This window comes from Flavobacterium sp. PL11, from assembly GCF_035985025.1.
Taxonomy (GTDB): Bacteria; Bacteroidota; Bacteroidia; order Flavobacteriales; family Flavobacteriaceae; genus Flavobacterium.
In genome coordinates, this window is the sequence record NZ_JAXCIA010000014.1 from 1 (window position 1) to 57,671 (window position 57,671).

The following is a 57,671-nucleotide window of genomic DNA, read 5'->3' on the forward strand; positions in this document are numbered from 1 at the left end:
CTATCAAAACGGGAATAACAAATGCTGTTTCAGAAGGATTAAATAGCGTAATGCAGTTAGCAAGATCTAGAGCAAGAGGTTATAGAAATTCGCAGCATTTCATAAAGATGGTGTATTATTTAGGAAATGCCTAAAATATATAATTCCACTAATTTAGGCGAAGAGCCAAATTATATACACAATTGTTAAATACTAATATATTTTGTGTTAATTATTGCATAATTAATATTTTATTAAGACTTTTGACATCAAACCAATTCAAATAAATTAAATATGAGATTAAAATTCAAATGGATCTTCACGCTTTTATTAGCGTTGTCAATCCAGTTTTCTTTTGCACAAGAGAAGACTGTTTCAGGAGTTGTTTCAGATGCGTCAGGCCCAATACCTGGTGCTAATGTTGTTGTTAAAGGAACTAATAGATCAGTACAGTCTGATTTTAATGGTGCATATTCAATTAAAGTTAAAGCAGGTGAAGTTTTAATGTTCTCCTTTGTTGGGATGAACAACTCTTCAGTAACGGTTGGTGCTTCTAGCACTGTAAATGTTAAAATGACTTCAGATTCGCAAAATCTGGAGGAGGTAGTTGTTGTTGGTTATGGAACACAAAAGAAAAGGGATGTAAATGGTGCCATTTCAAAAATTGGAGGTGATAAAATTAAAGATATTGCTGTTCAAAGTTTCGATCAAGCTTTATCAGGTGCAGCTGCAGGAGTGAATGTTACTACTCCAAATGGAGTTTTAGGGAATCAAGCAGTAATTCGTATTAGAGGTATTAATTCAATTAGTTTAAGTTCGTATCCTTTAATCGTAATTGATGGTGTGCCGTCATGGAATGGAGATAATTTAAATCAAAGTAGTGCCGCAAATAACCCGCTTGCTGACATTAATCAAGCGGATATAGAGAGTATAGAAGTATTAAAAGATGCATCTTCTTCAGCTATTTATGGATCGAGAGCTGCAGCAGGTGTAATATTAATAACTACTAAAAAAGGGAAATTAGGTAAAACTTCGATCAATTTTGATTCTTCCGTTAGTTTCACAAGTGCCTATAACTTAATACCCTTATTGGATGCGCAAGGTTTTACAGATATCAAAAATGAAGGATTAGCTAACTTTGGAACTCCTGCAAACGGAACTACAAGAGGCTTTTACACTATGAAAGATGCTAGTGGAAATTTAGTAGATACTAATTGGTATGACTATGCATATAGAACAGGTGTTGCTTATAATCATAGCATTAGTATCTCTGGAGCAACGGAGAACACTAAATATTTCTTATCTGCTGGTCAGTTAGAGCAAGAAGGTATGTTTATAAATAATGATTTTAGAAGGCAAACGGGCCGTTTTTCTTTAGATCAAAAAGTTAATAGTTGGGTAACGCTAGGAGGAACATTTAATTATACCAATTCTAGAACTAATGGACTTGCTACTGGATCAGCTAATGCAGCTGCCTTCTCCTCTTCTGGTGCAGCTAGATTAGCATTTGTTCAGGCTCCTAATGTCGGGCCTTTTAACAATGATGGTACTTATAATCTAAGAGGAAATCAAATAGGGTTTGGAAATAACTTGACAGGACTTCAATTTCAAAATGCAAAGTACTTATTAGATAAGAATACCTATTCAGCTCAAAACGATCATATTATATCTAATTTTTATATTGGTTTGAAGCTGCTAAAAGGTTTGAATTTTAAATCATTATATGGGATAGATAATCTTATTGTTGAAAACAAAAGTTTCGAAAATGCTACACATGGTGAGGGATTTACTGATAAGGGATTAGCTTCTAACACAATGAATAGGTACAGTAGAAAGTCAATCCAAAATATTTTAGATTATAACACTAGTTTTGGTGAAAACCATAATCTTAGCGCATTATTAGGATCAGAGAGACAATATTCAAAAATTGATGCTTGGGGAGCGACTAGAAAAACAGTTTCTGATCCATTCTTTAATGAATATCAAGGAGGGTATACTACTATTGTTCCTGCAGGAAATTCATTGATTGAAAATTATCTTGAATCGTACTTTGGTCGTGTAAACTATGATTATAACAGGAAATATTATTTCTCTGTAAATGCAAGACGTGATGGATATTCTGCTTTTGCTCCTGGAAATAAATGGGGTGATTTTTATGGTGGATCATTAGGATGGACAGTATCTGAAGAAGATTTTTATAAAAATTCAGCTATCGGAGAAGTAGTGAATCAGTTTAAGTTACGAGCAAGTTATGGTTTGGTAGGTAATAATCAAGGAATTGCAAGTTATGCTTCAAGTAGTTTCTTTAATGCGGGATTAAATGGAACAAATTCAACTCTTTTTTATTCGCAAGCGGGAAATAAAAACTTAACATGGGAAACCAGTAAAAAAACTGATTTTGGATTGAACTTCGGCTTGTTTAACGATCGAATTACAGGTGAACTTGGATACTATAAAAATGATATTGATGGGTTAATTTTAGATGTTCCACAAGCGTCTTCTACTGGAATACCTGATAGTAGAATTTTAACAAATGTTGGGAGTATGAACAATAGAGGATATGAGTTAACATTAAATGCTAAAGTATTATCAGAGGGCAAATTTAAATGGAATACAAGTTTTAATTTCACTGCTCAAAAGAATAAAGTGACTGCTTTAGATTCCAATGGTTCTGATGTAATTACGGCAACAAGTGGTCTCGAAAATACGAGTATAACAAGAGTTGGAGAGTCGATAGGTAATTTTTATATTGTTAAAACGGGTGGGGTAAATCCAGCTAATGGTAGAAGAATATTTTATTATAGAGACGGTACAGCTGTACAGTACGATCATTCGGCAGCCACAACAGCCGCAAGATGGACTAAAGTAAGTGATGGTTCTATTACTCGTGCTGCTGGTCAAGCTAATGATGCTGTTGTATTAGGACCAGCTTTGCCTAAATATTTTGGCGGTTTTAATAACACTTTTTTGTATAAAGGATTTGATTTAAATGTTTCAATCTATTTCTCAGGCGGGAATTATGTATATAATGGCACGAATGCAGGATTACATGATATGAGGGTATGGAATAATTCTGCTGACGTATTAACGCGTTGGAAAAATCCAGGTGACGTAACTGCAATACCAAGAATAGTATTTGGAGATAATGTGTCAAATGGTTCCTCAATGCCAATATCTGATAATTTAGAAAAAGGTGATTTTGTAAAAGTTAGAAATATTGCTTTTGGATATAGCCTTCCAAAAGATCTAATTGAAAAAATGAAATTTACCAACTTAAGATTTTATTTGAGTGTTCAAAATGCATTCACATTTACTAATTATTCAGGATTTGACCCAGAAATCTCTACTAACGGAAATTCAAGTAGTTCACCTAGTGTTGACAGAAATTCAGCACCTATGGCTAGAACATTTTCATTTGGTTTAAACTTAAGTCTATAATTTATAAAGAAAAGAAATAATGAAAAAAATATTTTTAATGTTTGTTACTGCAATGGTAATAACAGCTTGTACTGATGCCGATTCTTTGTCTCCACTCAATCAAACTAGAATTAGTGATGTAACAGCATTTGAAACCCCTGAAAGAGCACTACAAGCAGTTTTAGGAATGTATAGCGGTGTAAAAGGAGGACAATTTTATGGTGGTCGCTATTTCAATTACCAAGATGTTCGCGGTGAAGAATTTAATAATGAAAAGACCAACGGCGTTACCAACTTATTCACTTGGAATTTTGGACTACAATCTAGCACTAATGAAGTTCAAAATTTATGGTATGAAGGTTATTTAGCTATTAATAGATGTAATGTTGTTATAGCTGGTTTAGATTCTGCCCCTATTGCCGCAAATTTAAAGACCCAATATAAAGCTGAGGCTTTATTTTTGAGAGCCTTGTCATATTACTCATTGGTAACTTTATATGCAAGACCTTATTGGGATGGTAATGGTTCGAAACCAGGATTACCATTAAGACTGAAAGCGGAGACAAGTAGTGGAAGCAGTAATTTAGTTAGATCTTCTGTTGCTGATGTGTATAAGCAAATCATTGAAGATTTAGATTTTGCTGAGGCAAATTTAACCTTGACTAATGCTAATGCTTATGACAATACTACACGAGCACATAAAAATACTGCAATCGCTCTAAAAACCAGGGTGTATTTAAGTATGAATAAATATGATAAAGTAATTTCTGAAGCGGACAAAATTGTGTCTAACGCAGCTCCTTTCTCTTCAATAAGTGGCGTTTCAAATAAATTGGTCCCTGCTATTTCCGCTGTTTTTGCAACCCCGGCATTAACCACTGAAAATGTATTCTCATTTGCATATAGTCCAACGGATCTCCCAGGAACTCAAAATTCTCTTGTTAGTTACTATTCACCAACAGCAGGCACAGGTGAATATTCTTTATTAGCGACGGGCATAATTTCTGATGCAGGTTGGAAAACAACAGACTCTAGGAGAGCGTTAAACGTTGTTAATGGTGGTAAAACTTATCTTAATAAATGGACAAAAAGCACAGCTGATGTTGATTTCGTTCCAGTAATTCGTTATTCTGAAATACTTTTAAATCTTTCAGAAGCGATTGTTCGGGATAAAAAGCTGATTGATTCGAGAGCGATACAACTTTTAAATGCAGTGCGAGGCAGGTCAGATGCTACAACAGTATTTACATCGGCTTCATTTGCGAGTTTTCAGGATTTATTAAATCAAATAGCAATCGAAAGAAGAATTGAATTATTAGGCGAAGGATTCAGATCACCAGACGTTATGAGACTTGCACAAAACTTTGTGGCAAAAGGCGGCGCGCCAGCGGTAAGTATTACGGATTCACAATATATCTGGCCGATACCAAATAATGAGTTATTGTACAATAAATTATGTGTGCCTAATAGTTAATAATTATTATGAAAATATTTCCTTAATACAGTTTATTTTGCTGAATTAAGTATTCATGTACTTTATAGAAAAAGGGTTGTCTTAACGGACAACCTTTTTTATTTTAAAATTTGTATTATATGAATATATCACACAACATAATAAGCGTTAATTTAAAAAGCATTATTATTCTTAGAAGAATAGCTGATTAAAATAATATTTTTTAAAATATGTATGCGCATGGATAATCTATACAAATTTATTTACAACAAAAACTTATCTAATATAAAATGTGATTGTTTGATATTAATTATAAAGTTTACCCAAAAAAAAATAATCACAACGCAACCAGAAAAAATTAAAGATGATATTATTTATATCAGAACTATAAAATCATATAGCAATTTAAGTTAACTAGAGATCATAAGATATGAATTTAAGCGTTTTTTTTAATGCTTTTACTATAAAATGACTTTTTAAATATTAGAACTTATTTTATAAATTTTTCAAATAAAGACTATAAATATATAAGCAAAAACAATTATTAAATTTGGCTTGAAATATAATTAACAATTAGTTGTTCATGATATTTTATTGCTTAAAATTTATAGGAATTACGATTCTTAAAACTCTTAAATATTATTTTTTATAAAATTTTTTGCATGCCACTTGAGAACAATCGTAAAATCTTTAGTAATTGACTTTTATTGATCAAAACACTGTAATTAGTAATAATTGATATAATAATATTAATAAAATCTAGACCTTAAAATAAAAATAAGTTAATTATTACATTCTTACGTTTTAAAAATCTTATCGAAAACGTTATAGTGCATTTTATAAGATCATTATCTTAGGTGATTTTTAAATTAATTATTTAAAATTTAATTTTTCATTTAATTACGTGAAGGTCTATTTTTAATATAATTAAAAATGTAGAGTTGTTAATAAGTTATAAATAATTTATATAATCAGCATATCTTAACATTTTACATTTAATTTTATATTGTTACAAATGCGTGTTTGTATTTTAGTATCTTATTAATTAATTAATTAATAAGAAGTTAAAAATTTTAATTTTATTACTGTTAAATGTTATTTACCTATTGTTTAATTAATATTTTATTATCATTTTTGCCGCCAAACCAATTCAAATAAATTAAATATGAGATTAAAATTCAAATGGATCTTCACGCTATTATTAGCGTTGTCAATCCAGTTTTCTTTTGCACAAGAGAAAATTGTTTCAGGTGTTGTTTCAGATGAGACTGGTCCGATCCCTGGAGTTAATGTTGTTGTTAGAGGTTCTAATAGTGGAATTCAAACTGATTTTGATGGAAAATATTCTATCAAAGCAAAAGCAGGTGATGTTTTAGTGTTTTCTTTTATTGGAATGAATAACTCATCTGTAACAGTTAGTGCATCTAATACTGTAAATGTCAAAATGACTTCGTCTTCTCAAGCTCTTGAAGAAGTGGTAGTGGTAGGTTACGGAACTCAAAAGAAAAGAGAAGTTACAGGTTCTATTTCTCAAATTAAAGGTGATGCTATTGCAAATTTAGCAACACCTAGTTTTGAGTCTCAACTTGCAGGTAGAGCTGCTGGAGTTCAAGTAACTACTAATTCTGGCGTGTTAGGACAAGCTCCTAGAATTAGAATTAGAGGAGTAGGTTCTATTACCTCTGGTAGCTATCCTTTGATTGTTGTTGATGGTGTTCCAATTTTCACTGGTGATGTAGGAGGATATGCTGATACCAATGCCTTAGGTGATATTAATCCAGCTGATATTGAATCGACAGAAATTTTAAAAGATGGTTCAGCTACTGCAATTTATGGATCAAGAGCTGCAAATGGTGTAATTTTAATTACAACTAAAAAAGGTAAAGGCGGTAAATTCAGAGTTAATTACAACACGTATACAGGAATTGCTCAGCCAATCGAGTACTTAGACTTATTGAAAACAAATGATTTTATTACTATTCAAAATGAGAAGAGAACTAATAGAGGCGCTTCAATTTTGGCTGTAGGAACTCAGTTTGATACTGACTGGCAAAAAGCAGTTTTACGTAAAGGAGCTATTCAAACAGATCATAATTTGTCTCTTTCTGGATCAACAGATAAAACAAACTATTATTTTTCAATGGGATACAACGAACAAGAAGGTCTTGCTAAATCTAACAGTCAAACACGATATAATGTTAGAGCTAACGTAGATCAGAAAGTTAAAAGTTGGTTGAATGTTGGAGTTAATATTGCTTTATCAAGAACTGAAAATACAGGTTTAAACAATAATGCAGGTGGATTATCAGGAATCATTTTTAATTCTATGCGTCAATTGCCAAATACTCCAGTTTATAATGCTAATCACCCAACAGGATATAACATTACAGGTTCAACAGTAGGACAAGGAGAAAATTTATCAGTTATTGCTAATAACTTACCTAACATTGTTTATGTATTAGACAATAACATTTATAAGTCTAAAATAGATAGATCGTTAGTAAGTCTTTTTGCAGATTTTAAAATTACACCAAGTTTAAGTTATAAAACACAAGGAAGTGTTGATGCTATTGGTACTGAAGGATTCAATTATTTAAATCCTATTAATGGTGATGGGGCTAGTATTGCAGGAGCTGTAAGAAATAATTTTCAAAACTTAACTCGTTGGAATACTCAAAATATATTGTCTTACAATAAAACATTTGGAGAATCACATAACGTAAGTGCTGTAGCTATTTACGAGGTTCAAAAGCAAAAAATTAATTCTTTCTTCGGAGGAGGTAATGGTTTATCTGATACTTTTTTTAATAAAAATCTTATTTCAGGTTCTTATGCTACTCAGTTATCTGGTGGTGGTGTTTCAGAAAATGGAATTATGTCTTATGCTGGTAGATTAAACTACAATTACGCTGGAAAATATTTTATTCAAGGTTCTATTCGTAAAGATGGTCTTTCTGCATTACCTACTGCAAACAAATGGGGAACTTTCCCAGGAGTTTCTGCAGGATGGACTGTAAGTGAAGAATCATTTATGAGTTCTTTAAGAAGTGTAGTCTCTGATTTTAAATTGAGAGCCTCTTTTGCAGAAGTTGGTAACACTAGTATTGGTAATTATCCATATTTAGGATTATACAATAATGCAAAATATGCAGAGTATAATGGTATTGCTTATAGCCAAGCAGGTAATGATGAATTAAAATGGGAAACTTCTGTTAAATATGATTATGGAGCAGATTTATCATTATGGAATAATCGTGTGAAACTAACTTACGATTATTTTATCAACAACCAAAATGGTTTAATTTTACAAGTACCACAGCCTTTATCATTGGGTATTCCTGAAAATTATATTTCTAAAAACGTTGGTTCTTTGAAAAATTCAGGTCATGAATTTTCTGTTGAAGCTTCAGCTATTCGAAATAAAAACTTTGAATGGACAGTTAGTGCAAACTTATCGTTAGTTAAAAGTGAAGTTGAGACATTAGTGAATGGACAAGACATTAATTTTGTTGATGCAAATAGTTACAATACTGGAAACAACTTATTAAGAGAAGGCGAATCTCCTTATGTTTTATATGGTTTTGATTATTATGGTGTCAATCCAGCTAATGGAAATCCTGTTTTTACTAAAGGTAACGGTACACTTGTTCAAGGAGATATAAATACTCAAGCATATAGAGTATTTGATCCAGCTAACCCTACTGATGTTTCTAAAACATCTTCTTTAGGAGCTGCTGATAAAGTAGTTTTAGGAAAAATTTTACCTACATATTTTGGAGCATTCAATTCTAATATGAATTATAAGAATTTTGATTTAGGATTCATGTTCCGTTTCAGTGGCGGTAATAAAATTAATAACTTAACTAGACGTGAGCTATTATCTCAAGGATTTAATAATAATGGTACAGAAATTTTAGGTAGATGGCAAAGTGTAACTAATACTGGAGATGGTTGGACACCTAGATTACGTGATGACAGAGAAACTACAATTAATATTAATCAAGCTTCTAGTCGTTTTGTAGAAAAAGGGGATTATATCAAGTTAGATAATGTAACATTAGGATATAATTTACCAAAATCAATAGTAGAAAAAGTTGGAGTAGATAAATTCAGACTTTTTGTTCAAGGACAAAACTTATTGATTATTACTGACTATAAAGGATTAGATCCTGAAATGGAAGTTCTAGGTAATGATTATAATGGAACTCCAAGGTCTAGAGTATTTAGTGTTGGTCTTAATGTAGGTTTCTAATTTTAAAAAAATTAAAAAATGAAAAATAAAAATAAATTTAGATCATTTGCCATTACTAAAATTTTAGTTCCGTGTGCAATGATGTCACTTTTGTTTACGTCATGTAGTGAAGAAAGTGTAATAGAATTAGTTCCTTTTAATAGTATCTCTGAAAATGTAGCTTTTCAAACTCCTGCTTTAATTGATTTATCTGTTACAGGAATGTATAATGCTGCTGAATTAGGTAATTACAATGGTGCAGGTTCTAGGGGATACATATTTGGATCTGCTTTTATACAACAAGGTGATAATAGAGGTGAAGATGTAGTAAACCTAGCAGGATTTTATCAGCTGACTTACACCGGTACTTACGATGCCACTTCAGCTAATAATGTGTACTATTGGGCAGATGGGTACCGATTGATTAATAGAGCTAACATTGTAATTGAAGGAGTTACTAAAGCTGCTGAAGCAGGAGTGATATCGCAAGAATTGGCTAATGACTATATAGGTCAAGCTAAATTTTTTAGAGCTATAACTCATAATGAACTTTTAATACACTTTGCAAGACCATTTCAAGATAATAATGGGTCCAATCCTGGAGTGCCTTACAGAGAAATATCATATTCTACGCCAGCTAACATAGAATTAGGTTTAGCTCAAGGTAGAAATACAGTTGCAGAATGTTATACTAAGATATTAAATGATTTAGATGACGCCGAAACTTTATTGTATTCAAAAACTAAAAGATCAGCTGCTGCACAGATCGAAAGAATCTCTAAAGAAGCTGCTATTGCATATAAAACGAGAGTGTATTTGCACATGCGTAAATACGACAAAGTTATATCAGAAGGTATTAAATTAGATGGCAAGTTCACGATGACTGCTAATCCAGATACGCCTTTTGCGAGCAATAATTCTAATAGTGAATCTATATTTTCAATTGCTCATGGTGCTACTAATAATCCTGGAGTAAATGGATCTTTACCAAGTATGTATCACCCACCAATACCAGAAGCAGCTAACGGCCGTGGATTAATTGCCATTAGCCCAATTATCTGGAGAGATCCTTCATGGTTAATTGATGACAAGAGAAGAACGGAAGGTGTAATGGTAATTACTGGTAATGCTGGTTATTATCCAAATACTAAATTCACTAGAAAGTATAAAGATGCTGTTAATAAAACTGATGCTGCGCCAATTATTAGATATGCTGAGGTAGCGCTAAACATGGCAGAGGCTTATGCAAGAAGTACAGATGTAACTAATGGTTTAGCCCGTTTAAATTCTGTTAGAAATCGCTCTTTAGCAAATCCTGCAACACAAGCTTATACAGCTGCAAGCTTTACAAGTAATGTTGCTATGGTCGAAGCTATATTAAAAGAAAGAAGAATTGAGTTTATTTGTGAAGGACGTCGTTGGGCTGACATTACAAGATTACAAAATGATCCTTTATTCCCAATTGCGGGTATTCCTGCAAAAGTAGCCAATGCTGGATTTCAAACTGCTGCTCCTGCCTTAGCTGCTTATGCTTTAGGAACTCCATATACTGGTGCATTAGGTGTAAATGCATTTGCTTATGATAACTTTAAGTTTATTTGGCCTTTGCCGCAGTTAGAGTTAGATGCTAATCCTACTTTAAGACCGCAACAAAATCCAGGTTACTAAATGCAACAATAGCTTTTATGTTTACCGTATGCAATTTTATTGAAAAGGTAAATAATTAAAACTATAATTTTTAAACAGCTGTAAGAATATATTCTTGCAGCTGTTTTTTTGTAATTACTAATATTCAAAAAAAAATAGTACAGATACAAAAATCAATCTTATTGAAAACAAATTATATTCGAAGACTTGCTTTTAAACTTAAATAGGTTAAATTATTTATATTTGTCTTTTAATATTATCCTTGCTCAAATATTGATAATTACATCTATGTACTACTAATACTTTTAAATTTTCATATTTGTAACATCTTTATTCATAAAATAAAAGATTATAGCATAAAACCACCTTTTCTTTCACTAATTAAATTTAACAGCTACGGCGTTTTTTAATTATATTGGATAACTAATATAGATTACGTAATGAACATAGTATTTAATGATTATTATGAAAAATTTTGAACAAGATAACACCAGATGGCTTATTGAAATAACGCCTAATACCAATTTCTTTTCTTTTAATCTGAAAGAGCTTTGGCAATACAAAGATTTATTACAATTATTTGTTAAGCGCGATTTTACAACATTATATAAGCAAACTATTTTAGGACCTCTTTGGTATATAATACAACCCCTATTTACTTCAATAGCATTTACCATTATTTTTAATAATTTAGCGGGAATTAAGACAGGTAGTGTCCCACCTTTTTTATTTAATTTAGCTGGAATTACAGTATGGAATTATTTTACTGCTTGCCTTTTAGGAACTTCGAACATCTTTGCTACCAATGCAGCTATTTTTGGAAAGGTATATTTTCCAAGGTTAATTATACCTATTTCCATTGTAATATCTAATTTGATTAAATTTGGAATTCAATTCTCTATATTTATAGTATTTTACCTCATCTATTATTTGAAAGGAGCCACTATAACTTTAAATCCCTTGTTGTTATTTTTTCCTTTACTAATAGTATTAATGGGTATTTTAGGATTTGGTTTAGGATTATTAATTTCATCATTTGTAACTAAATATAGAGATTTTAATTACCTACTTACCTTTGGAGTTCAATTACTTATGTACATTTCTGCGGTGATGTATCCTCTGGCATTAATTCAAGAAAAAATTCCAAATTATGCTTGGATTGTTAAGTACAATCCTTTAGCGTATATAATTGAATCGTCACGTTTAATGTTACTTAATGCAGGTCAAATTTCCTATTTAGGTTTAACCTATACTGTAATGATAACCACGTTTTTACTTCTTTTAGGTGTACTGGTTTTTAGTAAAACAGAGAAGAATTTTATAGATACCGTTTAAATCAGTCGTATTACACGTTTTAATAAATGCTATTGTAGAAATTGATTTATATGACTAAAGATATCATATTAATATTCGAAAATATTTCAAAACAGTATCGTTTGGGACAAGTAGGTACAGGCACACTTGGTCACGATCTAAATCGGTGGTGGTATAACATAAGGGGAAAGGAAAATCCATATTTAAAAATTGGTGAAATTAGTAATCGAAAAAGTACAAGGTCAAACGAGTACGTTTGGAGTTTACAAAATATAACTTTTGAAGTAGCGCGAGGTGAAGTATTAGGAATTATAGGTAAGAATGGCGCGGGCAAATCTACTTTGTTAAAAATATTATCAAAGATAACGGCACCCACTACAGGAATTATTAAATCTAAAGGTAGAATCGCTTCTTTATTAGAAGTGGGAACTGGTTTTCATGGTGAATTAACAGGGCGTGAAAATATATATCTTAATGGAGCTATTTTAGGTATGACCAAAAATGAAATTACCTTAAAATTAGATGAAATCATTGAATTTTCTGGCTGCGAACGCTATATTGATACGCCTGTAAAGCGGTATAGTTCTGGAATGGTGGTGCGTTTAGCATTTGCTGTGGCTGCATTTCTTGAACCAGAAATCTTAGTGATTGATGAAGTTCTCGCAGTGGGTGATGCCGAATTTCAGAAAAAAGCAATAGGAAAAATACAGGACATTTCTAAAAGCGGTGGGCGAACCGTTCTTTTTGTAAGTCATAATATGGCAGCTATAAGAAACTTATGTACAAGCGCAATTGTTTTAGATCAAGGTAAATTAGTATTTAAAGGATCTGTGCAAGACAGTATTGATTTTTATAGTGCTCTTAATTTACAACTTTCTAAAGAGGAGAGTCAACATATAGATATTTCCAAAACCATTTTAATTAACGATTGTTACTCTAAATTAGATAATAAAATATTTGACTCTGGGCAATATTTAAAAATTGGTGATCAATTATCATTTGTTTTTGATATTTCGTTTCTGGATCATATCTTCGATTTTTCTATAATCTTAGAAATTAATAATCTTAATGGTGAATTAATTTCTCATATAACAAATGAAGATGACGGTTTGTTTTTTAAAGTAATAAAAAAAGAAAAAAGACTAGTGTTAACAGTCGAAACTGGAGCATTATTATATGTTCCAGGATTTTATTCTATAAATGTATATTTCAATTACGGATCCGTACAAACTTTATATAAAATTATAAATTTCTTAAATTTTCACCTAGAGCAAGGCAGTTATAGCAAGCGAACTCAATTAATACCAATTAATAGTAAAGTTTATTTACCTACAAAGTGGATTAATAATTTAAAGTGATTTTTGCTATTATTTACTTATATTCGTATCAATATCAGCTCTTTATAGAGGGACTTATTGCTTTATTTGATATACTCATTTTTTGAAACATTAAGTTCTAATGTCAAGTCTGCTAATAATCTATTTTGAGCAAGTTAGAATTTCATCATTTTTACTTCTAAGATCGTTTAAGCAGATACTAAATATTACAAGTAAATTGATAAGTGACTAATATAACAAGGTTTTACTAAGCATAAAGTAAATCAATATTATTTTGAAAACTATAGCTATTATTCCAGCACGTGCTGGATCAAAAAGATTATATCCTAAAAATAGACTTCCATTGGGAGGAATCCCGCTTGTAGTGCATAGTATTTTATTTGCTCAAGCAAATAGTCATATCATTGATGCCATCTTCGTATCAACTAATTGCATTATAACAAAGCAAATAGCTTTAGAGTATGGTGTAAATGTAATTGATCGCCCAGAATATTTATCTGGAGATTTAGAGCCTACAGTAACAGCGATGATGCATGTGTTAGAAAATATTGTAACCGTAGAAAATGTAGTGCTTTTACAACCCACTAATCCATTGCGTCCAGCAAACTTACTGCTAGAAGCTATGGCTATCTATGAACATGGAATGTATGATAGTTTGTTTACTGTTACCAGAAACCGACAAAAATTTGGAAAAATAATCAATGATAAATACGTCCCTTATAATTACTCAATAGGTCAAAGAAGTCAAGATCTGGAGCCTTTATTTTTTGAAAACGGATTATTATATATTACAAAAGCTTCATTAATTGCTGAAAGATGTATTATTTCAGAAAATGCATTTCCAATGGAGGTAGATCATATTTATGCTACTATTGACATTGATACTCAAGAAGATTTTGATTACGCAGCGTATTTGTATAAGCAATCATTAATTGGAAAGTTATAAAAGCATCATTATTGATCAAATAATAGAGTTAAAATAAATTTGTATTTAGTTATAAGAATTAAAATTTCATAATAATAGAAGTACTTCTAATTATAAATACTGACGTGACTCTACGATTCATTACTTTATTTTTTTAGATAAAATATTGACTAGTAATCTCAATTATAAATGATTAAACAGTGAAGTTGTAAAATTTTAAATCCTACATTCATTAGGATTTTCATTGATAATAAATAAGATGTTATTAAATTAGTAAAATATGAACCAACAAAAAATAATTTTACTATTTCCTGATGGTGTTGGAGTGAGGAATTATCTCTATTCTAATGTTTTTAAAGCAACAACAGCTGAATTGATTTTGTTTCACAATTTTGATGCACAAACGATAGAAGCTATTAGTGAAAACACTTCTATTAAAAGCAATGTAACAATTCCTCGTTATAAGGAATCATTAAAAGAAAAATTTCTTAGAGAATTAATTTGCCTATCGAGACTGCATTATAATAATAAAATGGTGAATAATCCGTCATTGCTCACCAATTGGAACTGGAATCAAAAATTATTTTTAAAGAAAATATTTTATAAATCGATAGAGAAAATCGCAAGATATTATAAGAGTTATGATGCTATTTTGGCATTAGAAAAAAGATACCAAAAAGCAATTCGAAAAAACAGGTTTTATTGCAATGTGAAATCGATTATTGAAAATTTGGAACCCAATTTGATTTTTTGCTCTCATCAACGAAGTTTGAAAGCGGCAACTATTTTTGCTGTAGCGCATGATTTAGGAATTAAATCCGCTACGGTTATCTATTCATGGGATAATTTACCTAAAGCGAGAATGGCATTACGTGCTGACAGGTACTTAGTATGGTCATCCTACATGAAAAATGAAATGAGTATTTATTATCCAGAAATTTTAAGCGATAGCATATATATAACAGGAACTCCACAATTTGAGTTTTATCAGGATAATCGATATATAATGGATAAATCAACATTTTACGAGTCATACAATCTTGATTGCAGTAAAAAAATTATTTGCTTCTCAGGAGATGACGAAAAAACCTCGCCTGATGACCCACTTTATTTAAAAGATATCGCAGAAGAACTAGTAAAATCAAATCTGCAAGACACATTCCAAATTGTTTTACGACGCTGCCCAGTCGATTTATCGGGTCGTTTTGACTCTATTGTAAAAATATATCCTGATTTAATAAAGGAAATACCGCCATCATGGCATTTTAAAAATGCTAGGAACTGGGAATCTATTTATCCCACTATCAATGATTTGGAGTTATTAGTGAGTACCGTTTTTTATTCTGATTTGGTTGTAAATGTTGGTTCGACTATGGCTTTTGATTTTGCAATATTTAATAAACCGTGTATTTTTATAAACTATGATCAAGAAAATAAAACAGTTAAAGAATGGTTCGTTAACAAGATTTATCAATTCCAACATTTTCACAGCATGCCTTCTAAAGATGCAGTAATTTGGTTAAACAATAAAAATGAAATTGCCAATAAAATAACTAAGTTGTCTTATGATCCAGCAGCCATGGAACAGTGGAAGTCAATTGTAATAGGCGATTATGAAATTGCTTCATCTACGATAATAGAGAAACTTAAATTATAATAGTTCCTACAGATGCACATTTGTTTTATTACCAATGAATATCCAAAAATTAGTTTTCCTCATGGAGGGATAGGGTCTTTTGTTTATACGTTGAGTAAAGGTTTAATAGATCAGGGATATCATGTTTCAGTAGTTGGTTTAAATTATAATGAATCTTATGAAGAAGAAAACGATTGTGGTGTCCTAATCTATAGAATCAAGCCGGCAAGAATAAAAGGAATAAAATGGCTCTTTAATTCGTTGCGATTGAATCAAAAAATAAAGGAAATCCATCAAAAAAATCCGATTGATATTATAGAAACATCAGAATTAGGATTAGCTTTCCTTCATAAAATACATCCAATCAAATATATAATTCGCCTTCATGGAGGACATCATTTTTTTGCTGAAGCGGAGGAAAGAGGAATTAATTTTTGGAAAGGCTTTCAAGAAAAACAATCTTTTAAAAAAGCGGATGCATTCATTGCCGTTTCTAAATATGTGCAAAGTCATACAGAAACACTTTTAAGTTTTCATAACAAACCAATTTCACTGATATGCAATCCAGTAAATACAAATTTATTCACTCCGGTGATTTGTAAAGAAAAAAAAGATACCATTGTCTTCGTAGGAACAGTTTGCGAAAAAAAGGGAATCCGACAATTAATTAACGCATTTGCGATTGTAAAGAAAAGTTTTCCAAATGTTGTTTTAGAGATTTATGGTAGAGATTGGCTTTTTCCTGATGGAAGTTCTTACATTCAAAAATTGCGGGAAAATGAATTAGTACAATTAGGCTCAGCTGCACAAGCGGTTTATTTTTATGGAACGGTACCATATATTAATATTCCCTTTAAGTACGCTCAAGCTACGGTGTGTGTTTTTCCTTCCCAGATGGAGACAGTGGGTTTAGTTGTCTTAGAAGCTATGGCTATGGAAAAACCAGTAGTATTTACGAACAAAGGTTCAGGACCCGAAATTATAAAACATGGTAAGACGGGGCTTCTTTGTGATCCTTATAGCCCAAATGATATTGCTGCAAAAATAATGTGGGTATTAAATAATAATGAAGATGCTAAAAGTATGGCTATTGCTGCACGGAAGGAAGTGCTCCATACATTTTCATTGCCACATATATTAGAGGAAAATATTCAATTTTATACAGATATTATTAAAAACCAGTGAAAGCTGGTATTCATATTAAAATTCCTGTTTTCAACATAATCCCTGTTTTTGTAGTATCAATTTTTAGTATCTTCATCGAGGTATATTTAAAATATATATTTATTAGAGACTTTATTACCAGTTTATTTCAGTTACAATTGTGTCAATTTTAGAATATCTTTTAATTTAATTTATAATGAGATTCGCTATAATAACTCATGTTCCTCATTTATTAATTGATAATCAATTCTTCGCTTATGCACCTTACAGCGCTGAAATGAATATTTGGGGAAAATTTGCGTCAGAACTAATTATCGTTGCACCAGTAAAAACATCAAAAGATACAGCGCTTGACGATTCCTACCATCATGCGAACATTAAATTTGTAGCAGTGGATTCTTTTGATGTAATGAGTCTATCAGGCGTGATAAAAGCGTTATTAAAAGCGCCAAAAATTATTTGGTATATTTACAAAGCGATGTGGGCTGCAGATCATATTCATTTACGCTGTCCAGGAAATATGGGTCTTTTAGGATGTCTAGTTCAAATAGCTTTTCCGTTTAAGTCTAAAACTGCAAAATATGCCGGTAATTGGGATCCAAAATCAAAGCAGCCATGGTCTTATAATATTCAAAAATACATATTGTCCAATACTTTCTTAACACATAATATGCAGGTCTTGGTCTATGGAAATTGGAAAGGAAATAGTACTAATATAAAATCCTTTTTTAATGCCTCTTACAAAGAAAATGAAAAAAACCTAGTTGATAGAAAAGATAGTACTAAAGAAATTAAATTTGTTTTTGTTGGTGGTTTAGTCGCTGGAAAAAATCCGTTATATGCAATTCAATTAGTGGAATGTTTAAGTTTAAAGGGATATACAATCAGTTTGACAATTCTTGGAGATGGAAAAGAGAGCGAGAATATAAATCAATACTGCATAGCAAATAACTTAGAAAAAACCATTATTATAAATGGAAATCAGAATAAGGAAACGGTAAAAACAGCATATCAAGATAGTCATTTTGTAATATTACCGTCAAAAAGTGAAGGTTGGCCAAAAGCAATTGCTGAAGGAATGTTCTGGGGTTGCGTACCCATTGCTACAAAACAATCTTGTATTCCAGATATGTTAGATCATGGAAATCGTGGAATTTTACTAGAAATGGACTTAAAAAAAGATGTTTCACAAATTGAAACTATTATAAAAGATCAAATTCTTTATCATAGTGTACAAGCAAGAGCTCTAAAATGGTCAAGAGAATATACTACTGATTTTTTTGAAGCCGAAATTAAAAAACTTTTACAATAATGCGTGTTGTTCAAATCATAGATGCTCTGGAAGCGGGAGGTGCCGAACGCATGGCGGTCAATTATGCTAATGAATTAGCAAAACGAATTGAATTTTCAGGCTTAATAGTCACTAGAAGTGAAGGCTCACTTATAAGTGAAATTGATAAACAGGTTTGTTACTTTTTTTTAAATAAAAAAAGAGCACTGGATTTAAACGCTCTGTTCCGATTGCGGAAATATGTAAGGAATAACAAAGTTAGTATTGTTCATGCACATGGTACTTCATTTTTTACGGCGGTTTCCCTAAAACTTATATGTCCCAGGATTAGTATAATTTGGCATGACCATTATGGCGCTAGAAATTACAAATCAACACATGATAATTTAAGTTTGTTTGTGTGCTCTTATTTTTTTTCGTTGATTTTTTCAGTAAACCACGAGTTAGAAGTATGGGCTAAAAAAACATTACAGACCAAGAAAGTCTTTTTCATTCCTAATTTTACTGTTATTAAAAGTGACATTAATAAAGAAACTTTGCTAAAGGGTGATTCAGATAAACGTATTGTATGTTTAGCTAATTTAAAAAAGCCTAAAAATCATATTGCATTATGTACCGCTTTTTATGAGTTGCAATTACATAAACTGGGATGGAGTTTGCATTTTATAGGGAAAAATTATCACGATGATTATTCTGGGTCAATTGAAGCGTTTATTGGTAATCATAATTTAGAATCTTTTATACATCTATATGATTCTCGTAATGATATTCAACATATTTTATCTCAAGCCACAATAGGGATATTAGCATCAACAGCTGAAGGTTTCCCCGTTACATTATTAGAGTACGGATTAGCAAAAGTGGCAGTCATATCAACTAATGTAGGACATTGTTCATCGGTAATTCAAGATAATTATAACGGATTATTATTTGATCCTTTTAATCAAGAAAATTTACAGTATCAACTTAATAAAATGATAGTAGATCCAACGTTAAGAGTGCGTTTAGGAAAGTGTTTATATGAATCAATCGTGCTTAACTATTCTATGGAGCAAATAATCCAAACAGTGGTAGAGAAATATAATTTAATAAACAGAAGAAAATGAAAAATGGGGATCAATCGTATTCATATTTAATTATTTTTCATGTATTAATAGGAGTAGTGGGATTTTTATTTCCTTTTACCACTACATTCTTTGGAATTTTTATATTGATTTTGGGGTTATATTTTATAATTAAAAACAAAAATATAGACAATCAAGTACTTATTGCAGCAGCTTATATTGTGGGGAGTGAGGTTTTTTTAAGAATGACTGGTGGTACTATTTTATATGAAATTTCAAAATATAGTGTAATATTTTTTGTCTTTTTAGGACTTTGTTTTAGCGGTTTTTCTAAAGGTGCGGTTCCTTACATCATTTTTCTATTTCTACTAATTCCCGCTGTCATTATCTCAACTTCTACCTTAAATTTTGACTCGGAAATTAGAAAAGCTATTGCATTCAACATCTCAGGTCCTGTATGTTTAGGACTTGCTTCTATTTATACTTTTAACCGTAAAATAACATTTAAAGCTATTAATAATATCCTGTTAAGTATGGGTTTGCCAATAGTATCTTGTACCATTTATTTAATCCTTTATACATCAAATATTCAGGATGTAATAACAAGTACTGAGTCTAATTTTCAAGCTTCGGGTGGATATGGTCCTAATCAAGTTGCAACAATATTAGGCCTAGGTATGTTTATTTTTTTTTCAAGATTGATGCTTGATTCTAAAACAAAATTTCAGATGATTGTAAATCTTATTCTTGCAATACTTATAACTTATCGTGGAATATTGACTTTCTCACGAGGCGGAATGATAACAGGATTTATAATGATTGCTTTATTAATTGTCATTTTATTTTTTAAATCCAATTTTGCGGGTAGGTTAAAATTAACTTTCATAGTTGTATTATTAGCGACTTCAATGATTGCTGTCTGGACATATACATCTTTACAAACTAATGGACTTATAATTAAAAGATATGCTAACGAAGACGCAGCCGGAAGAGTTAAAAAAAGTCAGCTTACTGGTCGAGAAATTATTGTCCAAAACGAAATCGAAACTTTTTTAAAATATCCTTTGTTGGGAATAGGCGCTGGTAAAAGCAAAGAAGACCGGCAAAATAAAAGTGGCGTAATCTCAGCCTCACATAACGAAATAACGCGCATGTTAGCTGAACATGGTTCTCTGGGAATAGTTGGTTTGCTAATTTTATTATTTATGCCGCTCATTTTATATTTTGAAAAAAATGCTAATTTATTTTTATTGTGTTTTCTTGCTTTTTGGTTTTTGACCATCAATCATGCGGCTATGAGATTAGCCGCTCCAGCTTTTATTTATTCATTAACATTACTAAATATTCAAATTTCTCCTTTTAAATTTGAAAAAAAACAAAAATTATAAAGTGCCGTTTCTATAAAATAGTAAAATAAGAACAGTATTATGATTTTTAAAAAATGATTTTATTTTTGAAATAATTCTGAAACTAATGTGTTAAATTGCAGTGTATTAATAAATTACATTATGTGGTTGTTTAAAAAAATACATTTTGAAATTTCAGAAAGGAAGATGATGCTACGAGTTTTAGACGTAAGTTTCATTTTTCTAGCATTGTACATTTCGGATATTTTTTTTATGCTCAATTACAATGTAATTTCTGCTTCAAATTATTATTGGAGCTTAATATTAGCAATTTACTTAAATATATTTGGCACTATCTTCGAAATGTATAATCTTGAAATAATTAAAAATCAGTTACAAGTTTTAAAAAGTACTTTACTCACGGTTTCTTTTACTGTATTAATTTATTTACTGACCCCAGTTTTATCACCTCATTTACCTGCAAATCGATATCAAATTTTATTGTTTTTTTTGATCCTCTTCTTATCATTATTTACGTGGCGGGTTTTTTATATAAATTTTTTTACTTCCACGAGATTTGTTCAAAAAGTAATACTAGTTTGTAATCAAGATCATATACAAGAGCTAATTTTAGGTTTAGAAAATAGTGATCCACATTATAGAGTAGTGGGTTTTGTAAATATGAATAATAATAATAATAATAAAGAGGCTGATAAAAAATATAATTTAATTAGACAGATCGAATTAGATCAATTAATAAATTTCACAACTGAAAATGATATCAGTGAAATAGTCGTTGCCTCGCAAAATGCTGATAGAATGACTGTTGATTTATACGAACGTTTATTGCAATTATTGCAATTAGGAAATACACTTAGAGAATATACTCAGGTTTATGAAAGTAAAAATCATCGTATTCCTGTGCAATATATGTCGAAAGATTTTAATTGTTTTTTTCCTTTTAGTAGAAATAATCAAAATAAATCTTACTTGATTATAACTCGGATCTTAGAAATTTTATTTTCTATCCTAGGCGTTTTAATTACCTTAATCTTAATTCCGATTATAATTATTGCAAATAGTATTGCAAATAAAGGTCCTTTATTCTATTCGCAACAAAGAGTGGGTAAAGATGGAAATGTATTCGAAATATTAAAATTTCGAACTATGATTAACAATGCCGAATATAATGGCGCTGTATGTACGATCATTAATGATGCTCGTGTTACTCAATTTGGAAAATTTATGCGAAAAACAAGAATCGATGAATTTCCACAATTTATCAATATATTAAAAGGAGACATGGCCGTTATTGGTCCGCGTCCTGAGAGACCTGAATTTGTAAGTAAGCTTGCTGAAACGATGCCATTTTATCAAACTCGACATATTATAAGGCCTGGAATAACTGGCTGGGCACAAGTCAACTATAGCTACGGTGGAAAAATTGAAGATAGTTTAATCAAGCTACAGTACGATTTATATTATATCAAACATCGCAATATCTATTTAGATTTAGATATAGCAATTAAAACGATTACAACTGTTATATTTTATCGAGGCCAATAACTATATATTTTAATCATTATTTTATTTTAGCTAATTATAGGAACGCTCTTTTTATTTTCAATTAATATTTTAAACAATACTATTGCGTTTGTAATTATCAAAGGTAAAACGATAAGCAAATGTGCTTTAGTAATAATAACTAATACGTAAACCACTATGCATAGTATATTTAATAATGCTAAAATGTAAAGTCCTTGTTTGTTTTTTTTCCAATATAAAAACAACAATCCTATTAAAGTAGGATTAAATAATAAAATATTATAATTATATCCCAGTTCTAAATGCTGAGAATAAAAACCAACGAAAGTAAAAAATAAACCAATTATCCCCATCATACATAAATAAAACAACGTTGTACTTTTCTTATTAATCAAAATAATAGATAGTAGCAGCAAAATATAAGTATATATATTATTCCACCATGAAAAAGGAGTTATTGTCTCAAATTCTAATAAAGCTTTACTGTCATTTGCTAGTACTACTTTATTAAAAGTGATTTTTTCTAAACTCTTTTTTAACTCTAACGGAAGAAAAATTTGAGTTCCTTTTTGATCTACTTTAGTGCCAAAAATAATACTAGTTCCTAATTTTTCATAAAAGTGTCCAGAAAAATATGGATATAAAATACTTCGATATGTCAAATCGGTATCTTCTTTTTTTATAATAACGGTACCTCCTAATGTTTTATTAATAATATCAACCACCATCGAGGTGCAATTTTTATCAATAAACTTATAAGTATAAAAACTTTCACCTGATGATAAAGACGTATTGAGATTATCAAAAAGGTTTTGTTTTAATTTTAATGGAATGTTTAATTGTTGTTCATAAACAGTTCTTTTTTCATACTGATACTGATTTATAAAATCAGTAAAGGAATTGATTACTGCAAAATACTGCAAGTCTCCTTTAGTAAATTTCATTACAAAATTTGGAGTGTTAAAATCAAATGCTCCATAGTTATAAACTACATCAATACGATTCAAAGTGTCTTGAACCCTAATTGCGGTATGTCCAAAAAGAGAGTAAACCTCATTTCCAGTTCCGCAAGTTAGAACGCTGACATTTGTGTTTTTAGAAAGAGTGATGTCTTGACTAAAACTGTTTGCTGAAACTAACAACAATGTGATTAGCACTGTATATTTTATAAAATGAAGAAAATGTTGTAACATAATAATTTAAATATAACCTTAAAAATGTGACCCAAAATTAAGATTGATAAACGTAAAAACCAAATAATGTAAATCCGTGCAGTTGTTTCAATTAGGGTTAAAAGGAATGCAAAGCATTATCTTCTAAATAAACCTATATCAACTTTTACTGAAAATATATTGGAATATAAAGCGGCACTTTGATTACCTAAATCGGTAAGTGCATAATCGATTTGTATTCCTTTATATTTAAATCCAACCCCTATATTTGGTTGAAATCCTATTTTTTCGGTGCTATCTAACTGCTGCATTTTTTGAAAATTTCCTGCTCCTGCTCGAATAAATACTAAATTGGTATATCCAAATTCTAATCCTAAAGCGGGATCGACACTGACAATATCCGTTGAAATAATATCGTTTGTTTTAGCAAAACGCATATTAATGTTAGCCGCCGCTAAAATACTGTAATCATATCTAATAATAAATTTCTTAGCAATACCCAATTGTGCTTTTGGGAGCGTAATTTCTGTGCTTTCTGGTAATTCTTGATTTTCCCCTGGAATAGCATTTGCAATTTTTTGATATTCTTTTTCATCAATATTCCATATATTATAAGTCGTAGTGATATCACGTAACATTAAACCAAATTGCCAATTATTTTTTTCAAATTGTATTCCGGCATCAAAACCAAATCCCCATGAGTTTGCAAATTTCCCTATAATGCGCCGAATAATTTTAGTATTTACTCCATATTGAAACCCAGGTACAGGTAATTTTCGAGCATAAGAAAATGTAAAACCGTAGTCAGCTGCAGAAAAAAGACTGATTCTATTATAATCAATATTACCTTGGCTGTCAATTAATTCTGTAGTATTCAAAATGTCATCTACACCAAAACGAATTATTGAAATTCCCCAAGCGCTACGATCATCTATTGTACTGGCGTAAGCTAAATAATCATATTGTGCAATATTAGCAAAATAACTAGCATGCATTAACGATATTTGTTGATCTTCAAGTTGCATTAAACCAGCAGGATTCCAATAACCAGCATTGACATCATTAGTAACTGCCACAACAGCATTGGCCATCCCTAAGGCGGCGGCATCCACACCAATATTCATAAACTCATTTGAGTATTTTCTAACAGTCTGTCCATAAATGGTACAACTGATTAAAATAGCCATAACTAAAATTCTTATTTTCAATGATAAATTATTAAAGTGAAACAACTCCTTATACTGCATCAAAAATATACTATTTCCAAAGCTAATTTAAATTTTATATGACAAAACAACCATTTCATTATATCAAAATTTGAAAATTTCATATTTTGTATCTGAATTGAGTTACTATTCACACCTATTTTTTATTGAAATTTGCGAACAAACTTAAAACTCAAAATCATTATTAAAAAACGATGATCTGATTCACTTATTATATTAAATTTGTCGCCATCGCTATATTAATAGTATTGCCGTATAGAATTTATGATTATATATTTAAAAATCAAAGATGAAAATCAAAAAGCATATTCCTAATCTTATCACATTGCTCAACCTTTTTTCAGGTTGTATTGCGCTGATGTTTGCATTTAATCAAAAGTTTGAAATGGCATTTTTATTTGTGTCGTTAGGAATATTTTTAGACTTTTTTGATGGATTTTTTGCTCGTTTGTTTAAAGTATCAAGTCCACTTGGATTGCAGTTAGACTCACTAGCTGATATGGTTACTAGTGGCGCAGTGCCAGGATTAGTAATGTTTCAGATGATGATTAGTTATTCATCACCTGTAGTTGAAGGATATTTACAATGGTTTCCTTACTTAGGTTTTATTATTACTTTAGGATCTTGTTACCGTCTCGCTAATTTTAATATCGATACACGCCAAACGGATTCTTTTATAGGTTTGCCAACGCCTGCGAATGCACTTTTTATATTGAGTTTGCCACTTGTTCTAAAATTCACTGATTCCATTTTTGTAATTGAGTTGTTAACTAATCCGTTTGTTTTACTCTCAATAACAGTATTAAGCGCATATATGTTGAATGCTGAAATCCCCTTATTTTCACTAAAAATAAAAAAATTTAGTTTCAAAGAGAACGCATTGCAAATTAGTTTTTTGATCATATCACTTTTATTACTGATTTTCTTTCAGTATTTAGGAATTACTTTATTGATTATGTTCTACGTTTTGCTTTCGATAATCAATAATAAAACACTTAAAAAGTAGATAATTGAATGAGAAAAAAAATAGTGAGAAAAAGAAACAGTAATGTTCGAAAGCCTCAAAAAAAGAATTCGTTTTTTGCTGGTAAAATTCTTACATATATAATTTTCTCTTTTTTTATAATCTTAATTATAGCTATTGGATTTCATTACCGAAGCGGATTAGGGTATTATTTTAGTTTTAAATCTGATAAAGTGTCAACAGAAGAGCGAGAAACAAAAAGAATTTCTGATGTTCGTAATTTCCAAGTCTTAAAAAAACATGAAAGTCAAAGTATCGGTATCGATGTTTCTGAATATCAAGGAAAAATTAGCTGGTCATACGTGGATACTATAGAAAATAAGTATCCATTACATTTTGTTTTTATTAGAGCTACAGTAGGTAAAGACCGTCCTGACCGTCAATTTGAACGAAATTGGCTTGGCGCCAAAGAAAATAAAATGATCCGCGGGGCATATCATTATTATCGTCCTAATGAAAATTCGATAGAACAAGCTGAGTTGTTTATTAAAACTGTCAAACTTCAAAAAGGAGATTTACCACCTGTATTAGATATTGAAAAACTACCAAATAATCAGTCTATTGGTAATTTAAGGATTGGGTTAAGACGCTGGCTGGAAACTGTAGAATCTCATTATGGAGTTAGACCAATTATTTATTCAGGGGAGCGTTATTATAATGATTTTCTTAAGGATGATTTTTCGGATTATCTTTTCTGGATTGCCAATTATAATTTTTACCGGGAGCAAATAGAACAAGATTGGCTATTCTGGCAATTTACTGAAAAAGCAACTATTCCTGGAATAAAAGGAAATGTAGATGTCAATATTTACAATGGAGATTTGCAACAACTACAGTTTATAACGGTAGAATAATCGCTTTGAAAACAATTAAATTATTTTAAAGAAATCATTTTATAAACTATAAATAAAAAAATAAACAAAACAGCAACCGAAATGGGATTGGCAAAATTTATTGTAAAGCCCATCCAAGGAATCCTTTTAGGCGGAAAAACGCGTTTATCATCTTTATTATAATAAAAAACGCCTAAAACCCAATTGTTAGGATCTTGATGCCACTGTCTTTTGGTCTCATCTGAAATTTTTTCTTTATTGGACATTTCTGTATATTTTTAATTTAATAAATGCATTATCAAATGATATTAATATGATTTGCTACCATTAAAATTCTAATTTCTTTTTTCTCAACTCAAAATTTTGACCTAAATAAACACGACGCACCATTTCATCTTCTACTAATTCCTCTGGAATTCCCGCTTTTAAGATTCCGCCTTCAAACATTAAATATGTTTTATCAGTGATGGCAAGTGTTTCCTGAACATTGTGATCAGTAATTAAAATTCCAATATTCTTGTTTTTTAACTGAGCTACAATGCGCTGAATATCCTCTACAGCAACAGGATCAACGCCGGCAAAAGGTTCGTCTAATAATATAAATTTTGGATCGGTCGCAAGACATCGCGCAATTTCAGTACGTCGTCGTTCTCCTCCTGATAGTAAATCACCACGATTTGTTCTAATATGTTGCAAGCTAAATTCATCAATTAAGCTTTCCATTTTAGCGACTTGTTCTGCTTTTGAAAGCTTAGTCAATTGCAGTACGCTAAGAATATTGTCCTCTATACTTAACTTTCTAAAAACAGATGCTTCTTGTGCTAAATAACCAATTCCTTGTTGCGCTCTTTTATACATGGGATAATCTGTAATATTTAAATCATCTAGATAAATATTACCAGAATTAGGTTTTACTAAACCCACAATCATATAGAAAGAAGTTGTTTTACCAGCTCCGTTTGGACCCAATAATCCTACGATTTCTCCCTGATTTACTTCTACCGAAATGCCTTTGACAACACTACGTCCTTTATAAGTTTTGACCAGATTTTCAGCTCTTAACTTCATATTTTTTATTTAATGGTTTGAAGGAGTTTATTGTTGAAGGGGTTAATCGATTAATTGTTAAACGTTTAGAAGCATGAGATTAAAATATTGTCATTCACTTACTGATCCTTTTTTAAAAATTGCTCTTATTTTATTTAAAATTAACAGAGTTATAAGTGATAGATTTATCATCAATAAGTTTTTATTACATTGAAAATCGGTAATCAAATTCATTTTTCAATTCTTTAATATTTCCTCCAGTCTTGAAATATGCTATTTTATCAATTTATAACAACTTATTTTAGAAGTCTGAAATCAATCCCGAAACTTCGGGACGTTAATCAAGAATCTGAAATCATTCCCCTTTTTCTTCTAGTGCTTCCCAAAACTCGTATGCTCGACGTAAATGAGGCACGACAATAGTTCCACCCACAAGAGTAGCAATTCCCATAGCTTCCATCATTTCTTCCTTTGTCACACCCTCTTTATAACTTGTTTCAAGGTGGTACTTTACGCAATCATCACAACGCAACACTGCTGAAGCTACTAAACCTAGCAACTCCTTAGTTTTCACGTCTAATGCTCCTGCTGCGTAAGCATTAGTGTCTAAATTAAATATTCTTTTGACGATTTTATTATTGTCTGCCAATAATTTTTCGTTCATTTTACCACGATATTCGTTGAATTCTTCTACTATATTACTCATTTATTTTGTTTTGATTTTTTACTACTATTTTTGAAATTAAAATACTTACTTCATATATTATCATCATAGGAATGGTTACAATAACCTGACTCACAACATCTGGTGGTGTAACAACAGCTGCAACAAGAAGAATGATAATGACTGCATATTTCCAATATTTTCTTAAAAAGGCTGGAGTTACTAATCCTAATTTGGTTAGGAAATAGATAATAATGGGTAATTCAAAAAATAATCCACATGCCAGTACACTTGTTTTTACCATTCCTATATACGAATCTACACTAAATTGATTTTTAATAACAGTACTTATGGTAAATGATGCAAAAAAGTTTACTGACATAGGCACAATTACATAATATCCAAATAACACACCTAGAAAGAAAAGTATAGAAGAAGAAAAAATAAATAACTTAGCATTTTTTTTCTCTGTTTCATATAAAGCTGGACTAATAAATTTCCAAACTTCCCATAGAATAAATGGGAATCCTAGTATAAATCCAGCGGTGATACAAGTCCAAATTAAAACATTAATTTGCCCTTCCATATTGGTGTTTTGAATAATAAAGGGCATCTCTGTCACACAAATATTATCTGCAAATCCTAACTGATGCGATAAATCACAAAAAAAACGATAGGTTATAAAATCAGGGCTCGTAGGTCCAAAAATGATCACGTTAAAAATATAATCACTGATAAAAAACGTGAGTGCAGCTAAAATTAATATAGCTGCTGTGCTTCGAACTAATAACCATCTTAATTCTTCAAGATGATCTAAAAACGACATTTCGTTTAGATTTTTTTTAGCCATTATAGTATTCCTTCTTTTAAAATATCATGTAAGTGAAGTACACCTTTGTACTCACCATTATCTACAACAACTAGTTGAGTGATAGAAAATTGTTCCATTGTATTTAATGCCTCCACGACCAAAACCTCAGATGACGTTACTTTAGGATTTTTTGTCATTATATCTTTAGCAGTTAAATGAGCAAATGTAGTGGTTTCATTCAACATTCGTCTAATGTCACCATCGGTAATGATACCAATTACTTTGTCATTATCAACTACCGCTGTTACACCAAGTCGCTTTTCAGAAATTTCAAAAATAACTTTTTTAATCGCTTCATCTGGGCCAACAGTAGGTTTAAGGGAATTTCCAAGCATGTCTTTCACTTTAAATAAAAGTTTTTTGCCTAAAGCGCCTCCTGGATGAAATACAGCAAAATCGTTCGGTTGAAAATCACGCATTTCCATTAAACAAACGATAAGTGCATCACCCATAACCAGCTGAGCTGTAGTGCTATTTGTTGGAGCTAGATTATTAGGACAAGCCTCAGCATCGACTGTCGTGTTTAACACAATATCAGATCCATTTGCTAAAAAAGAAGCCATATTACCAGTTATAGCAATAAGGCAATTACCAAACCGTTTTAATAAAGGAACCAAAACTTTTATTTCGGGACTGTTGCCACTTTTTGAAATACATATAATAACATCTTCTTTTTGAATCATCCCTAAATCGCCATGAATGGCCTCAGAAGCATGTAAAAAAAGTGATGGCGTTCCCGTAGAATTAAATGAAGCCACGATTTTTTGCGCAATAATAGCGCTTTTCCCTATCCCTGTTACCACTAAACGACCTTTAGAATGATAAATCTTATTAGCAGCTTCAATAAAATTGTGATCTAAAAATTCAGCTAATTTAGCAATAGATTGACTTTCTAGTATGATTGTTTTTTTGGCGCTAGCCAGTATGTTATTTTGTGTAATCAAAACAGAATAATTAAAATTTGTGTGTGTGAAAGAAATTTGTACCTTTAGATGTCGCAAATTTATACAAAATACCACGTAATAAAGAATGAATCCAAACGAAATTGACATACATAAAGAATTAAAAAAGTATTTTGGCTTTAGCCAATTTAAAGGTTTACAAGAACAAGTTATTAAAAGTCTACTCAACCAGCAGAATACTTTTGTAATCATGCCTACAGGTGGTGGAAAATCGCTTTGCTATCAATTACCTGCTTTAATTCAAGAAGGCACTGCAATTGTAGTTTCTCCCCTTATCGCTCTAATGAAAAATCAGGTGGACGCCATTAGAAGTTTATCTTCAGAAAATGGAGTCGCACATGTATTAAATTCTTCTTTGACCAAAACAGAGATTGCTCAGGTTAAAAAAGATATAACTTCGGGACTTACTAAATTACTTTATGTAGCACCGGAATCTTTGACAAAGGAAGAGTATATTAATTTTCTTAAAAATGTCAAAATATCTTTTGTAGCCATTGACGAAGCGCATTGTATTTCAGAGTGGGGTCATGATTTTAGACCTGAATATAGAAATCTTAAGCATATCATAAAACAACTTGGGGATGTTCCTATAATTGGTCTAACCGCTACAGCAACACCAAAAGTTCAGGAGGATATATTAAAAAACCTTGATATGACTGATGCAACCACTTTTAAGGCATCATTTAATAGACCTAATTTATATTACGAAATACGCACAAAAACTAAGAATATTGAATCGGATATTATTCGCTTTATTAAACAAAATAAAGGGAAATCAGGAATCATATATTGCCTTAGCCGCAAAAAAGTAGAAGCAATTGCCGAAGTTCTACAAGTCAACGGCATTAGTGCAGTACCTTATCATGCGGGCTTAGACGCTAAAACTAGAGCTAAACATCAAGATATGTTCCTGATGGAAGACGTGGATGTCGTGGTAGCAACAATTGCTTTTGGGATGGGAATTGATAAACCTGATGTTCGTTTTGTGATTCATCATGATATTCCAAAATCATTAGAAAGTTATTATCAAGAAACCGGGCGCGGTGGGCGAGATGGTGGCGAAGGTCATTGTTTAGCTTATTATTCCTATAAAGATGTCGAGAAATTAGAGAAATTTATGTCTGGTAAACCTGTTGCAGAACAGGAAATTGGATTTGCATTGTTGCAAGAAGTCGTGGCTTACGCCGAAACTTCAATGTCAAGACGTAAATTTTTGCTTCATTATTTCGGAGAAGAATTTGATGACGTTACAGGTGATGGAGCAGATATGGATGACAACATTCGCAATCCAAAAACTAAAATAGAGGCGCAAGAGCAAGTAGTCAAATTACTGCAAGTAGTACGAGATACTAAACATATCTATAAGTCTAAAGAAATTGTTTTTACATTGATAGGACGCGTCAATGCTATGATAAAAGCACATCGAACAGACGTGCAATCATTTTTTGGCTGTGGTGCAAATCACGATGAAAAATATTGGATGGCACTATTAAGACAAGTATTAGTTTCGGGATTTTTATCAAAAGATATTGAAACGTACGGTATTGTGAAAATCACTCAAAAAGGATTAGATTTTATTGCAAATCCGCACTCTTTTATGATGTCTGAAGATCATGAATATAATGAATCCTCAGATGAAGCTATTGTTTCAGCATCAAAATCTTCAGCAGTTGCTGATGAGGTTTTAATGAATATGTTGCGTGATTTACGTAAAAAGGTTGCTAAGAAGGTAGGCGTTCCTCCATTTGTAGTTTTCCAAGACCCTTCACTTGAAGATATGGCTTTAAAATATCCTATTTCGCAAATTGAAATGATCAATATTCACGGCGTTGGAGAAGGTAAGGCCAAGAAATATGGTAAGGAATTTACAGAATTAATTAATCGCTATGTCGATGATAATGATATTATCCGTCCAGATGATTTAGTGGTTAAATCTACTGGCGTCAATTCAGTAAATAAACTCTATATCATTCAAAATATAGATCGGAAATTATCTCTTGTAGATATTGCATCGGCAAAGGGTTTAAATATGGATGCTTTAATCAAAGAGATGGAGCAAATTGTGTATTCAGGAACCAAATTAAATATTAAATATTGGGTTGATGATATGCTTGATGACGATCAACAAGAAGAAATTCATAATTATTTTATGGAATCTGAAACGGACAGTATCGAAAAAGCACTAAAAGAATTTGAAGGTGATTATGATCTTGACGAATTAAGATTAATGAGGATCAAGTTTATAAGTGAAGTTGCGAATTAAACTTAAATTCCAAATTCCAAAAGCTAAAAACCAAAATGGAATTTGGAATTTATCCCTCGTACACTTCGCCACGATGTGGTTTTAAAACATCGCGAACAGCAATCATATTTTCATCAGTTACGACCATAAAAGCAATTGCGTGCATTTCGCTTTGAATTTCAAAACCTGTGATATTCAATGGTACCTTTTCAGTTGTAATATATTCTTTTAAATGAATTTCGTGGTGTTCTGCTGTTTTTGCCGACGCAGGCCCACGGAAATCCCATATTAATTTTATTTTTCTCATCTCACTATTTTGAATGGCGAATTTATAAAATTTATCTAACAGTTGATGTCTGATGTATATATTATATATCTTTGTGTAAAATTATACATTATGAGAAAACTAATTAATTTAGATCAAAAAACTCTCACTAAATTAAAATTTATTTCTGCTTTTGAAAATTTAAGTGTCAATGCATTAATAGAAAATGCGGTTCAAATGTATATTAAAAATCAAGAAATTGATCGTTTCAAAAATTTAACTGACGAGGAAAAATAGGACATTGGACTTTTATTGTTAATGCCAGAATCCGATCGAGACGATAAAGTTTCAGAAGAAGAGATTTTTGCAGTTTTAAAAGCATGACAGTCGAGTATTTGAAAATGTTTCTTAGAGACATTCAAAAAATAAGTGATAATACATTGAAAAAACAACTATTAGAATCGATTAACTTGTTTACAAATGCAGATTCTTTAGCAGAAGTTCCTACTATAAAAAAGTTAAAAGGACATCCAGAAGCGTATCGATTTCGGTTGGGAAAATATAGACTAGGATTTTATTATAATGGAAAAAAAATTGAAATGGAACGTTTTGTAAAAACAAAAAATATTTATAAACTTTTCCCTTAATTTTAATTTATGCCTCAAGAACTTATATTACAAGTTACCCCAGAAATAGCCGCAAACGAAGTATTACTAAAAGAATATTTATCCAAACAAATTAAAGTTTCGGTAGATAAAATTCAACATGTTTCGATCTTAAAACGATCTATTGATGCGCGTCAAAAAACGGTGCGAATCAATTTAAAAGTGCTAATATATCTTAAAGGGGAGCAATTTCAAGAAACTAAATTCCAAATTCCTGATTATAAAAACGTAGCTAATGCCCAAGAAGTGATTGTTGTAGGAGCCGGTCCCGCTGGATTATTTGCTGCTTTACAATTGATAGAATTGGGTTTGAAACCTATAGTTATTGAACGAGGAAAAGAAGTGCGTGGTCGTCGTAGAGATTTGAAGGCTATAAACGTAGACCATATTGTAAATGAGGACTCTAATTATTGTTTTGGTGAAGGTGGCGCAGGAACCTATTCTGATGGTAAACTATACACACGTTCTAAAAAACGAGGCGATGTAACGCGGATTCTGGAATTATTTGTTGCTTTTGGAGCTACTTCGGATATTTTAATCGACGCGCATCCACACATTGGTACAAATAAATTACCACAGATCATTCAGGACATTAGAGAAAAAATTATTGAGTTTGGCGGACAAGTTTTATTTGAAACGCGACTCACAGATATTTTAATAAAAAATAATGAAGTACAAGGCATTGTAACTGAAAAAGGAGATACCATTCTCGCCAATAAATTAATTCTTGCAACTGGACATTCTGCTCGTGATATTTATGAATTATTAGATCGAAAAGAGGTTTTTATAGAAGCTAAACCTTTCGCCTTAGGCGTTAGAGCGGAACATCCACAATCGTTAATTGATAGTATTCAATACAGTTGTGATTATCGTGGTGAACATTTACCTCCGGCACCTTACTCTATTGTCAAGCAAGTCAACGGTCGTGGCATGTATTCGTTTTGTATGTGTCCAGGTGGTGTAATTGCTCCATGCGCAACAAGTCCGGGCGAAGTGGTTACTAATGGCTGGTCGCCGTCTAAAAGAGATCAGGCTACAGCCAATTCTGGAATTGTAATCGAATTAAAATTAGAGGATTTCAAGCCTTTTGCTAAATTTGGCGCTTTAGCAGGAATGGAATTTCAAAAAAGTATCGAGCAAAAAGCGTGGGAATTAGCAGGACAAACTCAAAAAGTTCCAGCGCAACGTATGCTTGATTTTACTCAAAATAGGGTATCATCAGAAATTCCTAAGACATCTTATGTTCCAGGAACAACATCAATAGAAATGGGTCAGGTTTTTCCTGAATATTTAACGCAAATATTACGAGAAGGATTTACAGAATTTGGAAAATCAATGCGGGGTTATTTGACTAACGAAGCTATAATTCATGCTCCCGAATCACGAACCTCTTCTCCTGTGCGAATTCCGAGAGATTTGTATACGTACGAACATTTACAAATTAAAGGTTTGTATCCTTGTGGAGAAGGAGCTGGATACGCTGGCGGAATAATTTCTGCGGCGATTGATGGAGAAAAATGTGCTATAATGATTGCTGAGGCTCTAAAAAAGAGATAATAATCTTACTGTAGAATTTTACAGCGCTTCTAAAAAATCAAATTCTCTTACAAATTAAAATTTAGAAGGTTGAAAATCATATAATTATTCGAATAACGTAATAGAAAGAGCTATCAAATAAAAACCGTCTTGCTATGACTAACAAGACGGTTTCTTCAAATTGAATTTATTAAATTTTTACTTTTTACGATCTGGAATAAAATCTAGTGCGATAGAATTCATACAATATCTTTTACCTGTAGGTTCAGGCCCATCATCAAAAAGATGTCCTAAGTGGCCATCACATCTTCCACAAAGTGCTTCAATTCTTTCCATTCCTAATGAATTATCTTTTTTATAAACAACACTTGTTTTATTCTCCTGCTCGAAAAAACTTGGCCATCCGCAATTACTGGAAAATTTAGCCCCTGAACGAAACAATAGATTTCCACAGGCAGCACAATAGTAAGTTCCTTTATCATCACTATCCCAATATTTACCTGTAAAAGGTCTCTCAGTATCTGCATTTCTTGTTACATCATAAACATCATCTGGAAGTACTTTTTTCCATTCTGCATTAGAAACGTTAAGTTTTGTCGTATCCGTATTAGAGTAATAAGGATTTCCTGGCTTTTCAATTGTGTTTTCCATAGTGATCTTATTTTTTGTGTTATTTTCTTTTTTTGAACTTTGTCCACATGCTGTGAATGCAAAAAATGGAAGCAAAAATAGAAAAGTTAGTATACGTGATTTTGTTTTCATATCAAATATTGTTTGTTTTTGTTAAATCTAATTTTACAATTAAAAATGTAATAATGCAATTGTAAATTTAACTTATTGGTGTTTATACATATTACGGTAATACAAATATAAGGCTGTTTATCATGGATGTACCTCAATTCTATTATACTTTAGTAAGAATTTAAGTAAGGTTTAACAATGGCGATAATAATTGTAATATGATATTATAACTATAAATTCACATGGTAAAGTATTATTTATTTTTTCGCCAAAATTATGATGCATTATACTATGGCACATAATATATTGAAATTGTTACTATTTCATATTTAGCTTTTTAAGATTATATTTTCGGATAAACTAATAATAGATTTAGAAAATAAAACTTTTGATATATTTTTTAAGCAAATTTAGGTACAAATTGTAACTTTTAAATGGATTACTTTTTTAGCTATATTTTGACAGTAATTAATCTTATTTGTACTTAAATAGAATCTATAATTATAGACTTCAACAAGATGAAACAGAAAGTTAAAGCTTCAATTTCAAATAAATTTTTTGTATTTTTGAACAGAAATAAAGTGATATGATAGAAGAAAATGTAATTTTAGTTAATGAAAATGATGAGCAAATTGGGATTATGCCAAAACTTGAAGCCCATCAAAAAGCGGTACTTCACCGTGCTTTTTCTGTCTTTGTTTTAAATAACAAAAATGAAATCATGTTACAGCAACGCGCTGCATTAAAATATCATTCACCTCTATTATGGACAAACACTTGTTGCAGTCATCAACGGGAGGGGGAAACAAACATTCAGGCAGGTAGCAGAAGATTGTTTGAAGAAATGGGTTTTAAAACAGAATTAAAAGAACTTTTTCATTTTATTTATAAAGCACCTTTTGATAATGGTCTTACTGAACATGAATTAGATCACGTGATGATTGGGTATTATAATGGTGAACCTGAAATAAATCCAGAAGAAGTACAGAGCTGGAAATGGTTGAAAATTGAAGATATAAAAAAAGACATGGAACAACAGCCTGATTTATATACGGTATGGTTCAAAATTATATTTGACGAGTTTTATCATTTTTTAGAAGAACATAAAAGTCCTCTTTTACCAGAGGAAGAACTTTAAATATTAAATTCAATTAATTTTATGAGAGTTACAATATCACGAAAAGCGCATTTTAATGCGGCACACAGATTATATAGGAAAGATTGGACTTTTGAACAAAATGACGCTATTTTTGGAAAATGCAACAACCCCAACTTTCACGGACATAATTATGATTTAACAGTTAGCGTAACTGGAGAAATTGATCCAGAAACAGGATACGTAATGGATGTTAAATTTTTAAGCGATATTATCAAAGAAGATGTTGAAAATCAATTTGATCACAAAAACTTAAATTTAGACGTTCCTGATTTTAAAGATTTGAATCCAACTGCTGAAAACATAGTAGTTGTTATTTGGAATAAAATTAGAAAAAGAATCAAACCTGAATTCGATTTAGAGGTTGTTTTGTATGAAACTCCTCGAAATTTTGTAACTTATAAAGGAGAATAATGGAACTAAAAATAGGAGATAAAATTCCAAATTTTATTGCAAAAGATGCGAATGGAAATGACTTTGATAGTCATAACGTTGTTGGACAAAAACCTTTAGTTATTTATTTTTATCCAAAAGATAATACCCCAGGATGTACCACTCAAGCATGTAGTTTTAGAGATCAATATGAAGATTTTAAAGATTTTGGTGCTGAGGTAATAGGTATAAGTAGCGATACTGTTGCTTCTCATCTTAAATTTAGTAAACAGTATAAATTACCGTTTATTCTTTTATCTGATTTTGATAAAAAAATAAGAAAGGCATTTGGAGTGCCAGCAGGAATGTTTGGACTTCTTCCAGGAAGAGTTACTTACGTAACGGACAAAAACGGAGTTATACAAATGATTTTTGATAGTATGTTAGCCGCAAAGCATATTCCTAAAGCGCTAACAGCAATTAAAAAATTAGTATCATAGATTGTTTATTTTGTAGTAAACAATTGTAATAAAATTGATTTATTTTGCTCTTAATTCCATTGGTATAAACGGGAATTAAGAGCATTTTAATTTGAAATAACCATGGAGAAATAGTCCATCCTAAATAATAAAGTTATGAAATTTTATCCTTTACAATTTGAGCCAATATTTAAAGAAAGAATTTGGGGTGGCCAAAAGCTAAAAAGTGTGTTAAATAAAGAAATTCCATCAAAAACAATAGGGGAAAGCTGGGAATTATCAACAGTAAAGGGTGATGTCAGCTTAATTGCTAATGGGGAATGGAAAGGGAAAAATGTAATGGAAGCAATTAATGAATTTCCAAATGAAATCTTGGGAACTTCAGTTTACCTACGTTTTGGGATGGAGTTCCCCTTACTTTTTAAATATCTTGATGCTCGTGAAGATCTTTCTATTCAAGTGCATCCTAACGATGCGTTAGCAAAGCAGAGGCATAAGTCTTTTGGTAAAACTGAGATGTGGTATATCATGCAAGCTGATCCCCATTCGCGTATTATCGTAGGATTTAAAGAAAAATCAAATGCTGATCAGTATTTAGAGAGTCTCAAAAATCAAACGCTTTTATCGATATTAGATGATGTAAAAGCAAAATCAGGTGATGTTTTTTTCTTGGAAACAGGAACAGTTCATGCTATTGGAGCTGGTTTAGTAGTTGCTGAAATTCAACAAACATCTGATATTACTTATCGATTGTATGATTTTGATAGAGTAGATGCTGATGGAAATAAACGAGAATTACATGTAGATTTAGCTCTAGAGGCCATCAATTACAACACCGTAGAAACTAAAAAAGAATATCTAAAAACTTTAAATCAATCTAATAGCGTAGTAGATTGCCCATATTTCACAACTAACTTCATTCCTTTAGACCGAGAAATGGCTGTTGATAAATCAGGAAAGTCATTTACGGTTTATATGTGTATCGAAGGAAACTTTGAAATAACCATTGCCGAAACTAAGTTTAACTATAAAAAAGGAGATACTGTCTTAATGCCTGCCGCTTTGAAAGAATATAGCATAAACGGAAATGCATCAGTATTAGAAATATATATTTCATAGCTAGAGAAAGGGAATTTGTATTTTCATTTGTGCGCACACTTTTTCTTTTGGGTGCTTTGATAGTCGGTAATAGAAAGTTTATATGTACTTTTGCAAACGCAAATTAAAATTAAAATTTTAAAAGAAATAAAAATGGCAAACGTTAAGAATTTAAAAAAGGACATCAACTACGTTTTAGGAGATATTATTGAAGCAGTTTACTTGTATGAAATTTCTACAACAGGAAAACCAACTACAGAAACTAATGCTTTAATTGACGAAGCTATCGCTGCTTTTGATACTTTGATAACCAAAGTAAATGAAAAAAAGGTAGAAGATAAAAAAGCACACTTCAAACAAATCAATGTTGAATTGGAACAAACTGCTAATCAATTGATTGCTAAAATCAACGATTTATAGTCAAAAAAAAGTAAAAAAAGATTGAATTTGTTTTGGTAAACAGAAATTCAATCTTATATTTGCACCCGTAATGAGTCGCCAGCGTAGCTCAGTTGGCTAGAGCAGCTGATTTGTAATCAGCAGGTCGTGGGTTCGAGTCCCTCCGCCGGCTCTTAATAAAACCACTTAACTTTTGTTAAGTGGTTTTTTGTTTATAATCATTTCAAAAAATGGTTTTTTAAATAATTCATCAAATCAAAAAACCACCTTGCCTGCACAAGATGGTTTTTTAATTCTAAAGGCGTTTATTAATTTATTGCGCTTTTACAGTCGAAACATATTTAGTCAATTTCTTGCCATATAAAGATTGTGCTACTTTTGGTGTCATTGCTTTTTGAATGGTGTCCAGATACTTTACGTTAATATCATATATTTCAGATAATGCAATATAGGGCGCAACTTCATAATCCCTGTTGTTTAAAGCAAAATTAGTGGCAAACAAGTATTTCCTTTTAATATTAGCATCTTGCAATAATGTGATACTATCTATTTTCTTTATATTTTGACTTTTTATAACTTTAAATTTTTGTTCAATTAACGTGAGGTTCTTTTCGTTAAAGCTGGAGTTTATCTTTTTGTATTCTTCAAAAATCTCATTGTTTTTAGAGCCTGTTACTTTTGCGTCAGCGATATAATTATCTAAATTTGTTTCGATAGTCATATTTCCAGGCTCTGCAAAAAATGATATATTATTATCAAGTGAGTTGCTTGTGCCACGGTCTAAAGACATATATAACATTTCTGGTGATTTTATATCTAAATTACTTTGAAAGGTTGATGCTCCATCAATTGTTATGGAATCTAAAACGATTAGTGTAGTATCTTCTATGCGCTGTATATACAGTGTTCCTTTTTTTAATCCTTTTATATTTCCTGTAATATTTAGGTTGCCCTTTGATTCGTTTTTATTACAAGCTAGCAATAAGGAGAGAGTAACAAATGCGATAATCGATTTTTTCATGTTAGTTTTAAATTTGTTGTTGATCAAAGCTATTTTTATTTTTGATATGATCATTTGTTCTTCTTAGTTTAAACAAAATCATAACGATTTAATAGCTTTTAATTTTGGCGCAAAATAAAGAAAATTGTTGGAATGTTTTAGTTAATAATATCAAATTATATAAAAAATCCCAATCTATTTCAAATTGGGATTTGCTCTTATTTTTCAAATTTAGGCTTTAAGCCAAGCTTCCTTAAGCGAATTTTTTGAAGTGTCGCTAAATTTAAGGCCTTCTTTATCTTCATAAGGAAGTTTTACTTTTCCAGATAATATTTGATCTTTGCCATTTCGTTTTATTTTAACAGTAATAGCGTCATTTTCTTTCCAGTTTTGACTTATAGTAATCATTTCATAAATATTATCTAGTGAATACTGTGTATCATTTATAGCAACAATAATATCTCCTCCTTTTAAATCTAAATTTTTATAGAAATCATTAAGTTCCATATTTGGAATTACCATTATTTCTTTGGTTTGCTGATCAACTGTAATGTATGGCACTTGCCCTTTTAAGAATACATTTGTTGCCTCTTTAATCAAGGACTTTGTAATACCAACTTTAGCTAGAAACATATCATAAGGAATAGGAGTGGAGCCCGCAACATACGTTTGTAAGAACGAACCCACTTCAGGATACGTCAAAGAAGTAATTTTTGGAAAAAGTTCGTCATCGTTAAATGGTTTTAAAGCACCATATTCAGTAGATAGTTTTTGCATTAAATCAAGAATTCCTCTTTCGCCATTACTTTTTTCTCTTATAATCAGATCAATGCACATTCCTATGAGAGCACCTTTTTCATAAACATTTAAGTATTGTGCTTTATAAGGTTCAGTCAAAACATTCGTACTCATAGTCGTAAATGACATGGTATCATTCATGGCATTTGCATTTTCAATTTTATCGGCTATTCGATTGTAAAAATCTTCTTCAGTGATTAATCCTTGATTTATTTGAAAAAGATTAGCAAAATATTCTGTTACTCCTTCATACATCCATAAATGCTGAGACATTTTAGGGGAGTTGTAATCAAAATCATGTATTTCTTTTGAATGAATTGAAAGAGGAGTTACAATATGAAAAAATTCGTGTGACACTACATCAATCATTGACTTTACCAGCTCTTCTTTTGGCATCATCTCAGGTAAAACTACCGTTGTGGCAGTAGGATGTTCCAATGCGCCAAAGCCTTTAGCATCTGTATTTGTCATTGATGACAAATAAAGCAAAACACTATATTTTTTAGTAGCATTTATCTTTCCTAAAAAAGTTTTTTGAGCGGTCATCATCTTTTTCATCTCTGGAGTAATACTTTCAGCAGTTACTTTTCCTGTTGGAGAATAAACACCAATTAAGATTTCCATTCCATCAATGGTAAAAGTTGTATAATCTGGCTTTGAATACATCACCGGATTTTCAACTAACTCTGCATAACGTGACGTTTTAAAAAGATCAATAGTAGTATTTGAATCAAGATCTGTCATTGATGTTGCTCCCCAAAGTGTTTCTGGATGAGAAATTGTAACATGATAGGGAAGTTTTTTTTTATCTTTAAAATAGCCTACAAATCCGTGCATGTTTAACATAAAGTTTTTACCAGCATCGATATTTGTTCCGGCTGGCGAAAAAATATCATCAGTGCCAAAACCATTTCCTTTTTCAGTATCAAAAGTATCATCAACTAAATAGGTCACTTGTGCTAAGTTTTTTGCATTTTTAATGAGCCATGTATTATCATCAGATTTAGAAGTTGGTAATAAATTGCCTTTATTATCAATTGCTTTAAAATCAATAATATATTTGCCGTAATCATCTATGGAGTAAGTTCCAGGAACAATTTTGGGCATGCTATACGTTACCTCTTCAGTAGTAAATTTTGGAGCAGTTACTCTTACCATCACTTTGTCATCGACAACGTCATTTAAGTTTATCGTAACATTTATTGATTGTGCATCTTTATTTGTGGATTCCGCAGTTCTCACTGTTTTACAGCTCCATAAAACGGATACCGTAGCCAACATTATAAATATTCTCTTCATTTTATTTTAATTTATATTTTTTATTGGTCGCTGTATTTCAACAATTGTTACATATTAAAAACGAAAGGTGAACGTATTATAGATTCAACGTCAGTTTATAAATAGTTGTTTCTAAAATGTTTGTGTCCTTATCTTCACACAATAAAAATTCAATTTTATCAATTGACTGACTCCATATAGTAAGTCCTTCAAATTTATGATTATCGCTTATTTTTTTTGTAAAAGTTATTTTCATAGTCCTTAAGTCGATGCCGCCAATGATACTGCCCATCACTTCGCCATCATCATACGTGGATTTTGTATCTTCGGCTGTGGCCAAAAAGTAAATCGTATTATTAACTAAAATTGCATCCGTGAAACTAGTTGTAATTCCTTTTATTTTTGGGAGTTTATAATCAGTGGAACGTATTTTAAAGTCCTTTATTAAATTCTGACCCTCAATTATAAAAAGAACATTTCTGTTATTGCTTCCATTGCCTCTGTTAAATAAATACCAACTTTTACCATCATAAATTGCTCCTTCAAGATTAAAATCTGTTTGATTTACTTTAGCAAAACTTTGCATTACAGCGTACAAATCAGTTAAATCATAAGTCGAAATTAAATTTTTAGTTATAGCGTTAAAGCGAATCATTCCATTTCGTTTTTCTGTAGAACCTGAACCAAAAATATAAAGGTCTTCGCCATAGCTAGTTATCGCTTCATAATCAGGTTTATCTTTTTTTATAATATTTTCGGCTGGGTTTTCAAGTAGCGGGTAACGTTTTAAGTCATTAGAATCTAGCAAATATTCATATAAATATCCGCTATTATCGCCAATAATATAAAGTGAATTATCCTTATAAATAAGTCCTGAAGCAGAGCCAATGCCTATAATTTGAGATAGTAATTCGAGTTTTATTTTTTGCATAGTTTTTTGTTTTATAAATGAGAACCTAAACCTGATTTGCATTTATAGTATTTTTTACATTGTGGATGTTGCTGCGAGTAGAACTTAAAGCTGATGAAGTAACAAATCAGAAAACGCTGTAAAATTCGTTATATTTGACTTTACAAATTTAAATTATTTCTTATGAAATCTATAAATCCAGAAGATTTTAAAGTAGTTGGTAAAATTGATTTGTCAAAATTACCAACAAATTTAGAAATTGATGCAAGTGATGACAAAAAAGAAGATAAGTTAGAAAACGTAAGTGAAAAACTAAGCGAGTTGCAAGATGTGATGTACGCTCACAATAGGTATGGAGTACTAATTTGCTTGCAAGGGATGGATACTTCGGGCAAAGACAGCCTGATTCGAGAAGTTTTTAAAGGGTTTAATTCTCGTGGAGTAGTGGTACATAGCTTCAAAACTCCCAATTCTACTGAGCTAGAGCACGATTATTTATGGCGTCATTATTTGGCTTTGCCAGAAAAAGGGAAATTTGCAATTTTTAATAGAACATACTATGAAAATGTTTTAGTAACTCGGGTGCATCCCGAATATATTTTAGATGAAAATTTGCCTGGAATAGAGAAAGTAGAGGACATCACGCCAAAATTTTGGAAAAAGCGAATGAAACAAATCAAGAATTTTGAAAAGCATCTGACTCAAAATGGTACAATAATAATGAAATTTTATCTTCACCTGAGTAAAGAGGAACAAAGACAGAGGTTGCTACGACGTCTAAAGGAAGGGAAACATAATTGGAAATTCTCAACAGGAGATTTAAAAGAAAGAGAACATTGGGAGGAGTATATGAAATATTACCAAAAGGCGATAAATAATACTGCTACAAAAAAAAATCCATGGTATATAATTCCTGCTGATGATAAGGAAATGGCACGTTACATTGTAGCTAAAATAATTTGGGAAGAAATGCAAAAATATACTGATATTAAGCAACCAGAAATGGACGATAAAGTCAAGGCTAATATCGACATGTACAAGGAAACCTTAGAAAAAGAATAAAAAAAATGCGCTGTAACCAGCGCATTTTTTTGAATATGAAATAAATTATAGTTTAAAACCATAAGCCACTCTTAAAGCTATTTGATTGGTGTCATATTCTGTATATGATTCATAACGTAAACTAAAGTCAATTTTTTTACTGGCATATCCTATTCCCGGAGCCCATAAATAGGTGTCTTGTTTTTGACCATTTGTAACAGCTATACCACCACCAATTTCACCTAAAATATAAAATTGATCTTCCCATACAAAAGCTTTAAAACCAGCTTTTACGGGAATAAATCCTAAATCTTTTCTATCATTACTAATAAACAAATTAGTAAAACCTGTAGTCAACACTGCTGAATATCTTTTTGTGATATCATATTGCAATCTAACATCCGCTCCCAGAGCATAGTTGTAAACATCTTCATTAGTAGGCGCTCCAACATTGACACCAACACCTAAACGGAATGCTTGGTCATAATTTTTAACCTCTTGTGCTTGCGATTGATTTGCAAAAAATAATGCAACTGTAAATGCTAAAGCGATTTTAATTCTTCCTGCGATTTTCATAATTCTTTTTTAAATTTTTCTTTTATTTAGTAGATGTATTGCTTTTAGCAACGAGGCAAAAGTAAAACTACTCCCATTATAAAAGTTATAGAATTTGACAGCTTTCTTATAGAATTACTTGTAAGAATATTGTTTCAAAAAAATAAATTTTTTATAAATTCAATTGTAACCATACAATTCAAAGGTTCTAATTATCTTTGCACAAAAAATAATAAAAAGTGAATTTATCTCAATATACAAAAGAGTTTTCTTATAATTTGCGTTTAGCCTATCCTATAATTTTAGGAATGTTAGGGCACACCGTAGTCGGTATTGTTGATAACATCATGGTGGGAAAATTAGGACCTACAGAGTTAGCTGCAGTTTCATTAGGCAATAGTTTTGTTTTTATAGCAATGTCTTTAGGTATTGGTTTTTCAACTGCTATAACACCACTAGCTGCGGAGGCAGATGGAAAAGACGATATTGATGAAGGTAGAAGTGTATTTCATAATGGGCTATTTCTTTGTTCGATATTAGGGTTCACTTTGTTCTTAATAATTTTCTTTTTCAAACCATTGATTGCTTTTATGGGTCAACCTGATATTGTGGTTGAAATGGCTAAGCCATATTTAGATATTGTGGCATTTTCATTAGTACCATTAATTATTTTTCAAGCCTATAAACAATTTGCCGATGGTAAATCAGAGACTAAAGTTTCAATGTGGGCAACTATTATTGGTAACATCATAAATGTTGTTATTAATTATTTTTTAATTTATGGAATTTGGTTTTTTCCTAAAATGGGAATAGTAGGAGCAGCTGTAGGAACTATTGTTTCTCGTATTGTAATGTTGATTTTTATCCATTATTCTTTAGCAAGAAAGCCTAAATTTTTCCCTTATTTTGAAAGCTTTAGTTTTAAGGAGATCAAAAAGAAAATGCTCAATAAAATCATCAATTTAGGTCTTCCCTCTTCTATGCAAATGTTTTTTGAAGTTGGACTTTTTACAGCAGCGGTCTGGCTTTCTGGACTCTTGGGAACCACCACCCAAGCGGCAAACCAAATTGCCCTAAGCCTTGCTTCACTAACATTTATGTTTGCCATGGGACTCAGCGTGGCGGTAATGATCAGAGTAGGGAATCAGAAAGGACGAATGGATTATGTTAAATTACAATTGGTAGCGCGGTCGATATTTTTATTGGCTATACTTTTAGAAGTGGTATTTGCTATTATTTTTATAGTTTTTCATCAATATTTACCGCAAATTTTTGTTGATGTTAATGATATTGAACATATATTAGAAACTAAAGAAGTAATATTTATAGCCTCTCAATTGTTATTTGTTGCAGCATTTTTCCAAATATCAGATGGAATTCAAGTCGTTGTTTTGGGAGCTTTAAGAGGGTTGCAAGATGTAAAAATACCAATGTATATAACATTTGTCGCTTACTGGGTCATCGGTTTTCCCATTTCAATATATTTGGGATTATATACCAATTTGAAAGCAATAGGAATTTGGATTGGACTTTTAGCTGGACTGACCGCAGCAGCAATATTTTTGTATATTCGCTTTGCGCGAATGACAAAAACATTAATTTTAGAAGGAGACATTAACAACATTAATAAATAGACAATATGGAATTACCAAAATTTTTACTGGGTGATAATACTGATTTTCCTGAGGATATCTTTATCATACATCTTGATTATCCTCGATTTATTATCAACTTAAAAGATGATGAAGTTGAGTTTATCGAAGAGGCCGAAGATCTTGACGAAGGTGAACTTAATACTGAAATGGAGGGCTTAATCGTTCGAGCGAACGAATTTTATGATCGCGAGATGGAACGGTATGAGAAGGAATAAATTAAATAGTAAATGTAAAACTTAAGTAAAAGTAGTGTGTGAGTATATTTTCATGCAATAGATTACTTAAAATATTTATCTAACATATATTGAGCGGCAGCAAAAGGTGATGTTTCATTATTTTGCACCGCTTTTTTAATTGTATTTAATGATTTTTGAATCTCTGGATTGTTATAGAAATTCAGTTTTATCTGCTCATTTATAGTTTCTAACATCCAATACTGATTCTGTTCTTGTCGTTTTTCTCTAAAAGATTTATTCTCCTTAGTTAATGTTAGAAACTTTTCAATTATTTCCCATACTGTAGCAATGCCTTCTTGAGTTATGGAACTACAAGTAGAAGTTTTAGGAATCCATCCCGAACTTTTTGCTGGAAATAGATGTAAAGCTCTTTTGAATTCCATTTTTGCAAATTGTGCTTTCTTGATATTATCGCCATCGGCTTTGTTGATTACAATTGCATCAGCCATTTCCATAATTCCTCGTTTAATACCTTGTAGTTCGTCACCAGCACCTGATATTTTTAAAAGCAAAAAGAAATCTACCATGCTGTGTACTGCAGTTTCACTTTGGCCTACGCCAACGGTCTCAATTATTATTGTATCAAAACCAGCTGCTTCACACAAGGTTATACTTTCTCTAGTTTTTCTTGCTACACCACCTAGAGTTTCCCCTGAAGCCGAAGGTCGGATATAGGCATTTTCATCTTTTACTAGTTCTTCCATTCTGGTTTTATCGCCTAAAATACTCCCATGACTAATAGTGCTGCTGGGATCAACTGCTAAAACAGCAACTTTTTTACCTAAGCTAGTTAAATGTTTTCCAAATGCTTCAATAAAAGTGCTTTTTCCTACACCAGGAACTCCAGTAATACCTATTCGCACAGATTTCCCAGCATTGGGTAAACAAGCATTAATCACTTCATTGGCTTTCGCTAAATGATTGGGATTAGTACTTTCAACTAAAGTAATTGCCCGACTCAGAGCGGTTATATTGCCTATAGAAATTCCATTAACTAATTCGGCTACGGTGGGCTGTATTTTTCTTCGTTGCTGTATGTTTCCAATAGCGGTTGCACTAGATATCTCTGGCTGAGAAATTCCTGCTTTTTCTGTTAAGGCGCTTTTATGTACTTTTTTTAATGACAAAATGGATGATTTATAAACGTAAAAATAATGAAAATATACTATTCCAGAACTTTTTAAATGTTTAGATTTAGTATTAGGTATTTGGATCATTTTCCTTTGTAGTTAATACTTCCACTGTAGCTACTTAATACTATTAAAATTAAAAAACTGCGGATGATTTAAGTCATTTGTTACGTCAACAACGGTATTCTAGTGTAAAATAGCTTATATTTATACAATTGTTTAAACGAATTTAACTTACAAAAATGGACATCTCAAAAAAAATAATATTAGAAGCTTGTATTGAAAAGCAAAATCACCTCATAGAAAATTTTCAAACTCGTTTAGAAACAATGAAATCAGATGTTTTTGAGTATGATCAATCTCCAAGTCAAACAGATAATCGTGCGGCGGGAAAGATAGAATTGCTCAATGCAGTAGGAAAAGAACTTGATTTTGCACTTAGAGAAATGGAAATTTTGCAAATGATAAATCCCGATAAAGAAAGTTCAATTGTAGAGCCAGGAGCTATAGTAATTACAGATAAAATGATATTTTTTATTTGTGTCTCAGTAGAACAAATTGAAGTTGAAGGAAATTCTATTTTTGGAATCTCAACCAAAGCGCCCATCTACTCAGCAATGAGAGGATTATCAAAAAAGTCCGATTTTCAATTTAATGAAACTGCTTATAGTATAAAGGAAGTACGCTAGTACAATAATACAATACATAATTTATGTGGACTACGTGATAGATGCAATTTTTTAGAGCATTTTAAACTGAAAATTAATGCTAATTTGTCTTAGACAAAGTTTTCTTCAGTTCTTGTTTTTTGTCATTTTGAGCGCCGTCTAAATTTTAACATTACATACGCCTTGATTTCGCTCAATGACATGAAATTTCTAATGAAATCATTTTTATTATTTCTTTTCAAAAATGATAAAAAAATGAATATTTGAATCTACTGTGTAATTAATAAATATATCATAAGTATTATAATTAAAAGCATCAATCATTATAGATGAAAATCAGTAGTGTTTTACTCAATCTTACGTTTACAATAAATTTATTTTAATTTACTATTTTTCAATACATCTACATTTATAAGCTTCCGATTTGTTGTTTCTTTGTTCCAATAATTAAAGTAAATTATGTGAACAATTTGTGAACACATTTAACTGTCATCGTTTTGTAATATATATGGCCTAATTAGAAAAAAAGGAATTAAAATATATTTATGTTTTCGCAACATGAATAACGATTATGTTTAAAACTTATATGGCTCAAAGGGTTAAAAGCAACGATATTATTTTCTTATAATTACTTATTATTTCTTAAAAAATTTGCACACAAATTTATATTCATATTGATCATTAAAATAATTTTACTCTTTAGGTCTATTTTTACCGTATGAATAATTTCATCCTCATCTTTTCTTTTTTATTTATAGGCCTAATTTTGCAGTATATAAAAGGATTTCCAATCTCAATATATAAGCTATTAAATAAAATTGTAATCTTTTTTTGCTTACCAGCGATTGCACTTTATTATATACCTAAAATTGATACTAGCGATGATTTATTATTTCCTATTGGTGTTGCTTGGATTTGTTTTGGAGGATCGTATCTGTTCTTTTCATTATTAGGCAAAAAGTACAATTGGCCGAGAAAATTAACTGGTTGTTTAATTATTACAGCCGGTTTAGGTAATACTTCTTTTCTAGGATATCCTATTATTCAAGCATTATATGGTCCAGAAGGAATGAAAACTGCTGTTTTGGTTGATCAGCCGGGATCATTTGTTATACTTTCAACTTTTGCAATTCTCGTAGCTAGTATTTATTCAACAGCAAAGCCTAACGGGTTTCAAATCGTAAAGAAAATTGCATTCTTTCCACCATTTTTAACTTTTCTTATTGCATGCACAATGAATATTTTTCATTTTGATTTTAACGCGTTCATTCAGTTGTCACTTGTAAACATTGGTAATATCATGACTCCCATAGCTATGCTTTCCGTAGGATTGCAACTCCGATTTGAAAGTCGTAGCCAGCACTGGAAGTTTTTAGGCTTGGGGCTTTTATATAAGTTAATATTGGTACCCGCTTTTGTCTATTTGTTATATGTTATAATTTTGCAGCAGCATTCTAAAGCTATAGAAGTTGCTATCATGGAATCAGCAATGGCGCCTATGATAACGGCAAGTATTTTAGCAACTTCTCATGGTTTAAAACCTCGATTGAGTAGTATGATGATTGGTTATGGAATTCCATTGTCCTTTATTACGTTATTCTTTTGGTATTTTATAGTGCAACTTTAACAGCTACTTATATATAATTAATAATTTTTTTCAAACTAAATGAAGTACTCTACAGAAAATGCTTTAAAAGCTGATCATGCCATTAATGCACAACAAACTGTTTATCCTATTCTGTTTTCAATTGCTTTTGCTCATCTCATCAATGATTTATTACAAGCTGTTATTCCTGCAGCATATCCAGTATTGAAGGAAAACTTTAATTTATCTTTTACTCAAATAGGGTTAATAACATTAGCGTACCAGTTAGCGGGATCGTTATTGCAACCTTTAGTTGGACTTTATACAGACAAGCGACCGCAACCTTTTTCTCAAATTTTCGGAATGATATTCACCTCACTTGGGATTGTGTCTTTATCTTATGCCTCCAGTTTTGAGATGATTATTGTTTCTGTAATATTAGTGGGAATAGGTTCGTCTATTTTTCATCCAGAAGCATCAAGAATCTCATTTTTAGCATCAGGAGGCAAACGAGGTTTAGCACAATCCATATTTCAATTAGGAGGAAATGCTGGAACTGCCATTGGTCCTTTATTAGTAGCTTTAATTGTTGTTCCAAATTCGCAACATTATATTATTTGGTTTTTAGCTGCAGCAGTAATTGGATTAGTCGTTTTAAGTCGAATTGCCATTTGGTATCAAAATCATCTCATTTTGAGAAGCACCCACAAAGCTGTTATAGATCTTCCTAATATTTCTCAGAACAAGATTGTACTTTCAGTTGTGATTTTGATGGTGCTAATTTTCTCAAAATTTGTTTATATGGCTAGTATGTCAAGTTATTTTACTTTTTATTTGATGGAAAAATTTAATTTATCCGTTCAAGACTCACAATTTTATTTAGTTTTATTTTTAGCATCATGTGCTGTGGGAACATTAATTGGTGGACCTATAGGAGATAAATTCGGTAGAAAATATGTGATTTGGTTTTCCGTTTTGGGGGCTGCACCATTTACATTATTACTGCCCTTTGTTGATTTATTTTGGACAGGATTTTTATCTGTCATAATTGGAATCGTTATTTCATCTGCATTTCCTGCTATCTTAGTTTATGCTCAGGAACTGTTGCCTAAAAAGCTTGGAATGGTTTCGGGACTTTTTTATGGATTTGCATTTGGAATGGGCGGTTTAGGATCTGCTTTATTGGGTAATCTAGCAGATCATACGAGTATTACTTACGTTTATTACCTCTGTGCTTATTTACCACTAATAGGAATTATTGCTTTCTTTTTACCTAATTTAAAGAAAAAGTAAAGCGTGCTTTTTTTTGGAGCTTTATCCTGCTCTTCACTATATCTTTTATTTCCTTTCTTCCTTTGTCAGAAATGAAATAAAAGGATGCCGTTTCGATCAGGGCTATGGGATTTGATATGGAAAGACTATTTTGTAATAAAGATTAAATTTAATTGCTTAAGTAAATAATTTTAAAATTGCAATGCTATTTTTGTATTGTTGTCTTAAATTCAATAACTTACCTAAATATTAATTATAAATAGAAATTATTATGGCGACAGTAAGACTAGGCGATATTGCTCCCGACTTTGAAGCAGAAACATCAATGGGTACAATTAAATTTCACGAATGGATTGGCGATTCTTGGTGTATTTTATTTTCACACCCTGCTGATTTCACACCCGTTTGTACTACTGAGTTAGGAACGGTAGCTAACTATTATCCTGAATTTAAAAAGCGAAACGTAAAAGTGATTGCACTAAGTGTGGATGGTGTTGAGTCTCATAAAGAATGGATAAAAGACATCAATGAAACCCAAAATACGACTGTTAACTTTCCTATAATTGCAGATGAAGACAAGCGTATTGCTGAATTATATGATATGATGCATCCCAATGCTAGTGAAAGCCTTACAGTAAGATCCGTATTTATAATAGGACCGGATAAAAAAGTTAAATTAACATTAACGTACCCAGCTTCAACAGGAAGAAATTTTGATGAGTTATTACGTGTAATAGATAGTTTGCAATTAACGGCGAATTACAGTGTAGCAACACCAGCTAACTGGAAAGATGGAGATCAAGTAGTTATTTCTCCATCTATTAAAGACGAAGATATTGCAGAAAAGTTTCCTAAAGGCTGCGAAATAATTAAACCATATTTACGAATGACTCCGCAACCTAATAAGTAAAGTAAGTTACTATTACTTATAAAAGCCGTTTCAATTTTAATTGAAACGGCTTTTAGTTTATAATTACTTATTATTTAATACTGGTAAAAATATTAAAAAGGAGTAAGCAGGTAAATTTGTTACTGCTTTATGGAATTCACCGTCACAACTTTCATCATAAATGGTAACTTGTTCAACAAACATATCCGTAAATTCTTCATCGTACCCTTTCCAATCACTATTAAATGCTAATTCGTAATGATTGGTATTAGGGATTCCAAAACTATAATTTTCATGAGAAATGATAGAAAAATTTAATAAAACTATTGTTGATTCTGAAAAATCACTATTTGTAGAACGAGCATAAGCTAAAACTTTCTGTTCTTCATTAAAATTTAAAATTTTAGTAAATTGTCCTTTTAGTCCTTGACTTTCAAATTTATCTTGGGTTCTAAGCTTTATGATATCTTGAACCATTCTGGTAATTCCTTTATGTTTTTTTTGATGTGTCCAGTCAAGGGCTTCATTATCTTGAAAATATTCATCTTCAATAAATTCTTGACCTTGAAAAAGCATTGGAATCCCTGGCGCTGTTAATGTAATAGCAATTCCTAAAAGAGCTCTTTTTTTACCATAAAAACTATCTGCATTTCCAGGTTCAATTTCTTCTGGCACTCGAGCTTTACCATTGGCAACCTCATCATGGGATTCAGTATAAATTACTCTTTCAAAAACGTCATCATTATATTTAAATAAAATAGCATCAATAAGAGAGTGCATATCACGATGCTTATCATCTTGTTCAATTAATAACTTTCGAACAGGATGAACAAAATTTACGTCCCATTGCGATCCATAACCTATTCCACCATGATCAATTTGAAGTGTTACTATATCCTGCCCTTTTAAATCCTCAGCAATGGTCAATTTACCTGGATATCTTGCTTGTATTTCGGCATTTATATTGCGCATCAATTGATTTCCCTCAGGAATCTCATTATCGTCACCTAATCCACCACCTTCATAACGGATATAAGATGTAGCATCCATACGCAGGCCATCACAATGATAGTCTTCGATCCACATAAAGGCATTGTCTCTTATATATTGGCGTACTTCTTCTCTTCCGTAATCAGGTCTAGTATCGCCCCAAGGCGTACTCGATTTGTAATCATTATAAAAATAAATACCGCCTTTATCATTTTCTGACCAGCCATCAAATTGCCATAAATCCATGTCAGAAGGTCCAAAATGATTATAAACAACATCTAAAATCACTCCAATATCTGCTTTATGAAATTCATTAACCATTCGTGCAAATGCTTCTGCACCTCCGTAATCTCTTTCAATTGCAAAAGGATATGATGGATTATATCCCCAAGAAATACCACCTGCAAATTCAGCTATAGGTAATAATTCAACGCAGTTAATGCCAAGTGATTGTAAGTAAGGTATTTTTTTGATGACATCATCAAATGTAGCTACAGCATCATTATGTTGTCTATTAAAAGTGCCCACATGCAACTCATAAATAACTAATGAATTACAAGATTTCATTTGGAAATCTTGATCTTCCCAATCAAATTTTAAGTCTTTAATTACTGAATTACCGTTACTATTAGTCATTTCTCTTGCATAAGGATCATTTCTACTGAGGATTAAATCTCCATTATGTATGACATATTTGTATTCATCTTCTTTTTTAGCTCCAGCTACCGTAACAGACCAATATCCATTATCTTCATGATTCAGTTCATTTGCTGCCTTATCCCAATTATTAAAAGTGCCAGTTACAAAAACTTTATTCGCGTGTGGTGCCCAAACTCTAAATGTTGTACCATTCTCGGAAATATTAGCACCCATACCCTCCATTTTATTAATGACTTTCTCCATGTTTTTAGAACTTTTAATCGTTTGTTAAAATTTACTTTTTGTTATCTTTTAGTAAATAGAATTTGATCAAAAACTATTTTATACCTAACTTTTTTTCGATCTCCAGCTTATTGATAAATCATGGTGGATTATTTCACAAAAATTAAATGATTTTTCACTTTTAAGACGATGCAAATATCTACTTATAACATTAGTAGTTGCTTACGTAATTTTTAGTGAGTATTATATAATTTTTACAAATGCTTTTTATTGACCTATATGCAATTAAGGCACTTTTCTGTAAAATCATATTTTTAAAGTCTAAAGGAGAATGTCTTTTAGTGAATCTAAGAATTAATAAAAGATTGTTTTTCAAAATTAAAAATTGCTGAAATATTTTGTAAAGTATAGAAGTATTGATTTTACAAATTTTAAGTTAATGAAATGTATTTCTTGCATTTCACATAAATAGAGGATTAAATAGAAATAAATGTTCCTATTGTTCCATAAAAGGGGCATTAGATTGCTATAGAATAGGACATGCAATCTCATTACAACAGAATTATGTAAAAAACAAAGATTTCTTTTTCTTTAAAATAACTAGCTTAGACATCGAAAAGTTCAAATAAATCATATAATTCAAAACTAAGGATACTAGGCAAAATGACAAAAAATGTAATTCAACGATAAAATTTTGTATGATACTAATCTACATTTATCGACTATAAAATGCCAAAAGCAAATGGCTAATCGTACTTTTTTTGAAATATAAATTATTTATAAGTCTAACTTTATTTTAGCATACTGCAATAAAATAACGGTTTTAGCATCTTTAATCTCGCCAGATGCGATCATATTGTATGCTTCATTGTAGGGCATTTCTAAAACATCAATGTTTTCTTGTTCTGATTCTAAACCACCACCATTACTGACTTTCATGGATTCATTATATTCTCCAACGAACAAATGTAAAATCTCAGTTACTGCTCCAGGTGACATAAAAGTTTCCATTATTTTTTCCACTTTTGAAATTCTATATCCTGTTTCTTCTTCCGTTTCTCTAATTATACATTCTTCGGGATGATCTTGATCTAATAATCCTGCACAAACTTCGATCATCATTCCTGTCCGATTCCCGTTAAGATAACTTGGCAGTCTAAATTGTCGTGTTAATATAACAATCTTTTTCGATAAGTTGTAAAGCAAAATAGCTGCGCCATTTCCTCGATCATATACTTCTCGCTTGTGAGTAATCCATGAGTTATCTTTCTTTTGATAATCAAAAATCACTTTACTCAAAGTATACCAATTGTCAGAGAGAAGTTCGGTTTTTTGTATTTTTATAATAGGGTTTTTCATTTTACTGTGTGCAAATATTTTTAAAAAATTCAGGATTTAAGATATAGGTTTTTTAATGTGGAGTCCAGTTGTCATTGTTGGTATTATTAGAAAAGCATTGGCTGTGAGCACCGCATCTTTGTCATTTTTATCGTATTTACAAACCCAAGCACAAACGGAAAGATCTCTATAAATCAGATCTAAAAAAGAGTTTGGATCCATTAAGATTCCGGCATTCCTAGTTGCTATTCCGTCAAAAATTATAGGGATATCTTTTTGAAGTTTTAACAGCACAAAACAATTACTAGTTAATAGATTTGTACGTAAAAATTATTTTTTTACAGAGATGAATGTCATAAATTTTATTCCTTTTTTCGATTAAAAAATCATTTCCTTGTTGCTTATAACACTTTCGTCTTGGGCTTACTATACGTAATGCTTTAAGTACTATTTTGATTGCCAATATTTCGAATATTCCTTATTATATACTTTAAAAAAAATAGTCTTTACTAAAAGCTATTTTAAAAATAAAATCCTAACAGTTTTGCGAGTCTGTTAGGATTTTTATTTTTACTTTTATTTTTTGTATATTTTAGAGTTATCTCTGTATCCAGTTTTGTCTAAATACCAATCCATAAAGGTGGAACCCTTACTTTCTGACCATTTATTGAACATTGTAAAAGCTTTTGTTATATCTTGTTTTTCTGCGGGATAAGCGAACTGGACAGGAATATTTATTGCCCAAGGTAAATTGTTATCAGACATATAATATTTTTGAGCAGCCAAATTACTGTTATCATCTCCAGTCCCAAATATAGATTTATCAGCCAAATCAGTTGGTTCACTCGCTGGCAGATGTATTTCTTTTCCACGAATACCACCTACTACAATAAATGGATTGTAAGGAGCTGTTCCAAAACTGCTTAATAAAATTGGTGTTTTAAACTCTATTTTCACGTTGATTGTTTTAGGAGTAAAGTAGGCACCACCTATATAAGTATTTACAATAGAGCCATTATTATTCATTATTTTAAAAGAATCATCAAAAACAGGAACGACTGCTTTTGATTGATTTTTTTCCGTTCCATTTGAATTTAATACAAATATACCATTACTTAAGCTTTGTCCAATAACTGATTTTATATTGCTTGAAGATGTGTTAAATTGTAACGAAAATGCATTTCTCAAAGAAGCTCCTATAGCTCTAACGGTCATTGCCGCATTTATTTCTACTATTTTATTATCGGCATTTGTTACTTGATTAAAATTATAATCAATAACTAAATCGTTGAAATCATAGTCACCTTTATAAGGCCATAAATCTTCATAGGCAAGTGTTCCGACATTATTTTTGGAAGGAAAATAATTATTAAACGCTTTTGTACGATCATTTGGATATTCATCAAGTGAATCACCTACGCCATCGCCATCAGAATCCTTTGGTGTATCGATGGGTTTTATTTGATCAGTTTTAGCGGCAGTGAAGGGAGAAATACTAGCATAAAAAATGGCATCATTAAAATCTTCGTCTGAATTTTTTTCGCGATTAACGTCTTCAAAACCTATTAATAAAAGTTGACGTTTAGTATCTTTTAAAACTACATTGTGTTTTTTCTTATCAATATTGGTTTCGGGATTAAAATGTTTGTCAGAATATAATTTTCCAATACCTGAACCAATTGAAGTTGTAGTTGAATTAAAGCTATTAGCAATAAAAAACCAAGCTACTGTAGTTCCAGCAGGAAATCTTTTAGTATATTTATTTGTTAAAGGATCTAAATAGAGTAATTGCACTTTGTTGCCAGAACGTAGAGACCCACCAGACCCATTGTAAGAAACATTTGGAAAAATAATGGTTGGATCTGCAATTAAATTTTGACTCGCTGGAGGATTGTCATTTTTATGAGTGTAGTATCCAAGTGCATTTTTATACCCAGCACCTTCGTGTACAAATGTAATCCAAACCTCTGCATCTTCGACAAGTTCAATATTTCCATTATCACTAGAATTTAAATATTCAGGATGAGAATCTGGAAGTTTTTTGTATTCAGGTAAAGAAGTATTTACATCTGCTAAAAAGTCATTGCTTATAATGTCATCTTTGCCCAATAAGTAATTTGGTTTTCCCTGGTTATCCCAAGAACCAAGTACATAGTAGCCGCTCATTTTTATAGGATTAGGTATATCGGCTGTTGGGGAGGTTTTTGAAGTGCGACTAGATTTATTAGTGTTTTGACTAAATGACCCACCAACTACTACATTAATATCCTTAGAATCTATTTTTATCTGTTTTAATGAAGGGAAACCAATATGATTCACTAAAATACTCAAGCTATCTGTAAA

General features: G+C 31.2%; 50 protein-coding genes and 1 tRNA gene (1 of these 51 running past the window's edge). 33 read left to right on the forward strand and 18 right to left on the reverse strand.

Features of this window, described 5'->3' with window-relative positions; translation table 11 throughout:
• The first annotated feature begins 14 nt into the window (after window positions 1-14).
• From RCH18_RS16135 to RCH18_RS08985, 14 genes are all read left to right on the forward strand, one after another.
• Complete coding sequence (locus RCH18_RS16135; protein ID WP_442788153.1) at window positions 15-134, forward strand: transposase; 120 nt, start codon at window positions 15-17, stop codon at window positions 132-134.
• Between the two features lie 139 nt (window positions 135-273).
• Window positions 274-3,417: a SusC/RagA family TonB-linked outer membrane protein gene (locus RCH18_RS08925; RefSeq protein ID WP_326936408.1), complete on the forward strand. Its 3,144-nt coding sequence runs from the start codon at window positions 274-276 to the stop codon at window positions 3,415-3,417.
• A 19-nt stretch (window positions 3,418-3,436) separates the two neighbouring features.
• On the forward strand, window positions 3,437-4,870 hold the full coding sequence (locus tag RCH18_RS08930; protein ID WP_326936409.1) for a RagB/SusD family nutrient uptake outer membrane protein: 1,434 nt from the start codon (window positions 3,437-3,439) through the stop codon (window positions 4,868-4,870).
• Window positions 4,871-6,014: 1,144 nt separating this feature from the next.
• The gene (locus RCH18_RS08935; protein WP_326936410.1) at window positions 6,015-9,101 is read left to right on the forward strand and encodes a SusC/RagA family TonB-linked outer membrane protein; all 3,087 of its coding nucleotides are present in this window, start codon (window positions 6,015-6,017) and stop codon (window positions 9,099-9,101) included.
• Window positions 9,102-9,119: 18 nt separating this feature from the next.
• Window positions 9,120-10,748 (forward strand): RagB/SusD family nutrient uptake outer membrane protein, encoded by a 1,629-nt coding sequence (locus RCH18_RS08940; RefSeq protein ID WP_326936411.1) that lies wholly within the window; start codon window positions 9,120-9,122, stop codon window positions 10,746-10,748.
• Window positions 10,749-11,192: 444 nt separating this feature from the next.
• Entirely contained in the window at window positions 11,193-12,062 is an 870-nt protein-coding gene (locus RCH18_RS08945; RefSeq protein WP_326936412.1) for an ABC transporter permease, read from the forward strand.
• Window positions 12,063-12,112: 50 nt separating this feature from the next.
• Window positions 12,113-13,399 carry an ABC transporter ATP-binding protein gene (locus RCH18_RS08950; RefSeq protein WP_326936413.1) on the forward strand — a complete coding sequence of 429 codons (1,287 nt, stop codon included), beginning with the start codon at window positions 12,113-12,115 and terminating at the stop codon, window positions 13,397-13,399.
• Between the two features lie 253 nt (window positions 13,400-13,652).
• Window positions 13,653-14,324, forward strand: coding sequence for an acylneuraminate cytidylyltransferase family protein (locus RCH18_RS08955; RefSeq protein ID WP_326936414.1), 672 nt, complete (start codon window positions 13,653-13,655; stop codon window positions 14,322-14,324).
• A gap of 259 nt (window positions 14,325-14,583) precedes the next feature.
• Complete coding sequence (locus RCH18_RS08960) at window positions 14,584-15,960, forward strand: hypothetical protein (RefSeq protein WP_326936415.1); 1,377 nt, start codon at window positions 14,584-14,586, stop codon at window positions 15,958-15,960.
• A 12-nt stretch (window positions 15,961-15,972) separates the two neighbouring features.
• Entirely contained in the window at window positions 15,973-17,124 is a 1,152-nt protein-coding gene (locus RCH18_RS08965) for a glycosyltransferase family 4 protein (protein ID WP_326936416.1), read from the forward strand.
• Between the two features lie 175 nt (window positions 17,125-17,299).
• Window positions 17,300-18,415, forward strand: a complete 1,116-nt coding sequence (locus RCH18_RS08970) for a glycosyltransferase (RefSeq protein WP_326936417.1) — start codon at window positions 17,300-17,302, stop codon at window positions 18,413-18,415.
• Window positions 18,415-19,500 (forward strand): glycosyltransferase, encoded by a 1,086-nt coding sequence (locus tag RCH18_RS08975; protein ID WP_326936418.1) that lies wholly within the window; start codon window positions 18,415-18,417, stop codon window positions 19,498-19,500. Before RCH18_RS08970 ends, RCH18_RS08975 begins: the two co-directional genes overlap by 1 nt.
• Window positions 19,501-19,556: 56 nt before the next feature.
• A complete protein-coding gene (locus tag RCH18_RS08980; protein ID WP_326936419.1) occupies window positions 19,557-20,846 on the forward strand; it encodes an O-antigen ligase family protein in 1,290 nt (429 codons plus the stop codon).
• A gap of 120 nt (window positions 20,847-20,966) precedes the next feature.
• The gene (locus RCH18_RS08985) at window positions 20,967-22,370 is read left to right on the forward strand and encodes an exopolysaccharide biosynthesis polyprenyl glycosylphosphotransferase (protein WP_326936420.1); all 1,404 of its coding nucleotides are present in this window, start codon (window positions 20,967-20,969) and stop codon (window positions 22,368-22,370) included.
• A gap of 26 nt (window positions 22,371-22,396) precedes the next feature.
• Here RCH18_RS08985 and RCH18_RS08990 read toward each other — a convergent pair whose 3' ends face one another.
• On the reverse strand, window positions 22,397-23,542 hold the full coding sequence (locus RCH18_RS08990; RefSeq protein ID WP_326936421.1) for a lipoprotein N-acyltransferase Lnb domain-containing protein: 1,146 nt from the start codon (window positions 23,540-23,542) through the stop codon (window positions 22,397-22,399).
• A 116-nt stretch (window positions 23,543-23,658) separates the two neighbouring features.
• Complete coding sequence (locus RCH18_RS08995) at window positions 23,659-24,645, reverse strand: PorV/PorQ family protein (RefSeq protein ID WP_326936496.1); 987 nt, start codon at window positions 24,643-24,645, stop codon at window positions 23,659-23,661.
• Between the two features lie 391 nt (window positions 24,646-25,036).
• On the opposite strand from RCH18_RS08995, the gene RCH18_RS09000 reads away from it, so the two are divergent.
• Together RCH18_RS09000 and RCH18_RS09005 are read left to right on the forward strand one after the other, a co-directional pair.
• On the forward strand, window positions 25,037-25,753 hold the full coding sequence (locus RCH18_RS09000) for a CDP-alcohol phosphatidyltransferase family protein (protein ID WP_326936422.1): 717 nt from the start codon (window positions 25,037-25,039) through the stop codon (window positions 25,751-25,753).
• An 8-nt stretch (window positions 25,754-25,761) separates the two neighbouring features.
• The gene (locus RCH18_RS09005) at window positions 25,762-26,625 is read left to right on the forward strand and encodes a glycoside hydrolase family 25 protein (RefSeq protein WP_326936423.1); all 864 of its coding nucleotides are present in this window, start codon (window positions 25,762-25,764) and stop codon (window positions 26,623-26,625) included.
• 20 nt (window positions 26,626-26,645) lie between these two features.
• Here the strand turns inward: RCH18_RS09005 and RCH18_RS09010 are convergent, their stop codons facing one another.
• The 5 genes from RCH18_RS09010 to RCH18_RS09030 form a co-directional block, all read right to left on the reverse strand.
• Entirely contained in the window at window positions 26,646-26,870 is a 225-nt protein-coding gene (locus RCH18_RS09010) for a DUF5808 domain-containing protein (RefSeq protein ID WP_326936424.1), read from the reverse strand.
• 61 nt (window positions 26,871-26,931) lie between these two features.
• Window positions 26,932-27,672 carry an LPS export ABC transporter ATP-binding protein gene (gene lptB / locus RCH18_RS09015; protein ID WP_326936425.1) on the reverse strand — a complete coding sequence of 247 codons (741 nt, stop codon included), beginning with the start codon at window positions 27,670-27,672 and terminating at the stop codon, window positions 26,932-26,934.
• 334 nt (window positions 27,673-28,006) lie between these two features.
• Window positions 28,007-28,357: a carboxymuconolactone decarboxylase family protein gene (locus tag RCH18_RS09020; protein ID WP_326936426.1), complete on the reverse strand. Its 351-nt coding sequence runs from the start codon at window positions 28,355-28,357 to the stop codon at window positions 28,007-28,009.
• Window positions 28,350-29,165 (reverse strand): twin-arginine translocase subunit TatC, encoded by an 816-nt coding sequence (tatC, locus tag RCH18_RS09025; RefSeq protein WP_326936427.1) that lies wholly within the window; start codon window positions 29,163-29,165, stop codon window positions 28,350-28,352. The genes RCH18_RS09020 and tatC overlap by 8 nt, the downstream gene beginning before the upstream one ends.
• Complete coding sequence (locus tag RCH18_RS09030) at window positions 29,165-30,130, reverse strand: KpsF/GutQ family sugar-phosphate isomerase (RefSeq protein WP_326936428.1); 966 nt, start codon at window positions 30,128-30,130, stop codon at window positions 29,165-29,167. The genes tatC and RCH18_RS09030 overlap by 1 nt, the downstream gene beginning before the upstream one ends.
• An 85-nt stretch (window positions 30,131-30,215) precedes the next feature.
• Between RCH18_RS09030 and RCH18_RS09035 the strand changes: the two genes are divergently transcribed.
• Entirely contained in the window at window positions 30,216-32,411 is a 2,196-nt protein-coding gene (locus tag RCH18_RS09035; protein ID WP_326936429.1) for a RecQ family ATP-dependent DNA helicase, read from the forward strand.
• 49 nt (window positions 32,412-32,460) lie between these two features.
• Here RCH18_RS09035 and RCH18_RS09040 read toward each other — a convergent pair whose 3' ends face one another.
• Window positions 32,461-32,697, reverse strand: a complete 237-nt coding sequence (locus RCH18_RS09040; protein WP_326936430.1) for a hypothetical protein — start codon at window positions 32,695-32,697, stop codon at window positions 32,461-32,463.
• A gap of 90 nt (window positions 32,698-32,787) precedes the next feature.
• On the opposite strand from RCH18_RS09040, the gene RCH18_RS09045 reads away from it, so the two are divergent.
• The 3 genes from RCH18_RS09045 to RCH18_RS09055 all read left to right on the forward strand — a co-directional run bounded on the left by RCH18_RS09045 (window position 32,788) and on the right by RCH18_RS09055 (window position 34,877).
• Window positions 32,788-32,952, forward strand: a complete 165-nt coding sequence (locus tag RCH18_RS09045; RefSeq protein WP_326936431.1) for a hypothetical protein — start codon at window positions 32,788-32,790, stop codon at window positions 32,950-32,952.
• An 83-nt stretch (window positions 32,953-33,035) separates the two neighbouring features.
• On the forward strand, window positions 33,036-33,302 hold the full coding sequence (locus tag RCH18_RS09050; protein ID WP_326936432.1) for a type II toxin-antitoxin system RelE family toxin: 267 nt from the start codon (window positions 33,036-33,038) through the stop codon (window positions 33,300-33,302).
• 9 nt (window positions 33,303-33,311) lie between these two features.
• On the forward strand, window positions 33,312-34,877 hold the full coding sequence (locus tag RCH18_RS09055) for an NAD(P)/FAD-dependent oxidoreductase (protein WP_326936433.1): 1,566 nt from the start codon (window positions 33,312-33,314) through the stop codon (window positions 34,875-34,877).
• A 177-nt stretch (window positions 34,878-35,054) separates the two neighbouring features.
• Here the strand turns inward: RCH18_RS09055 and msrB are convergent, their stop codons facing one another.
• Complete coding sequence (msrB, locus tag RCH18_RS09060; protein WP_326936434.1) at window positions 35,055-35,618, reverse strand: peptide-methionine (R)-S-oxide reductase MsrB; 564 nt, start codon at window positions 35,616-35,618, stop codon at window positions 35,055-35,057.
• Between the two features lie 565 nt (window positions 35,619-36,183).
• Here msrB and idi point away from each other — a divergent pair.
• The 6 genes from idi (at window position 36,184) to RCH18_RS09090 (ending at window position 39,273) form a co-directional block, all read left to right on the forward strand.
• Window positions 36,184-36,735 (forward strand): isopentenyl-diphosphate Delta-isomerase, encoded by a 552-nt coding sequence (gene idi, locus RCH18_RS09065; RefSeq protein WP_326936435.1) that lies wholly within the window; start codon window positions 36,184-36,186, stop codon window positions 36,733-36,735.
• Between the two features lie 21 nt (window positions 36,736-36,756).
• Window positions 36,757-37,167 (forward strand): 6-pyruvoyl trahydropterin synthase family protein, encoded by a 411-nt coding sequence (locus tag RCH18_RS09070; RefSeq protein WP_326936436.1) that lies wholly within the window; start codon window positions 36,757-36,759, stop codon window positions 37,165-37,167.
• Window positions 37,167-37,625, forward strand: coding sequence for a peroxiredoxin (locus tag RCH18_RS09075; RefSeq protein ID WP_326936437.1), 459 nt, complete (start codon window positions 37,167-37,169; stop codon window positions 37,623-37,625). The genes RCH18_RS09070 and RCH18_RS09075 overlap by 1 nt, the downstream gene beginning before the upstream one ends.
• A 135-nt stretch (window positions 37,626-37,760) precedes the next feature.
• Window positions 37,761-38,723: a type I phosphomannose isomerase catalytic subunit gene (locus tag RCH18_RS09080; RefSeq protein ID WP_326936438.1), complete on the forward strand. Its 963-nt coding sequence runs from the start codon at window positions 37,761-37,763 to the stop codon at window positions 38,721-38,723.
• A gap of 132 nt (window positions 38,724-38,855) precedes the next feature.
• Complete coding sequence (locus tag RCH18_RS09085) at window positions 38,856-39,122, forward strand: hypothetical protein (RefSeq protein WP_326936439.1); 267 nt, start codon at window positions 38,856-38,858, stop codon at window positions 39,120-39,122.
• Between the two features lie 77 nt (window positions 39,123-39,199).
• Window positions 39,200-39,273 (forward strand) — tRNA-Thr (locus tag RCH18_RS09090).
• A 141-nt stretch (window positions 39,274-39,414) separates the two neighbouring features.
• Here RCH18_RS09090 and RCH18_RS09095 read toward each other — a convergent pair.
• The 3 genes from RCH18_RS09095 to RCH18_RS09105 form a co-directional block, all read right to left on the reverse strand.
• A complete protein-coding gene (locus RCH18_RS09095) occupies window positions 39,415-40,122 on the reverse strand; it encodes a DUF4369 domain-containing protein (protein ID WP_326936440.1) in 708 nt (235 codons plus the stop codon).
• Between the two features lie 210 nt (window positions 40,123-40,332).
• Complete coding sequence (locus RCH18_RS09100) at window positions 40,333-42,198, reverse strand: M61 family metallopeptidase (RefSeq protein ID WP_326936441.1); 1,866 nt, start codon at window positions 42,196-42,198, stop codon at window positions 40,333-40,335.
• 76 nt (window positions 42,199-42,274) lie between these two features.
• Window positions 42,275-43,108: a DUF6929 family protein gene (locus RCH18_RS09105; protein ID WP_326936442.1), complete on the reverse strand. Its 834-nt coding sequence runs from the start codon at window positions 43,106-43,108 to the stop codon at window positions 42,275-42,277.
• Window positions 43,109-43,270: 162 nt separating this feature from the next.
• Between RCH18_RS09105 and RCH18_RS09110 the strand changes: the two genes are divergently transcribed.
• Complete coding sequence (locus RCH18_RS09110) at window positions 43,271-44,149, forward strand: PPK2 family polyphosphate kinase (RefSeq protein ID WP_326936443.1); 879 nt, start codon at window positions 43,271-43,273, stop codon at window positions 44,147-44,149.
• Window positions 44,150-44,194: 45 nt separating this feature from the next.
• Here RCH18_RS09110 and RCH18_RS09115 read toward each other — a convergent pair whose 3' ends face one another.
• Entirely contained in the window at window positions 44,195-44,704 is a 510-nt protein-coding gene (locus RCH18_RS09115; protein WP_326936444.1) for a hypothetical protein, read from the reverse strand.
• A gap of 218 nt (window positions 44,705-44,922) precedes the next feature.
• On the opposite strand from RCH18_RS09115, the gene RCH18_RS09120 reads away from it, so the two are divergent.
• A complete protein-coding gene (locus RCH18_RS09120; protein WP_326936445.1) occupies window positions 44,923-46,317 on the forward strand; it encodes an MATE family efflux transporter in 1,395 nt (464 codons plus the stop codon).
• Between the two features lie 5 nt (window positions 46,318-46,322).
• Entirely contained in the window at window positions 46,323-46,553 is a 231-nt protein-coding gene (locus RCH18_RS09125; RefSeq protein ID WP_326936446.1) for a hypothetical protein, read from the forward strand.
• Window positions 46,554-46,615: 62 nt separating this feature from the next.
• Here the strand turns inward: RCH18_RS09125 and meaB are convergent, their stop codons facing one another.
• On the reverse strand, window positions 46,616-47,701 hold the full coding sequence (gene meaB / locus RCH18_RS09130) for a methylmalonyl Co-A mutase-associated GTPase MeaB (protein ID WP_326936497.1): 1,086 nt from the start codon (window positions 47,699-47,701) through the stop codon (window positions 46,616-46,618).
• Window positions 47,702-47,946: 245 nt separating this feature from the next.
• Here meaB and RCH18_RS09135 point away from each other — a divergent pair, with 245 nt between their 5' ends.
• The 4 genes from RCH18_RS09135 to RCH18_RS09150 all read left to right on the forward strand — a co-directional run bounded on the left by RCH18_RS09135 (window position 47,947) and on the right by RCH18_RS09150 (window position 52,139).
• On the forward strand, window positions 47,947-48,393 hold the full coding sequence (locus RCH18_RS09135) for a hypothetical protein (RefSeq protein WP_326936447.1): 447 nt from the start codon (window positions 47,947-47,949) through the stop codon (window positions 48,391-48,393).
• Window positions 48,394-49,090: 697 nt separating this feature from the next.
• Window positions 49,091-49,999, forward strand: coding sequence for an AEC family transporter (locus RCH18_RS09140; RefSeq protein ID WP_326936448.1), 909 nt, complete (start codon window positions 49,091-49,093; stop codon window positions 49,997-49,999).
• A gap of 39 nt (window positions 50,000-50,038) precedes the next feature.
• Entirely contained in the window at window positions 50,039-51,250 is a 1,212-nt protein-coding gene (locus RCH18_RS09145; RefSeq protein WP_326936449.1) for an MFS transporter, read from the forward strand.
• 250 nt (window positions 51,251-51,500) lie between these two features.
• Window positions 51,501-52,139, forward strand: a complete 639-nt coding sequence (locus RCH18_RS09150; RefSeq protein WP_326936450.1) for a peroxiredoxin — start codon at window positions 51,501-51,503, stop codon at window positions 52,137-52,139.
• A gap of 63 nt (window positions 52,140-52,202) precedes the next feature.
• Here RCH18_RS09150 and RCH18_RS09155 read toward each other — a convergent pair whose 3' ends face one another.
• The 4 genes from RCH18_RS09155 to RCH18_RS09170 all read right to left on the reverse strand — a co-directional run.
• Entirely contained in the window at window positions 52,203-54,011 is a 1,809-nt protein-coding gene (locus RCH18_RS09155) for an alpha-amylase family glycosyl hydrolase (RefSeq protein WP_326936451.1), read from the reverse strand.
• Window positions 54,012-54,767: 756 nt separating this feature from the next.
• The gene (nudK, locus tag RCH18_RS09160) at window positions 54,768-55,349 is read right to left on the reverse strand and encodes a GDP-mannose pyrophosphatase NudK (RefSeq protein ID WP_326936452.1); all 582 of its coding nucleotides are present in this window, start codon (window positions 55,347-55,349) and stop codon (window positions 54,768-54,770) included.
• 36 nt (window positions 55,350-55,385) lie between these two features.
• Complete coding sequence (locus tag RCH18_RS09165; RefSeq protein ID WP_326936453.1) at window positions 55,386-55,622, reverse strand: hypothetical protein; 237 nt, start codon at window positions 55,620-55,622, stop codon at window positions 55,386-55,388.
• Between the two features lie 282 nt (window positions 55,623-55,904).
• On the reverse strand, window positions 55,905-57,671 hold the 3' portion of the coding sequence (locus tag RCH18_RS09170) for an LruC domain-containing protein (RefSeq protein WP_326936454.1). It continues 324 nt past the right edge of the window; 1,767 of the gene's 2,091 nt are visible here — the last part of the coding sequence; the start codon falls outside the window, past its right edge; it ends in the stop codon at window positions 55,905-55,907.

What these genes read in the sequence shown, in the direction of transcription:
- RCH18_RS08925 (WP_326936408.1), top strand. Translation starts at nt 274, where the DNA reads ATGAGATTAAAATTCAAATGGATCTTCACGCTTTTATTAGCGTTGTCA.
- RCH18_RS08930 (WP_326936409.1), top strand. Translation starts at nt 3,437, where the DNA reads ATGAAAAAAATATTTTTAATGTTTGTTACTGCAATGGTAATAACAGCT.
- RCH18_RS08935 (WP_326936410.1), top strand. Translation starts at nt 6,015, where the DNA reads ATGAGATTAAAATTCAAATGGATCTTCACGCTATTATTAGCGTTGTCA.
- RCH18_RS08940 (WP_326936411.1), top strand. Translation starts at nt 9,120, where the DNA reads ATGAAAAATAAAAATAAATTTAGATCATTTGCCATTACTAAAATTTTA.
- RCH18_RS08945 (WP_326936412.1), top strand. Translation starts at nt 11,193, where the DNA reads ATGAAAAATTTTGAACAAGATAACACCAGATGGCTTATTGAAATAACG.
- RCH18_RS08950 (WP_326936413.1), top strand. Translation starts at nt 12,113, where the DNA reads ATGACTAAAGATATCATATTAATATTCGAAAATATTTCAAAACAGTAT.
- RCH18_RS08960 (WP_326936415.1), top strand. Translation starts at nt 14,584, where the DNA reads ATGAACCAACAAAAAATAATTTTACTATTTCCTGATGGTGTTGGAGTG.
- RCH18_RS08965 (WP_326936416.1), top strand. Translation starts at nt 15,973, where the DNA reads ATGCACATTTGTTTTATTACCAATGAATATCCAAAAATTAGTTTTCCT.
- RCH18_RS08970 (WP_326936417.1), top strand. Translation starts at nt 17,300, where the DNA reads ATGAGATTCGCTATAATAACTCATGTTCCTCATTTATTAATTGATAAT.
- RCH18_RS08975 (WP_326936418.1), top strand. Translation starts at nt 18,415, where the DNA reads ATGCGTGTTGTTCAAATCATAGATGCTCTGGAAGCGGGAGGTGCCGAA.
- RCH18_RS08985 (WP_326936420.1), top strand. Translation starts at nt 20,967, where the DNA reads ATGTGGTTGTTTAAAAAAATACATTTTGAAATTTCAGAAAGGAAGATG.
- RCH18_RS08990 (WP_326936421.1), bottom strand. Translation starts at nt 23,542, where the DNA reads ATGTTACAACATTTTCTTCATTTTATAAAATATACAGTGCTAATCACA.
- RCH18_RS08995 (WP_326936496.1), bottom strand. Translation starts at nt 24,645, where the DNA reads ATGAATATTGGTGTGGATGCCGCCGCCTTAGGGATGGCCAATGCTGTT.
- RCH18_RS09000 (WP_326936422.1), top strand. Translation starts at nt 25,037, where the DNA reads ATGAAAATCAAAAAGCATATTCCTAATCTTATCACATTGCTCAACCTT.
- RCH18_RS09005 (WP_326936423.1), top strand. Translation starts at nt 25,762, where the DNA reads ATGAGAAAAAAAATAGTGAGAAAAAGAAACAGTAATGTTCGAAAGCCT.
- RCH18_RS09010 (WP_326936424.1), bottom strand. Translation starts at nt 26,870, where the DNA reads ATGTCCAATAAAGAAAAAATTTCAGATGAGACCAAAAGACAGTGGCAT.
- lptB (WP_326936425.1), bottom strand. Translation starts at nt 27,672, where the DNA reads ATGAAGTTAAGAGCTGAAAATCTGGTCAAAACTTATAAAGGACGTAGT.
- RCH18_RS09020 (WP_326936426.1), bottom strand. Translation starts at nt 28,357, where the DNA reads ATGAGTAATATAGTAGAAGAATTCAACGAATATCGTGGTAAAATGAAC.
- tatC (WP_326936427.1), bottom strand. Translation starts at nt 29,165, where the DNA reads ATGGCTAAAAAAAATCTAAACGAAATGTCGTTTTTAGATCATCTTGAA.
- RCH18_RS09035 (WP_326936429.1), top strand. Translation starts at nt 30,216, where the DNA reads ATGAATCCAAACGAAATTGACATACATAAAGAATTAAAAAAGTATTTT.
- RCH18_RS09040 (WP_326936430.1), bottom strand. Translation starts at nt 32,697, where the DNA reads ATGAGAAAAATAAAATTAATATGGGATTTCCGTGGGCCTGCGTCGGCA.
- RCH18_RS09045 (WP_326936431.1), top strand. Translation starts at nt 32,788, where the DNA reads ATGAGAAAACTAATTAATTTAGATCAAAAAACTCTCACTAAATTAAAA.
- RCH18_RS09050 (WP_326936432.1), top strand. Translation starts at nt 33,036, where the DNA reads ATGACAGTCGAGTATTTGAAAATGTTTCTTAGAGACATTCAAAAAATA.
- RCH18_RS09055 (WP_326936433.1), top strand. Translation starts at nt 33,312, where the DNA reads ATGCCTCAAGAACTTATATTACAAGTTACCCCAGAAATAGCCGCAAAC.
- msrB (WP_326936434.1), bottom strand. Translation starts at nt 35,618, where the DNA reads ATGAAAACAAAATCACGTATACTAACTTTTCTATTTTTGCTTCCATTT.
- idi (WP_326936435.1), top strand. Translation starts at nt 36,184, where the DNA reads ATGATAGAAGAAAATGTAATTTTAGTTAATGAAAATGATGAGCAAATT.
- RCH18_RS09070 (WP_326936436.1), top strand. Translation starts at nt 36,757, where the DNA reads ATGAGAGTTACAATATCACGAAAAGCGCATTTTAATGCGGCACACAGA.
- RCH18_RS09075 (WP_326936437.1), top strand. Translation starts at nt 37,167, where the DNA reads ATGGAACTAAAAATAGGAGATAAAATTCCAAATTTTATTGCAAAAGAT.
- RCH18_RS09080 (WP_326936438.1), top strand. Translation starts at nt 37,761, where the DNA reads ATGAAATTTTATCCTTTACAATTTGAGCCAATATTTAAAGAAAGAATT.
- RCH18_RS09085 (WP_326936439.1), top strand. Translation starts at nt 38,856, where the DNA reads ATGGCAAACGTTAAGAATTTAAAAAAGGACATCAACTACGTTTTAGGA.
- RCH18_RS09095 (WP_326936440.1), bottom strand. Translation starts at nt 40,122, where the DNA reads ATGAAAAAATCGATTATCGCATTTGTTACTCTCTCCTTATTGCTAGCT.
- RCH18_RS09100 (WP_326936441.1), bottom strand. Translation starts at nt 42,198, where the DNA reads ATGAAGAGAATATTTATAATGTTGGCTACGGTATCCGTTTTATGGAGC.
- RCH18_RS09105 (WP_326936442.1), bottom strand. Translation starts at nt 43,108, where the DNA reads ATGCAAAAAATAAAACTCGAATTACTATCTCAAATTATAGGCATTGGC.
- RCH18_RS09110 (WP_326936443.1), top strand. Translation starts at nt 43,271, where the DNA reads ATGAAATCTATAAATCCAGAAGATTTTAAAGTAGTTGGTAAAATTGAT.
- RCH18_RS09115 (WP_326936444.1), bottom strand. Translation starts at nt 44,704, where the DNA reads ATGAAAATCGCAGGAAGAATTAAAATCGCTTTAGCATTTACAGTTGCA.
- RCH18_RS09125 (WP_326936446.1), top strand. Translation starts at nt 46,323, where the DNA reads ATGGAATTACCAAAATTTTTACTGGGTGATAATACTGATTTTCCTGAG.
- RCH18_RS09135 (WP_326936447.1), top strand. Translation starts at nt 47,947, where the DNA reads ATGGACATCTCAAAAAAAATAATATTAGAAGCTTGTATTGAAAAGCAA.
- RCH18_RS09140 (WP_326936448.1), top strand. Translation starts at nt 49,091, where the DNA reads ATGAATAATTTCATCCTCATCTTTTCTTTTTTATTTATAGGCCTAATT.
- RCH18_RS09145 (WP_326936449.1), top strand. Translation starts at nt 50,039, where the DNA reads ATGAAGTACTCTACAGAAAATGCTTTAAAAGCTGATCATGCCATTAAT.
- RCH18_RS09150 (WP_326936450.1), top strand. Translation starts at nt 51,501, where the DNA reads ATGGCGACAGTAAGACTAGGCGATATTGCTCCCGACTTTGAAGCAGAA.
- RCH18_RS09155 (WP_326936451.1), bottom strand. Translation starts at nt 54,011, where the DNA reads ATGGAGAAAGTCATTAATAAAATGGAGGGTATGGGTGCTAATATTTCC.
- nudK (WP_326936452.1), bottom strand. Translation starts at nt 55,349, where the DNA reads ATGAAAAACCCTATTATAAAAATACAAAAAACCGAACTTCTCTCTGAC.